Annotated in this window: 55 protein-coding genes, 1 tRNA gene and 1 other RNA gene (1 of these 57 running past the window's edge); 31 read left to right on the top strand and 26 right to left on the bottom strand. The window is 67.8% G+C overall.

The window, feature by feature from the left end:
- The 4 genes from glnA to ACRCUN_RS32440 all read right to left on the bottom strand — a co-directional run.
- Window positions 1-895, bottom strand: the 5' portion of a protein-coding gene (glnA, locus tag ACRCUN_RS32455) for a type I glutamate--ammonia ligase (RefSeq protein WP_067855312.1). 446 nt of this gene lie to the left of the window's left edge; 895 of the gene's 1,341 nt are visible here — the first part of the coding sequence; it begins with the start codon at window positions 893-895; the stop codon falls past the left edge of the window.
- An 88-nt stretch (window positions 896-983) separates the two neighbouring features.
- Window positions 984-2,474, bottom strand: a complete 1,491-nt coding sequence (locus ACRCUN_RS32450) for an alpha/beta hydrolase (protein WP_462145717.1) — start codon at window positions 2,472-2,474, stop codon at window positions 984-986.
- An 89-nt stretch (window positions 2,475-2,563) separates the two neighbouring features.
- Window positions 2,564-4,078 carry an alpha/beta hydrolase gene (locus tag ACRCUN_RS32445; RefSeq protein WP_462145706.1) on the bottom strand — a complete coding sequence of 505 codons (1,515 nt, stop codon included), beginning with the start codon at window positions 4,076-4,078 and terminating at the stop codon, window positions 2,564-2,566.
- Window positions 4,079-4,139: 61 nt separating this feature from the next.
- Entirely contained in the window at window positions 4,140-5,471 is a 1,332-nt protein-coding gene (locus ACRCUN_RS32440; RefSeq protein WP_462145716.1) for a WS/DGAT/MGAT family O-acyltransferase, read from the bottom strand.
- Between the two features lie 220 nt (window positions 5,472-5,691).
- On the opposite strand from ACRCUN_RS32440, the gene panB reads away from it, so the two are divergent.
- Window positions 5,692-6,552: a 3-methyl-2-oxobutanoate hydroxymethyltransferase gene (gene panB / locus ACRCUN_RS32435; protein WP_462145705.1), complete on the top strand. Its 861-nt coding sequence runs from the start codon at window positions 5,692-5,694 to the stop codon at window positions 6,550-6,552.
- A gap of 6 nt (window positions 6,553-6,558) precedes the next feature.
- On the opposite strand, the gene ACRCUN_RS32430 is transcribed toward panB, so the two are convergent.
- From ACRCUN_RS32430 to ACRCUN_RS32420, 3 genes are read right to left on the bottom strand one after another with little or no spacing between them, the layout of a single operon-like run.
- Complete coding sequence (locus tag ACRCUN_RS32430) at window positions 6,559-7,344, bottom strand: enoyl-CoA hydratase/isomerase family protein (RefSeq protein ID WP_462145704.1); 786 nt, start codon at window positions 7,342-7,344, stop codon at window positions 6,559-6,561.
- Between the two features lie 22 nt (window positions 7,345-7,366).
- Complete coding sequence (locus ACRCUN_RS32425) at window positions 7,367-8,029, bottom strand: TetR/AcrR family transcriptional regulator (protein WP_462145715.1); 663 nt, start codon at window positions 8,027-8,029, stop codon at window positions 7,367-7,369.
- Between the two features lie 45 nt (window positions 8,030-8,074).
- A complete protein-coding gene (locus ACRCUN_RS32420) occupies window positions 8,075-9,901 on the bottom strand; it encodes a fatty acyl-AMP ligase (RefSeq protein WP_462145703.1) in 1,827 nt (608 codons plus the stop codon).
- Between the two features lie 153 nt (window positions 9,902-10,054).
- On the opposite strand from ACRCUN_RS32420, the gene ACRCUN_RS32415 reads away from it, so the two are divergent.
- A complete protein-coding gene (locus ACRCUN_RS32415) occupies window positions 10,055-11,569 on the top strand; it encodes a CYTH and CHAD domain-containing protein (protein WP_462145702.1) in 1,515 nt (504 codons plus the stop codon).
- Between the two features lie 8 nt (window positions 11,570-11,577).
- Here ACRCUN_RS32415 and rnpB read toward each other — a convergent pair.
- Window positions 11,578-11,955: RNase P RNA component class A (gene rnpB, locus ACRCUN_RS32410), an RNA gene on the bottom strand.
- A gap of 29 nt (window positions 11,956-11,984) precedes the next feature.
- Between rnpB and ACRCUN_RS32405 the strand changes: the two genes are divergently transcribed.
- Window positions 11,985-12,416 carry a helix-turn-helix transcriptional regulator gene (locus ACRCUN_RS32405; protein ID WP_462145701.1) on the top strand — a complete coding sequence of 144 codons (432 nt, stop codon included), beginning with the start codon at window positions 11,985-11,987 and terminating at the stop codon, window positions 12,414-12,416.
- 10 nt (window positions 12,417-12,426) lie between these two features.
- Window positions 12,427-12,843 (top strand): VOC family protein, encoded by a 417-nt coding sequence (locus tag ACRCUN_RS32400; RefSeq protein WP_462145700.1) that lies wholly within the window; start codon window positions 12,427-12,429, stop codon window positions 12,841-12,843.
- Between the two features lie 70 nt (window positions 12,844-12,913).
- Here the strand turns inward: ACRCUN_RS32400 and ACRCUN_RS32395 are convergent, their stop codons facing one another.
- Window positions 12,914-14,482 carry an FAD-dependent oxidoreductase gene (locus ACRCUN_RS32395; RefSeq protein WP_462145699.1) on the bottom strand — a complete coding sequence of 523 codons (1,569 nt, stop codon included), beginning with the start codon at window positions 14,480-14,482 and terminating at the stop codon, window positions 12,914-12,916.
- Between the two features lie 46 nt (window positions 14,483-14,528).
- Here ACRCUN_RS32395 and ACRCUN_RS32390 point away from each other — a divergent pair, with 46 nt between their 5' ends.
- Window positions 14,529-15,110: a type II toxin-antitoxin system RelB family anti-toxin gene (locus ACRCUN_RS32390; protein WP_462145698.1), complete on the top strand. Its 582-nt coding sequence runs from the start codon at window positions 14,529-14,531 to the stop codon at window positions 15,108-15,110.
- Window position 15,111: 1 nt separating this feature from the next.
- Here the strand turns inward: ACRCUN_RS32390 and ACRCUN_RS32385 are convergent, their stop codons facing one another.
- From ACRCUN_RS32385 to cobC, 4 genes are read right to left on the bottom strand one after another with little or no spacing between them, the layout of a single operon-like run.
- Window positions 15,112-16,206 (bottom strand): bifunctional RNase H/acid phosphatase, encoded by a 1,095-nt coding sequence (locus ACRCUN_RS32385; RefSeq protein ID WP_462145697.1) that lies wholly within the window; start codon window positions 16,204-16,206, stop codon window positions 15,112-15,114.
- Window positions 16,203-16,931, bottom strand: coding sequence for a zinc ribbon domain-containing protein (locus tag ACRCUN_RS32380; protein ID WP_462145696.1), 729 nt, complete (start codon window positions 16,929-16,931; stop codon window positions 16,203-16,205). Before ACRCUN_RS32380 ends, ACRCUN_RS32385 begins: the two co-directional genes overlap by 4 nt.
- 21 nt (window positions 16,932-16,952) lie before the next feature.
- Entirely contained in the window at window positions 16,953-18,071 is a 1,119-nt protein-coding gene (locus tag ACRCUN_RS32375; protein WP_462145695.1) for a Nif3-like dinuclear metal center hexameric protein, read from the bottom strand.
- Window positions 18,068-19,102, bottom strand: coding sequence for an Rv2231c family histidinol phosphate aminotransferase CobC (cobC, locus tag ACRCUN_RS32370; protein ID WP_462145694.1), 1,035 nt, complete (start codon window positions 19,100-19,102; stop codon window positions 18,068-18,070). Before cobC ends, ACRCUN_RS32375 begins: the two co-directional genes overlap by 4 nt.
- Before the next feature lie 70 nt (window positions 19,103-19,172).
- Between cobC and ACRCUN_RS32365 the strand changes: the two genes are divergently transcribed.
- From ACRCUN_RS32365 to ACRCUN_RS32355, 3 genes are read left to right on the top strand one after another with little or no spacing between them, the layout of a single operon-like run.
- Window positions 19,173-19,877, top strand: coding sequence for an HAD-IA family hydrolase (locus ACRCUN_RS32365; protein WP_462145693.1), 705 nt, complete (start codon window positions 19,173-19,175; stop codon window positions 19,875-19,877).
- Entirely contained in the window at window positions 19,870-20,376 is a 507-nt protein-coding gene (locus ACRCUN_RS32360) for a low molecular weight protein-tyrosine-phosphatase (RefSeq protein ID WP_462145692.1), read from the top strand. The genes ACRCUN_RS32365 and ACRCUN_RS32360 overlap by 8 nt, the downstream gene beginning before the upstream one ends.
- The gene (locus ACRCUN_RS32355) at window positions 20,376-21,194 is read left to right on the top strand and encodes an SURF1 family cytochrome oxidase biogenesis protein (protein WP_462145691.1); all 819 of its coding nucleotides are present in this window, start codon (window positions 20,376-20,378) and stop codon (window positions 21,192-21,194) included. Before ACRCUN_RS32360 ends, ACRCUN_RS32355 begins: the two co-directional genes overlap by 1 nt.
- On the opposite strand, the gene ACRCUN_RS32350 is transcribed toward ACRCUN_RS32355, so the two are convergent.
- On the bottom strand, window positions 21,148-22,104 hold the full coding sequence (locus ACRCUN_RS32350; protein WP_462145690.1) for a cobalamin biosynthesis protein: 957 nt from the start codon (window positions 22,102-22,104) through the stop codon (window positions 21,148-21,150). The genes ACRCUN_RS32355 and ACRCUN_RS32350 overlap by 47 nt on opposite strands.
- A gap of 36 nt (window positions 22,105-22,140) precedes the next feature.
- Between ACRCUN_RS32350 and ACRCUN_RS32345 the strand changes: the two genes are divergently transcribed.
- From ACRCUN_RS32345 to ACRCUN_RS32315, 7 genes are all read left to right on the top strand, one after another.
- Window positions 22,141-22,968 carry an oxygenase MpaB family protein gene (locus ACRCUN_RS32345; RefSeq protein WP_462145689.1) on the top strand — a complete coding sequence of 276 codons (828 nt, stop codon included), beginning with the start codon at window positions 22,141-22,143 and terminating at the stop codon, window positions 22,966-22,968.
- Window positions 22,969-22,982: 14 nt separating this feature from the next.
- On the top strand, window positions 22,983-23,375 hold the full coding sequence (locus ACRCUN_RS32340; RefSeq protein WP_462145688.1) for a VOC family protein: 393 nt from the start codon (window positions 22,983-22,985) through the stop codon (window positions 23,373-23,375).
- A 63-nt stretch (window positions 23,376-23,438) separates the two neighbouring features.
- Complete coding sequence (locus ACRCUN_RS32335; RefSeq protein WP_462145687.1) at window positions 23,439-23,993, top strand: hypothetical protein; 555 nt, start codon at window positions 23,439-23,441, stop codon at window positions 23,991-23,993.
- Between the two features lie 83 nt (window positions 23,994-24,076).
- Window positions 24,077-24,568, top strand: a complete 492-nt coding sequence (locus tag ACRCUN_RS32330) for an RNA polymerase sigma factor (protein ID WP_462145686.1) — start codon at window positions 24,077-24,079, stop codon at window positions 24,566-24,568.
- A complete protein-coding gene (locus tag ACRCUN_RS32325) occupies window positions 24,565-25,128 on the top strand; it encodes a methylated-DNA--[protein]-cysteine S-methyltransferase (protein ID WP_462145685.1) in 564 nt (187 codons plus the stop codon). Before ACRCUN_RS32330 ends, ACRCUN_RS32325 begins: the two co-directional genes overlap by 4 nt.
- A complete protein-coding gene (locus ACRCUN_RS32320; protein WP_462145684.1) occupies window positions 25,125-25,838 on the top strand; it encodes a 2OG-Fe(II) oxygenase in 714 nt (237 codons plus the stop codon). The genes ACRCUN_RS32325 and ACRCUN_RS32320 overlap by 4 nt, the downstream gene beginning before the upstream one ends.
- A gap of 112 nt (window positions 25,839-25,950) precedes the next feature.
- Window positions 25,951-26,313 (top strand): DUF6319 family protein, encoded by a 363-nt coding sequence (locus ACRCUN_RS32315; protein ID WP_462145714.1) that lies wholly within the window; start codon window positions 25,951-25,953, stop codon window positions 26,311-26,313.
- A 27-nt stretch (window positions 26,314-26,340) separates the two neighbouring features.
- Here the strand turns inward: ACRCUN_RS32315 and ACRCUN_RS32310 are convergent.
- From ACRCUN_RS32310 to ACRCUN_RS32295, 4 genes are all read right to left on the bottom strand, one after another.
- Window positions 26,341-26,412 (bottom strand) — tRNA-Val (locus ACRCUN_RS32310).
- Window positions 26,413-26,458: 46 nt separating this feature from the next.
- Entirely contained in the window at window positions 26,459-26,920 is a 462-nt protein-coding gene (locus ACRCUN_RS32305; protein ID WP_462145713.1) for a peroxiredoxin, read from the bottom strand.
- Between the two features lie 31 nt (window positions 26,921-26,951).
- A complete protein-coding gene (locus ACRCUN_RS32300; RefSeq protein ID WP_462145683.1) occupies window positions 26,952-27,386 on the bottom strand; it encodes a DUF3052 domain-containing protein in 435 nt (144 codons plus the stop codon).
- 134 nt (window positions 27,387-27,520) lie between these two features.
- The gene (locus ACRCUN_RS32295) at window positions 27,521-28,102 is read right to left on the bottom strand and encodes an Rv2240c family protein (protein WP_462145682.1); all 582 of its coding nucleotides are present in this window, start codon (window positions 28,100-28,102) and stop codon (window positions 27,521-27,523) included.
- Window positions 28,103-28,253: 151 nt separating this feature from the next.
- On the opposite strand from ACRCUN_RS32295, the gene aceE reads away from it, so the two are divergent.
- The 7 genes from aceE to ACRCUN_RS32260 all read left to right on the top strand — a co-directional run bounded on the left by aceE (window position 28,254) and on the right by ACRCUN_RS32260 (window position 37,838).
- A complete protein-coding gene (aceE, locus tag ACRCUN_RS32290; RefSeq protein ID WP_462145681.1) occupies window positions 28,254-31,043 on the top strand; it encodes a pyruvate dehydrogenase (acetyl-transferring), homodimeric type in 2,790 nt (929 codons plus the stop codon).
- Between the two features lie 42 nt (window positions 31,044-31,085).
- A complete protein-coding gene (locus ACRCUN_RS32285; protein WP_462145680.1) occupies window positions 31,086-32,372 on the top strand; it encodes a PucR family transcriptional regulator in 1,287 nt (428 codons plus the stop codon).
- Window positions 32,373-32,534: 162 nt separating this feature from the next.
- Entirely contained in the window at window positions 32,535-33,443 is a 909-nt protein-coding gene (locus ACRCUN_RS32280) for an ACP S-malonyltransferase (protein ID WP_462145679.1), read from the top strand.
- Between the two features lie 91 nt (window positions 33,444-33,534).
- A complete protein-coding gene (gene acpM / locus ACRCUN_RS32275; protein WP_036443195.1) occupies window positions 33,535-33,834 on the top strand; it encodes a meromycolate extension acyl carrier protein AcpM in 300 nt (99 codons plus the stop codon).
- Window positions 33,831-35,081 carry a 3-oxoacyl-ACP synthase KasA gene (kasA, locus tag ACRCUN_RS32270; RefSeq protein ID WP_462145678.1) on the top strand — a complete coding sequence of 417 codons (1,251 nt, stop codon included), beginning with the start codon at window positions 33,831-33,833 and terminating at the stop codon, window positions 35,079-35,081. The genes acpM and kasA overlap by 4 nt, the downstream gene beginning before the upstream one ends.
- Before the next feature lie 37 nt (window positions 35,082-35,118).
- Window positions 35,119-36,381 (top strand): 3-oxoacyl-ACP synthase KasB, encoded by a 1,263-nt coding sequence (kasB, locus tag ACRCUN_RS32265; protein WP_067855241.1) that lies wholly within the window; start codon window positions 35,119-35,121, stop codon window positions 36,379-36,381.
- A gap of 32 nt (window positions 36,382-36,413) precedes the next feature.
- On the top strand, window positions 36,414-37,838 hold the full coding sequence (locus ACRCUN_RS32260) for an acyl-CoA carboxylase subunit beta (RefSeq protein ID WP_462145677.1): 1,425 nt from the start codon (window positions 36,414-36,416) through the stop codon (window positions 37,836-37,838).
- 57 nt (window positions 37,839-37,895) lie between these two features.
- Here the strand turns inward: ACRCUN_RS32260 and ACRCUN_RS32255 are convergent, their stop codons facing one another.
- Entirely contained in the window at window positions 37,896-38,645 is a 750-nt protein-coding gene (locus ACRCUN_RS32255; protein ID WP_462145676.1) for an SDR family oxidoreductase, read from the bottom strand.
- 86 nt (window positions 38,646-38,731) lie between these two features.
- Here ACRCUN_RS32255 and ACRCUN_RS32250 point away from each other — a divergent pair, with 86 nt between their 5' ends.
- Window positions 38,732-39,610 carry a LysR family transcriptional regulator gene (locus ACRCUN_RS32250; RefSeq protein ID WP_462145675.1) on the top strand — a complete coding sequence of 293 codons (879 nt, stop codon included), beginning with the start codon at window positions 38,732-38,734 and terminating at the stop codon, window positions 39,608-39,610.
- On the opposite strand, the gene ACRCUN_RS32245 is transcribed toward ACRCUN_RS32250, so the two are convergent.
- Together ACRCUN_RS32245 and ACRCUN_RS32240 are read right to left on the bottom strand one after the other, a co-directional pair.
- The gene (locus ACRCUN_RS32245) at window positions 39,607-41,145 is read right to left on the bottom strand and encodes a glycerol-3-phosphate dehydrogenase/oxidase (RefSeq protein ID WP_462145674.1); all 1,539 of its coding nucleotides are present in this window, start codon (window positions 41,143-41,145) and stop codon (window positions 39,607-39,609) included. The two genes, ACRCUN_RS32250 and ACRCUN_RS32245, sit on opposite strands and share 4 nt — an antisense overlap.
- Window positions 41,142-41,717, bottom strand: coding sequence for a TetR/AcrR family transcriptional regulator (locus ACRCUN_RS32240; RefSeq protein ID WP_462145673.1), 576 nt, complete (start codon window positions 41,715-41,717; stop codon window positions 41,142-41,144). The genes ACRCUN_RS32245 and ACRCUN_RS32240 overlap by 4 nt, the downstream gene beginning before the upstream one ends.
- A gap of 50 nt (window positions 41,718-41,767) precedes the next feature.
- Here ACRCUN_RS32240 and ACRCUN_RS32235 point away from each other — a divergent pair, with 50 nt between their 5' ends.
- The 5 genes from ACRCUN_RS32235 to ACRCUN_RS32215 all read left to right on the top strand — a co-directional run bounded on the left by ACRCUN_RS32235 (window position 41,768) and on the right by ACRCUN_RS32215 (window position 47,409).
- Window positions 41,768-43,348, top strand: coding sequence for an FAD-binding oxidoreductase (locus ACRCUN_RS32235; protein ID WP_462145712.1), 1,581 nt, complete (start codon window positions 41,768-41,770; stop codon window positions 43,346-43,348).
- Entirely contained in the window at window positions 43,345-44,241 is an 897-nt protein-coding gene (locus ACRCUN_RS32230; protein WP_462145672.1) for a diacylglycerol kinase, read from the top strand. The genes ACRCUN_RS32235 and ACRCUN_RS32230 overlap by 4 nt, the downstream gene beginning before the upstream one ends.
- Before the next feature lie 11 nt (window positions 44,242-44,252).
- Window positions 44,253-44,540, top strand: a complete 288-nt coding sequence (locus ACRCUN_RS32225; protein WP_462145671.1) for a DUF1905 domain-containing protein — start codon at window positions 44,253-44,255, stop codon at window positions 44,538-44,540.
- A 123-nt stretch (window positions 44,541-44,663) separates the two neighbouring features.
- Window positions 44,664-46,901: a glycoside hydrolase family 183 protein gene (locus tag ACRCUN_RS32220; RefSeq protein WP_462145670.1), complete on the top strand. Its 2,238-nt coding sequence runs from the start codon at window positions 44,664-44,666 to the stop codon at window positions 46,899-46,901.
- A 4-nt stretch (window positions 46,902-46,905) separates the two neighbouring features.
- Complete coding sequence (locus ACRCUN_RS32215) at window positions 46,906-47,409, top strand: hypothetical protein (protein ID WP_462145669.1); 504 nt, start codon at window positions 46,906-46,908, stop codon at window positions 47,407-47,409.
- 1 nt (window position 47,410) lies between these two features.
- Here the strand turns inward: ACRCUN_RS32215 and ACRCUN_RS32210 are convergent, their stop codons facing one another.
- A complete protein-coding gene (locus tag ACRCUN_RS32210; RefSeq protein ID WP_462145668.1) occupies window positions 47,411-48,052 on the bottom strand; it encodes a TetR/AcrR family transcriptional regulator in 642 nt (213 codons plus the stop codon).
- Between the two features lie 107 nt (window positions 48,053-48,159).
- Between ACRCUN_RS32210 and ACRCUN_RS32205 the strand changes: the two genes are divergently transcribed.
- The 3 genes from ACRCUN_RS32205 to ACRCUN_RS32195 are packed head-to-tail and all read left to right on the top strand — an operon-like array spanning window position 48,160 to window position 51,421.
- Window positions 48,160-49,044 (top strand): SDR family oxidoreductase, encoded by an 885-nt coding sequence (locus ACRCUN_RS32205; protein ID WP_462145667.1) that lies wholly within the window; start codon window positions 48,160-48,162, stop codon window positions 49,042-49,044.
- On the top strand, window positions 49,041-49,970 hold the full coding sequence (locus ACRCUN_RS32200; RefSeq protein WP_462145666.1) for a patatin-like phospholipase family protein: 930 nt from the start codon (window positions 49,041-49,043) through the stop codon (window positions 49,968-49,970). Before ACRCUN_RS32205 ends, ACRCUN_RS32200 begins: the two co-directional genes overlap by 4 nt.
- Window positions 49,967-51,421 carry a flavin-containing monooxygenase gene (locus ACRCUN_RS32195; protein ID WP_462145665.1) on the top strand — a complete coding sequence of 485 codons (1,455 nt, stop codon included), beginning with the start codon at window positions 49,967-49,969 and terminating at the stop codon, window positions 51,419-51,421. Before ACRCUN_RS32200 ends, ACRCUN_RS32195 begins: the two co-directional genes overlap by 4 nt.
- 4 nt (window positions 51,422-51,425) lie before the next feature.
- Here ACRCUN_RS32195 and ACRCUN_RS32190 read toward each other — a convergent pair whose 3' ends face one another.
- The 4 genes from ACRCUN_RS32190 to ACRCUN_RS32175 all read right to left on the bottom strand — a co-directional run bounded on the left by ACRCUN_RS32190 (window position 51,426) and on the right by ACRCUN_RS32175 (window position 55,671).
- Window positions 51,426-51,938, bottom strand: a complete 513-nt coding sequence (locus ACRCUN_RS32190; RefSeq protein WP_067855537.1) for a DUF3145 domain-containing protein — start codon at window positions 51,936-51,938, stop codon at window positions 51,426-51,428.
- A gap of 110 nt (window positions 51,939-52,048) precedes the next feature.
- Complete coding sequence (locus ACRCUN_RS32185; protein WP_462145664.1) at window positions 52,049-52,873, bottom strand: serine hydrolase domain-containing protein; 825 nt, start codon at window positions 52,871-52,873, stop codon at window positions 52,049-52,051.
- Window positions 52,874-52,884: 11 nt separating this feature from the next.
- The gene (locus ACRCUN_RS32180; RefSeq protein WP_462145663.1) at window positions 52,885-53,949 is read right to left on the bottom strand and encodes a class I SAM-dependent methyltransferase; all 1,065 of its coding nucleotides are present in this window, start codon (window positions 53,947-53,949) and stop codon (window positions 52,885-52,887) included.
- A gap of 84 nt (window positions 53,950-54,033) precedes the next feature.
- Window positions 54,034-55,671: a LuxR C-terminal-related transcriptional regulator gene (locus ACRCUN_RS32175; RefSeq protein ID WP_462145662.1), complete on the bottom strand. Its 1,638-nt coding sequence runs from the start codon at window positions 55,669-55,671 to the stop codon at window positions 54,034-54,036.
- Window positions 55,672-55,760: the final 89 nt, after the last annotated feature.

Raw genomic sequence — 55,760 nt, 5'->3', positions numbered from 1 at the left:
GGCGCTTGTAGGAGTTCACCCACTGGTTCGTCACGGCGCTGATCTCGCTGGCGTGCTCGAGGATGCCCGCGATGAAGGACTTGGCCACGTCGGACAGTTGCAGCGGGTCGTCGGGGCTGTGGAAGGCATTGGTGTCGCCCTCGAACAGGCTCATGTGGGTGTGCATGGCCGAGCCAGGATGTTCGGCGAACGGCTTGGGCATGAACGAGGCCCGCACACCGTCGCCGAGCGCGACCTCCTTGACGACGTAGCGGAACGTCATGACGTTGTCGGCCATCGACAGCGCGTCGGCGTAGCGCAGGTCGATCTCCTGCTGGCCGGGCGCGCCTTCGTGGTGGCTGAACTCCACCGAGATGCCCATCTGCTCCAACGCGTCGATCGCGTGGCGGCGGAAGTTGGGCGCCGCGTCGTGCACGGCCTGATCGAAGTAACCGCCGTTGTCGGCGGGGACGGGCACGCTGCCGTCATCGGGCCCGGGCTTGAGCAGGAAGAACTCGATCTCCGGGTGCACGTAGCACGAGAACCCCAGATCGCTGGCCTTCGCGAGCTGCCTGCGCAGCACGTGGCGCGAGTCCGCCCACGACGGCGAACCGTCGGGCATGGTGATGTCACAGAACATCCGCGCGGAATGATGCTGACCCGAGCTGCTGGTCCACGGCAGCACCTGGAACGTCGACGGATCGGGGCGCGCGACCGTGTCGGATTCGGATACGCGCGCGAACCCTTCGATCGACGAGCCGTCGAAGCCGATGCCTTCTTCGAAGGCTCCCTCGAGTTCGGCGGGCGCGATCGCTACGGACTTGAGGTATCCGAGCACGTCGGTAAACCACAACCGGACGAACCGAATATCGCGTTCCTCCAGCGTGCGCAGCACGAATTCCTTCTGGCGGTCCATGCCCGCAGCGTAGGCACCGGCTGTTAAATCTGTGTTACGGCCCTGGCTGCGTTTGATTTCCGGGTCGCTCCGCGCCAGCCTCGGGCACCTAACAATTGAGGTTGCCCGGCGATTGCTGGTTGACGAAGAAGTTGAGCACCGCGGTGTCGACGCAGGCGTCGCCGTTGAACACCACGGTGTGCTGCGAGCCGTTGAACGAGATCAGCGCCGCACCCATTTGCCGCGCCAGATCCACCCCGGCCTGATACGGCGTCGCGGGGTCGCCCGTGGTCGACACCACAACGACCTTGCCGGGTCCCGGCCCGCGCACCTCGTGCGGGACCGAGGTGGGCTGCACCGGCCAGAGCGCGCAGACGTCCCGCGGTGCGTATCCGGTGAATCCGCCGTAGGCCAAAAACGGCGCGACTTCCCGGATCTGCCGGTCGGCGTCGGCCCATACGGCCGGATCGGTCGGATACGGCGCGTCGACGCACCGGATGGCGGTGAAGGCGTCCTGCAGGTTCTGGTATCTGCCCGCATCGTCGCGATGCTGGTAGTCGTCGGCCAACAGCAACAGATCACCCGCGTCGGTGCCGCGCTGCAACCCGAGCAGCCCGCTCGTGAGATACGGCCAGTACCGCGCCGAGTACAGCGCGTTGACCGTCCCGGTGTTGGCGTCCTGGTAGCTCAACCCCCGCGGATCGGATGTGCCGCCGGGACGTGCCACCAGCGGGTCGACCAATTGCTGGTAGCGGCCGACGAATTGGGCCGGGTCGGTGCCGAGTGGACAGCCGTGGGATTTCGCGCAGTCAGCGGCGTATGACTCGAAAGCCTTTTGAAATCCCGCCATCTGGCGGATGTTCTTGGTGATCGGGTCGACGCTCGGGTCGACCGCGCCGTCGAGCACCATCGCGCGCACGCGGTCGCCGAACTGCTCGGCATAGGCCGCGCCCAATTCGGTGCCGTATGAGAAACCCAGATAGTTGATCTGGTTCTCGCCGAGGGCGGCCCGCACCGCGTCCATGTCCCGGACCGTCGACGCGGTGCCGATGTTGGCCAGGAACGGCGCCCCCATCCGGTCCAGGCACTGTTGGGCGAACTGGCGGTACAAACCTTCGATGTGGGCTACGCCGGCCGGGCTGTAGTCGGCCATCGGCTCGCGGCGGTACGCGTCGAATTCGGCATCGGTGCGGCAACGCAATTGCGGGGTGGAGTGACCGACGCCGCGCGGGTCGAACCCGACGAGATCGAACCTGCGACCGATCTCGGTGTCGGCCAGCGCGGCACCCATGCCCGCGACGGTGTCGACGGCCGACGCCCCCGGTCCGCCCGGGTTGACCATCAGCACGCCGATGCGGTCACCGGTTGCCGGCACCCGGATGACGGCCAACTGCGCCTGCGCGCCTTGGGGATCCGCGTAATCGACAGGCACCGCGACCGTGCCGCATTGAGCGGTCGGGATCGCCGACACGTCGGGAATCCAGTTCGCGCAGCCACCCCACGCCGGTGGTGCGGCGGATGCCACGGGCGTCCCGAGCGCGGGCATGGCAAGCAGCATCGAAGTCAGGATTCCGCCCACCCACCACCGCACGGCTGACATGGTCGCACGGCCCGCACGGCCGAGTCTGCGGCTGAAGCCGACCAGAGATCGGCCGGCAACCATACGGTGACCTTGAGGTTCGGCGGCGGTCAGCAGCGGGTGCCCGGCGGCGGGACGGTCACGTCGACCAGGTAGGTCGCGGCGATGTCGTCGATGCACTTGTCGCCCTGGAACACCACGGTGTGCTGCGTGCCGTCGAACGTGACCAGCGTGCCCCCGAGTTGCCGGGCGAGGTCCACACCGGCCTGGTAGGGGGTGGCCGGGTCGTTGGTCGTCGAGACCACGAGCACCGGCGGCAGCCCGCTCACCGAGATCTCGTGCGGCGTGCTGGTCGGCGGCACCGGCCAGAACGCACATGCGCCGAGGGGCGCATTGCCGGTGAACTCGCCGTAGCTCATGAACGGGGCGGCTTCGCGCAGCTTGCGGTCCTGCTCGACGACGACCGCGCGATCGGTGATCGCGGGCTTGTCCATGCAGTTGACCGCCACGCGCGCGTCGGTCGAATTGTTGTAGTGGCCCTTGGCATCTCGGCCCATGTACAGGTCGGCCAGCGCCAGCATGAGGTTGCCGTCACCCTCCTTGAGCGACGTGAGCGCATCGGTCAGATGCCGCCACAGGTTCGGCGAGTACAGCGGCAGGATCGTGCCGACGGTCGCGTCGCTGTAGCTCAGCCCGCGCCCGTCGCGCGTCTTCGCCGGGTTCTGGACCAAGGGATCGATGATGGTCTTGTAGACGTCGACAGCCTTGGCCGGATCGGTGCCGAGCGGGCAGTCGGGGCTCTTGGCGCAGTCGGCGGCGTAGTCGTCGAACGCCTTCTGGAAGGCCGCGGCCTGGCGCACGCTCTCCTCGACCGGATCGGCATTGGGGTCGACGGCACCGTCGAGGATCATCGCGCGGACCTTGTCGGGGAACTCCTCGGCATAGGTCGCACCGATGCGCGTGCCGTAGGAGTAGCCGAGGTAGGTCAGCTTCTCGTCGCCGAGCGCGGCCCGGATGGCGTCGAGGTCCTTGGCAACGTTCTCGGTGCCGACGTTGGCGAGGAACTCCTCACCCATCTTGTCGACACAACGCTGCACGAACGCCTTGGTCTCGGCCTCCAGGTGGGCGACGCCTTCCGGCGTGTACTCCACCGTCGGGTCGGCACGCTGGCGGTCGTTGTCGGCGTCGGAGTTGCACCAGACCGCCGGGTTCGACGATGCGACGCCGCGCGGGTCGAACCCGACGATGTCGAATCGTTCCTTGACCGACTGCGGCAGGCTCGGCAGCAGCGACAGCGCGGACTCGACGCCCGATTCGCCGGGGCCGCCCGGGTTGATCACCAGCGAACCGATCTTCTGACCGGTGGCCGGGAAACGGATCATCGCGATTCTGGCAACGTCACCGTCGGGCTTGGAGTAGTCCACCGGCACCGAAAGCAGGCCGCATTCGGCGGCGTCGGGAATGGGCGCCTGATCGCCCGCTCCGGCATTGCACGGCAACCACTGCACCGGGGTGCCCGGCCTGGGCACCGCGATGATCGCGCGCCCCTCGATCACCTGGCTGCAGCCCGCCACCGCCAGCACCATCACCGCCAGCAGCGCACCGAACCTGATCCTGACCTTCATGGCACCACATGCTGCCATGACTTGCGGCGAGCACCGGTCAGGGCCAGTCGACCAGGGGGTATTACCGGGTTGCCTTGACCAACTCATCGAGCGCGATGGCGAAGTCGTCGGCCAGGTCCCACAGGTCGGGCAGCAGTTCCGGGCACGACACGATGCCGACGTCGAGCTTGCCGGTCAGCGACATCACCGTGATGTTGAGGCCCGAGCCGTGGAATATCGGCCCCAACGGATACATCGCCTTGACCTCGGCACCGAGGAAATACAACGGCACCTGCGGCCCCGGCACGTTCGAGACGACGAGGTTGTGCACGGGTTTGGCACCGGACAGCCGGCTGGCCGCGTAGACCCGCATGGCGACGCCGAACACCGCCGGAGCGGCGAACTGCGTCCAATCCTGCAGCAGCGTGGCGCCTATCGCCGAACTATGTTGTTTCGCAACCGAATTCGCTTCAGCGATGGTCTTGAGGCGTTCGGCCGGATCGTCGATGTGGGTTCCGAGCGTGGAGAACATCCCCGAAACCTGGTTGCGGCCGGGCCGGTCCGACCGGTCGTGCACCGAGACCGGCACCATCGCGACGAGCGAATTCTCTGGCAACTCACCGCGATCGGCCAGAAACGTGCGGAGCACGCCGGACACGAGTGCCATCACGACGTCGTTGACCTTGACGCCGAAGTGGTTCTTCACGGTCTTGATGTCTTCGAGGTCGAGCTGCGCGAACGCGATGTTGCGGTGACCGGTGATGTTGGCGTTGAACGCGGTCTTCGGGGCGGCGAACGGGGCCGCCATCGTCATGCCGTTGCGCGCCCGGCGCACCGTGTCGACCACCGACGACACTGTCGTCGGCAGAATGTTGACCAGCTTCAACGGCCTCGTCGCGAACTTCACCGCGCCGTTGATCGCGATCTCCAGCCCGGTCGCCCCGCCCACTCCATCGACCGGATCCGGTGGCGGCGCGTCGGGTTCGGTGGTGCACAGCCGCGACATCAGGTTGGCGCCCGTGACGCCGTCGACGCCGGAGTGATGCACCTTCGTCATGACCGCTAGCCGCCCGCCGGCGTGGGCATCGGTGCCCGCGACGTTTTCGATGACCCACATCTCCCACAGCGGCCGGCTGCGGTCCAGCGGCAGCGACGCGATGTGCCCGCAGATCTCGGCGAGCTCGGTACGACCACCCGGCGCAGGCAGCCCGATCCGGTGCAGATGCCGATCGACGTCAAAGTCCTTGTCGTCCACCCAAACCGGATGGTCGAGGTTGAACCGGCTGTCGGCGAGTTTCTCACGGAATTCCGGCATGGCCTTGATCCGCAGCGACAGTGCGTCGCGCATCCGGTCGAACGTGTAACCGCCGGGCATGGTCGAGGTGTCGAGTTCGAGCACCGAGCACACATGCATCGGCTGGGCCGCGGTTTCGAGATAGAGGAAGCTGGCGTCGAGTCCGCTGAGCCTTTGCATGCGCCTGATCGTAGGGAGACGAGTCGGCAACTGTGAGGAAATCCACTTAACGAGTCGTTTACCCATTTTCCCGCGGGTGGCAGACTGACATTGTCAGCCGAACCCGGGGACCATATATCGGCCTCGAGGATTCGAAAAGACCATCAATCGAGGGACAACGATGTCTGAACAGTCTGTGTACGGTGCTGCCAGCGCGTCTCCGGACGCTGTGCAGGACGCGAAACCCCGCACCAAAGTTCGTACCGTCACGCTCCAGAAATGGAAGGCCGAAGGCCACAAGTGGGCCATGCTCACCTGTTACGACTACTCCAGCGCGCGGGTGTTCGACGATGCCGGCATTCCGGTGCTTCTGGTCGGCGATTCCGCGGCAAACGTCGTCTACGGCTACGACACCACCGTCCCGATCACCATCGACGAGCTGATCCCGTTGGCGCGGGCAGTCGTCAAGGGCGCCCCGCACGCACTCGTCGTCGCCGACCTGCCGTTCGGCAGCTACGAGTCGAGCTCACAGCAGGCGCTCGCCACCGCGACCCGGTTCATGAAGGAAACCGGCGCGCAGGCCGTCAAGCTCGAAGGCGGTGAACGCGTCGCCGACCAGATCGCGACGTTGACCGCGGCAGGCATCCCCGTGGTGGCCCATATCGGCTTCACACCGCAGAGCGTCAACGGGCTCGGCGGCTTCCGCGTGCAGGGCCGCGGCGATGCCGCCGATCAGACCATCGCCGACGCGATCGCCGTCCAGGAAGCCGGCGCGGTCGCGGTCGTGCTGGAGATGGTGCCCGCCGAGTTGGCCACCCAGATCACCGGCAAGCTCACCATTCCGACGGTCGGTATCGGCGCAGGCCCCAACTGCGACGCCCAGGTGCTGGTCTGGCAGGACATGGCTGGCCTCACGAGCGGCAAGACCGCGAAGTTCGTCCGCCGGTTCGGCGACGTGGGCGGCGAATTGCACCGCGCCGCAACGCAATACGCGCAGGATGTGGCGGCCGGGGTGTTCCCGGCCGAGGAGCACAGCTACTAGCAGCCGCTAGGCGAACTCGGGCCGGCGCTTCGCGAGGAACGCATCCACCCCTTCGCGGCCGTCGGCCGAGTCCGCGCGCGCGGCGATCAACCGGCCTTCGGCCTCCATCTGCTCTTCGAGGCTGTTCTTGAGCGAGGACAGCAGCAGCGTCTTGACCGCGCCGTTCGACCCGGCCGCCCCACCGGCCAGCTGTTCGGCGAGTTTGCCGGCCCGCTCCGCCAGGTCGGCGTCGGCGACCACCTCGGTGACCAGGCCCCAGTCCTGCGCCTCGGCGGCCGACAGCGTGCGGTTGGTCAGCATCAGTTCCTGTGCGCGGCGCACGCCGACGAGCCGCGGCAGGTAGTACGACGAACTGCCGTCCGGGCTCAGCCCCACCTTGGTGTAAGCCATGGTGAACGACGCCGATTCGGCGGCCAGGACAAGATCTCCGGTGACGGCGAGCGAGAAGCCGGCCCCCGCGGCGGTGCCGTTGACGGCGGTGATCAGCACGGCGTCCATCCGGGCGAACGACGAGATGGCCCGGTGCAGGTCGTCGGCGACGCCCTTGATGTACTGCCCGCGGGCCGGCGCGGTGGAGAACGACTTCAGGTCGCCGCCCGCGCAGAAGAACCGGCCCGATCCGGTCAGCACGACGACCTTGGTGCCCACCGTGTCGCAGCGCCTGGCGGCATCGGCCAGTTCACGAGTCATGGTGTCGTTCATGCCGTTTGCGGCGTTCGGGCGGTTCAGCGTGATGCGCGCTATGGCGCCGGACTGTTCGAAGGCGATGGCTTCGTACGTGGGCTCGGTCACGATCCGGACTCTAGCGGGCCGCTCACTGCGGTGGTCGCACACCCAGCCTGTCCGCGGTCGCGCGTACCAGGCCTGCGAAATCGTCGTGGTAGCCGACGGCCCGTAACGCGCCCTCACCGATCACCCAGGGTTGTTCGAGCGGTATGTCGGCGTCGTCCGAGCGGCTGTTGATCACCGATTCGACGAGGCGGAACGGCAGGTCGTCGGCATCGGGCGGGCCGCCGCACTCGCCGATGACGGCGGCAGACAGGCGCCGATACCGGCTGCGCAGTTCGGCGCGGCTGCGGCGGAAGGGCTCGAAGCGATCGGTCCGCAGTTCCGGCAGCAGGTACAGCGCGCCGAGATTCCACCGCCCCGCGCACAGCTGGGTGGCGTCGCCGACCACGAGCGCGTGCAACCGCGGCGCGGCCGGGCCGGACTCCCCCGCCAGATTTGTTGCCAGGCGTAGCGGAGCGTCGACCGTCCCGGTCAGCAGCGCGTCGAGGATGTCGTCCTTGGTCGCGAAATGGTGGTACAGCGACGCTTGGCGCACCCCGACCTCGTCGGCGATCCGACGCGTGGACGTGCTGGCGTAGCCGTGTGTGGTGAACAGCTCGGCCGCGGCGTCGAGTATCTCCTCGCGGGCGGTCTTGCCGGGCCTGCGGGACTGTTCCAGGCGCGGACGGCCCCGTCCCGCGCCAGCCATCGCCCCGGTGGTCATCTCAACATTCTGTCACCGGGCCGGGTCCCGTCACGCCTGCTGCAGCTCGGCCAGGTACTGCTGCTGGCAGGCACGGCGCGCGAGCTTGCCGCTCGTCGTTCGCGGAATCGACCCTGCCGCAACCAGTTTGACGTCAGCCACGGCGACAGCGTGGCGCCGCGAGATCTCGGCGCGGATCGCGTCGACGATCGGCGCCGGGTCGGCGCGCCCGGCACCCGGGGCCCGCTCGGCCACGATCGCCAGCCGTTCACCGGATGGGGACGGCACGGAGAACGCCGCGACGAATCCCGCCCGCACGGCGGGCGAGGCCTCGGCCACGGTGGCCTCCAGATCCTGCGGGTAATGGTTGCGGCCGTCGACGATCACCATGTCCTTGATCCGGCCGGTGATGTACAGCTCGCCGTCGACGTACATGCCCAGATCGCCCGTGCGGAACCACGACGCGCCCTCGGGCGCGCCCTCGGCATGGCTGTTGCGCTCGAGCCGCGTTTGCAGCTTGTTGCGGAACGCGAGCTCGGTTTCGTGCGGCCGGCGCCAATAGCCCTGCCCGACGTTGTCGCCGTGTAGCCAGATCTCACCGACCTGGCCGTCCGGCAGCTCGGCTTCGACGTCGTCGTCGGGAGAGACGATCACCGCCCATTGGCTGCGCGCGATCTGCCCGCAGGACACCTGAGGCACGGCAGCGGGCGCGTCGGGCGACACCACGACGGCGCGGCCGGCCCCGAGCTCCTCGCGGTCGACGTAGATCGCGCTCGGCGAGGCGTCGGGCGCGATCGTCGATACGAACAGCGTCGCCTCGGCCATGCCGTACGACGGTTTGACCGCGGTCGGTGCGAGTCCGTACGGCGCGAAGGCGGTGTTGAACACCTCAATCGAGGACATGCTGACGGGCTCGGAACCGTTGATCAGCCCGGCGACGTTGCTCAGGTCCAGCTCTTCGCCGGCAGGCGGCAGGCCGCGCTGGGCCGCGAGTTCATACGCGAAATTGGGTGCCGCGGCGAACGTCGGCAGGTCGGACGATCCGAGTTCCTTGATCCAGCGGTACGGGCGACGGACGAACGCCACCGGCGACATCAACGTGATGTGGCCGCCGCACAGTGCCGGGAACATGATCATCAGCAGACCCATGTCATGGAACAGCGGCAGCCAGCTGACACTGCGGATGTTCCAGTCCAGGCCCACCGAGATGATCATCTGCAGCACGTTGGTGCACGCGGCCCGGTGCGTGATCTCCACACCGGCCGGTGTACGGGTGGAGCCGGACGTGTACTGCAAGTAGGCGATGTCGTCGGTCCGCAGGTCCGGTGCGCGGAACTCGGCGCCGACGGAGTCGGGCACGGCGTCGACGGCGATCATGCGGGGACGCCGCGACCGCGGCAGCTTGCGCAAGAACGTCCCGACCGACTCGGCGGCCGCAGTCGTGGTCAGTACGGCCGACGGGCTCGCGTCGCCGAGCACCGCATCGAGCCGCTCGGTGTGCCCGGGCAACTCCGGGGAGAACAGCGGAACCGCGATGGCACCGGCGCGGATGGCGGCGAAGAATGCGACGACGTACTCGACGCCCTGCGGGGCCAGGATCGCCACGCGATCGCCGCGGGCCGTCACCTGTTGCAGCCGGGCTCCGACCGCGCGTACCCGGGTGTCCAGCTGCGCCCAGGTCAGTTCGACGGCCTGGCCGTCGTGATCGAAATCCAGATATCGATAAGCCGGTGTATCACCGAGATCGGCGACGTTGCCGTCGAAATGCGACAGCAGCGTGGAGCCGTCGGGGATGGCGATCTCGCCATCCGAATCCAGGTAATCGGCGACCTTCAGGCGTGCCGCGGCGCCGCTCGTTGTCATCGCTTCCAGACCCATGCCCGCAATATTAAGAGACTTCCTCAGAAACCGGTGGAAGGTGTTGTGCGCGGCGGGAAGTCTTAACCTTCACGTGACCTTCGGTCGGTTCAGGGCAACCATTCGGGTGTGGCACGCTGGTGCCATCTGATCCGGTGCACAGCGAAGGTGACCATGGCCCAAGACAAGCCCAAAACCTCCACGTACACCGAGGTCGAGCGCAAGTTCGCAGTGACCGACGCGACCGTATCCCCCTCATTCGAAGGTTTGACCGCAGTTGCGCGCGTCGAGCGGTCCCCGTCACAGCAGTTGGACGCTGTCTACTTCGACACACCCGAGCGCGACCTCGCTGCGCACCGCATCACGCTGCGGCGACGCACCGGCGGCACCGACGCCGGCTGGCACCTCAAACTGCCCGCGGGTCCGGATGCCCGCACCGAGGTGCGCGCACCGCTGACCCAAGACGCCGACAATGAGGCCGTTCCCGAGGACCTGCGTGACATCGTGCTCGCGATCATCCGCGACCGGCCGCTCTCGCCGGTCGCCCGCATATCCACCAAGCGCAGCGTCGACCTGCTGTACGGACACAGCGGCGCCCCGCTCGCCGAGTTCTGCGACGACCATGTCACTGCGTCGGCCGCGGGGCACGAGGACGAGGCGCAGCAGTGGCGGGAGTGGGAACTCGAACTGCTGGACACCGACGTTCCCGACGATCTGATGGACCGGTTGTCGAACCGGTTGACCGACGCGGGAGCGCAGCCTGCCGGGCACGGTTCGAAACTCGCCAGGGTGCTCGACACCGCGGGCACCGCCGCCGCGGAGCGGCCCATGCCCGACGATCCGATGCACCGCGCCATCGCCGAACAGATCGAGGAACTGTTCGTGTGGGACCGCGCGGTGCGTGCGGACGCGTACGACTCGGTGCACCAGATGCGCGTGACGACGCGCAAGATACGCAGCCTGTTACAGGCTTCCAAAGACGCGTTCCCGTTGGCCGACCACGGCTGGATTCTCGACGAGCTACGGGCACTCGCGGCCTTGCTCGGCGTGGCCCGCGACGCCGAAGTGCTCGCCGAGCGCTATCAGCGCGCGCTCGACGAACTGCCCACCGAACTCGTGCGCGGCGCGGTCCGGGAACGGCTCGTCGACGGCGCCAACCACCGGTACGCCGCCGGCCTGCGCCGCGCGCTGCTGGCGATGCGCTCGCAGCGCTACTTCCGGCTCCTCGACGCACTCGACGATCTCGTCGCCGCCGAACCCCCGGACGACACCGGCGAGGACGGCTCATCGGCGACGATCGCCTCGGCGTACAAGCGGGTACGAAAGGCGGCAAAGGCCGCGAAGGCGGCCGCGGAGTCCAGCGCGGCCGACGCCGAGGAGAAGGACGAGGCGCTGCACCGAATCCGCAAGGGCGCCAAGCGTCTTCGCTACACCGCGGCCGCCACGGGTGCGACCAAGGTGTCGGACCGGGCCAAGGCCATCCAATCGCTGTTGGGCGATCATCAGGACGCCGTGGTGAGCAAGACGCACCTGAGCACGCAAGCCGAAGCCGCGCACGCCGCGGGCGAGGACACCTTCACCTACGGTCTGCTCTACCAATTGGAAGACGAGGTCGCCCAGCATTCGCGCGCGCTCCTGGAGGATGCGCTGCGAAAGCTCGACAAGGCGGTCCACCAGACCCGGCACTGACGCAGGGGCGAACGAGTTGGCCTGTAAGCCGGATTCTGTTCCTCGCCCGGGGGCGAGGCGGCGACCATCCATCTGGGCACACCGTCGCCGGGTGCCTCAAGCGGCCTACCCGCAGGCTCGGGCGAGCAGCCCTCCGGCGCCTGCGCGACCGCAACCAGGTTGCGGCCTTCTTGGCCTTGCTTCGGGTGGGGTTTGCCTAGCCACCCCGGTCACCCGGGGTGCTGGTGCGCTCTTACCGCACCGTTTCACCCTTACCATTTCTGGCGGTCTGTTTTCTGTGGCACTTTCCCGCGAGTCACCTCGGATTGCCGTTAGCAATCACCCCGCTCTGTGAAGTCCGGACTTTCCTCGACACCCGAGGGTGCCGCGGCCGCCCGGCCAACTCGTTCGCGCAGATCACCGTACCCTTAAATCCATGCCGCAGGTGCCACCTGCCCGATATTTGCTCAGGGCGAAGGACCTGGCGGACGCGCGGTATGCCGACCCGATCACCGTCGAAGACCTCGCGGCGGCCGCCGGCCTGTCCCGCGCACACTTCAGCCGGATGTTCACTCGCACCTTCGGGGAGTCTCCGCGCGCCTATCTGCAGAGCAGGCGATTGGAGCGGGCCGCGGCGCTGCTGCGCAACACCGACCGCTCGGTCGCCGACATCTGCGTGATGGTCGGACTGCAGAGCGTGGGCTCGTTCACGTCGAGCTTCGCCAAGGTCTACGGCAAGCCGCCGGCGGCCTACCGCGCGAGCCTGCCGCCCGCGGCGCTGCGCGCCCCGGTGCCGAGTTGTGTTCTGGCGCGCGACACCCGGAAAACAGCACACGGGAAGAAGACGGGCACCGACGCCCGACCGTAGCGTCGGTCGCATGATGAGAATCGCAAGCACGCACCTCTGGGTTCACGACCAGGAAGCCGCGCTGAAATTCTGGACCGAGAAGGTCGGAATGGAAGTGCGCGAAGACGTTACGTTGCCCGATGTCGACACGCCGTTCCGGTGGCTCACGGTCGGCCCGCCCGGTCAGGACGATGTCAGCATCGTGCTGATGGCCGTGCCCGGCCAGCCCGTGATGGACGACGACACCCGCAAACAGGTGCTCGACCTGACCGCAAAAGGCTTCGCCGGCACGGTGTTTCTGACCACTGAGGACTGCCAGAAGAGCTACGAGGAGCTCACCGCCCGCGGCGTCGAGTTCACCGAGCCGCCCAACCAGATGCCCTACGGCATCGACTCCGGTTTCCGCGATCCGTCGGGCAACAGCGTCCGGCTGACCCAGCGCACCTGAGCCGTGTCGAGACCGACGCAATGGTCGATGCCACGCCGTGCCGGCGACCACTGCGTCGGTCTCGATGCGGTCAGTCCCTGCGACGCAACACCATCACGTTGTCGATCAGCGTGCCGCGCTGCCCGTCCGGACCGGTCGCGTCACGCTCTTCGGCTCCGACGCGGATCCGCTCCCACTCCTCGTCGGGCAGATCGATTGCGGACACGACGTCGTCAGCGCTGGGGAACTCGAATTTCCTTACGTGCTCGGGCGCCCACGGCGGGGCGGCACCGTGGTCGACGATGATCAGCAGCCCGCCCGGGGCTACCACCCCGGCGGCGCGGCGCAGCAAGGCCGGCCGGTCCATCGCGATGGGCGACTGCAGGAACTGAGCCGACACCAGGTCGAAGCGGCCCTCCGGAAGACTCTCGGCGAAATCGTGCCGTTCGAACGTGATGCGGTCCGCCACGCCACGGGCCTTCGCTTCGGCGGCGGCCCGCCCGAGCGCGGTGTCGGAGACGTCGGTGGCCGTCACCTGCCAGCCCTGCTCGGCGAGCCAGACGGCGTCGCCGCCCTCGCCGCAGCCGAGATCCAGCGCACGGCCCGGGCTCAGGCCCGCGGCCAGCTTCGCGAGCTGCGGGTTGACGCGTCCGCTCCAGATCCGGCCGCGCTGCCCGTAATGACGTTCCCAGTACTGGGCCGTCACCTCCGAATGCGTCGGCCACGGCGGGACCGGCAGCCCGACGTCCTCGGCCAGCAGGCACTGGACCACCGCTGCGCCCACCTGGCTTCCGGTCGCGACGGCGGCCGCAACCTGAGGCATCTGGGCGCTCAGGTCTCCCGCGGCGAACACGCCCGGTACGGAGGTGCGGCCGAATGCGTCGACCACGAGGGCGTCAGCGGCGACCGGTCCTGGTGCGGCGACCGCACCGAGTTGTGCGGCGAGCGGCGAGCGCTGGTGCAGCGTGGTGGCGACAAGTGCGCCGCGGCGCGCCAACCGCGTTCCGTCCGTGAACTCCACGGCGGCCAATTCGCCGTCTTCTGCGAGGAATTGGGCGATCGAGCGGTCGTCGACGCTGACCCCCGCCGCGTCGAGCAGTTTGATCTGACTGTCGTCCAGGCCGCCGTCGCCGTCGGTCAGGACAATCAGGTCCTCGGTCCAGCCACGAAGCAACAATGCCGAGTGCACGGCACGGTCACCGCGGGCGACGACCGCGAGCGGCGCGTCCCGCATCTCCCAGCCATGGCAGAACGGGCAGTGGAAAACCGAACGGCCCCACAGCGGTTCGAGGCCTGGGATACCCGGCGGCCGGTATTCCATCCCCGTCGCGAGAAGCACCGCCCTGGCCTGCTCGCGGGTGCCGTCACCCAGTTCGAGCACGAATCCCTGTTCACCACGCACGACTTCGCCGGTACGCACTTCCACCGTCGGATAGACGGCGAGTTCGGCACGGCCCGCCGCATACAGTTCGGCAGGCGGCCTGCCGTCGCTGCCGAGCAGCCCGCCGATGCCGTGGGCGGCCAGGTTGCTCTGCTGCCCGGCGTCGACGAGCAGAACCCGCCGCCGCGCCCGGCCCAGTACGAGTGCAGCACTCAAACCCGCCGCACCGCCGCCGACGATGATGCAGTCCCATGGCTTGTCCATAACTTCAACGTCCATATCCCGAGCTTGCCGACGCAGCGATAAACTGCCAAGCTAATTTGCCATGCAGGCAAATACGAGTGCAGAGGAGAACGTCGACGCCATGGTCCGGCGCCGGCTGCGCGAGCTACGCGTGCAGCGCGGCCTGACCCTGGAGGATGTCGCGACCCGCGCACAGATCGACGTGTCGACGCTGAGCAGGCTGGAATCGGGTAAACGCAGGCTCGCACTGGACCATCTGCCCCGGCTCGCCTCCGCCCTGTCGGTGACCACCGACGAACTGCTGCGCGCACCGGAGGCCGAAGATCCGCGCGTCAAGGGCAGCTCGCACACCCACCACGACATCACGTACTGGCCGCTCACCCGGCATGGTCCGGCCGGCGGGCTGCACGCGTTCAAGATCCGCATCAGCGCCCGCCGCCGCAAGCCGCCTGCCGAACTGCCGGTGCACGAGGGCCGCGACTGGATGTACGTGTTGTCCGGGCAGCTGCGGCTCATTCTCGGCGAGCAGGACTTCATCGTCAAACCCGGTGAGGCCGTCGAGTTCTCGACGTGGAGCCCGCACTGGTTCGGCGTGGTGGACGGCCCGGTGGAGGCCATCACGATCTTCGGCCCGCACGGCGAGCAGCTACACCTGCACGCCTGACCTACAGGTAGGCGGTCTGGTTGACGAGTCGCACCGATGAGGCGCCGTCGGCATAGAACTCGGCGATCGACAGCGACGCCAGGTCGAGGTGCAGCCGGTAGAGGATGCCCTCGCCGGCATCGAGGGCGAGCCGCAGCACGGTTTTGATCGGCGTCACGTGTGACACCACGAGAACCGTCGCGGCGCCGTGGTCGGCGATGATGCGGTTGCGGGCGCGACGCACGCGGTGCGCAACGGCGTCGAAGCTCTCCCCGCCGGGCGGCTCGACGCTGGTGTCGCGCAGCCAACGCCGGTGCAGCTCCGGATCGCGTTGCGCGGCTTCGGCGAACGTCAAGCCTTCCCACGCGCCGAAGTCGGTTTCGATCAGATCGTCGTCGACCGTGACGTCGAGCCCGAGCGCCTTGGCGGCGGCCGCGGCGGTGTCATAGGCCCGTTGCAACGGCGAGGTGAGCACCGCCGCGACCCCACCCCGCTCACCCAGATAGCGCGCCGCGGCGTCGGCCTGGCGCCGGCCCTCTTCGGTGAGCGCCGGATTGCCGCGGCCCGAATAGCGGCGATGAACCGACAATTCGGTCTGGCCGTGCCGCAACAGCAGCAGCCGCGTCGGTGCGCCGACCGCGCCGGTCCAGCCGGGAGCCGACGGCTTGTCGGCCTCGACCGGCTTCTTCGCCGGCTCCGCCTCGTCGACCACCCCGGCCGCCGCGTCCATCGCCTCGTTGGCCAGCCGGTCGGCATAGCTGTTGCGGTCGCGCGGAATCCAGCGGTAGCTCACGTGATCGAACGCGTCGGCGAGGCCCGCGGCCCGGCGCTGCAGGTCGACCAGGTCAGGGTGTTTGACGCGCCAGCGGCCCGTCATCTGTTCGACCACCAGTTTCGAGTCCATCGACACCGCGACCTCGGTGGCGCCCTGGGCGGTTGCCGCCTCCAAACCCGCGATCAGCCCGCGGTATTCGGCGACGTTGTTGGTGGCCCGGCCGATGGCCTCTTTGCGCTCGGCCAGCACCGTGCCGTGGTCGGCGGTGTAGACGACGGCGCCGTACCCGGCCGGTCCCGGGTTACCGCGCGACCCGCCGTCAGCCTCGACGAGCACCTTCATGGCTTGACCCGCAACAGGATTGCTCCACACTCCGGGCAGCGCAGCACATCGTCGTCTGCGGCGGCCGAGATGCGAGCGATCTCACCGCGGTCGATCTCGATCCGGCATGCTCCGCAGCGGCGGCCCTGCAGTAGGCCGGCGCCGGCACCACCACGTGCGCGCTGCCGCTCGTAGAGGCCGACCAACTCGTCGTCGATGGAATCGACGAGCGCGTCGCGGCGGGTCACGCACTGATGGCGGGACTGCTCGATCTCGGTGTGTGCGGCATCGCGCGCCTGCTGGGCGTCCGACAGCGCCGTCTGCAGTTCATCGATGCGGCGCAGCGCGTCGGCCTGCTGGGCAAGCAGTTCCTCGCGGCGCTCCATGACTTCCAGCAGAGAATCTTCCAGGCTAGATTGCCTGCGCTGCAGGGTCTCCAGTTCGTGTTGGATTTCGGTCACCTGTTTGGCGCCCACCGCGCCGCCCTCGAGGAGTGCGCGGTCACGGTCCTCGCGTTGGCGCACCGCGTCGATCTCGGTCTCGAACTTGGCCACCTGCGTGCCAAGGTCCTCCAGCGCGATTCCCAGGGTGGCCAACCGGTCGTTGGCGGCGCCGTACTCGGCCTGAGCCTCGTCGAGGCGCTGCTGCTCGGCCAGATGCTTGGCCCGGTGCTCGATGCGTGCCAGCTCGGCGTCGACCTCGGTCAGCGCGAGTAGCGAACGTTGCTGGGTAACTTCGGCTTTCATGATTTTTCGCTCCCCTACCGGCTAACTCTCGACGTTCCATGGATCGGTGCGCACCGTACTGACCCGCACCGGCAGGGTGTCACCGAAATGCCTGCGCAGCACGTCGGCCGCCTGGGCACACCACGGAAATTCGCTGGCCCAGTGTGCGACATCGACGAGCGCGATCTCGGACGCCCGGCGGTGTTCGTCGGCGGGATGGTGGCGCAGATCCGCGGTCACGTACGCCTGCACGTCGGCCGAGGCGACCGCACCGAGAAGCGAGTCGCCCGCTCCCCCGCACACCGCGACGCGCGACACCATGGCCTCGGAATCACCGGACGCGCGCACACCCCACGACGTGGCAGGCAGCGCCGCGCACACGCGGGATACGAACGCCGACAACGGTTCCGGCCGAGCCAGCGAACCGACCCGACCGATTCCGACATGACCGGGTATCGGGGCCAGCGCGATGATGTCGAAGGCCGGTTCCTCGTACGGGTGCGCCGCGCGCATGGCGGCCAGGATCGTCGAGCGCAACCGCGCAGGCGCGATCACCTCGACCCGGTCCTCGGCCACCCGTTCGACGCTGCCGACCTCACCGATCGCCGGCGACGCGCCGTCATGGGGCAGGAACTGCCCCGTCCCGGTCACGCTCCAGCTGCAGTGCGAGTAGTCGCCGATCCGGCCCGCACCCGCCGCGAACAGTGCCGCACGCAACGCCTCGGCGTCCCCGGCCGGAACGAACACCACCCACTTGTCCAGATCCGGGCCTGCCGCGACGGGCGATAGCACGCTCTCGACGTTCAGCGCGAGCGCATCGGCCAGCGCGTCCGATACGCCAGGCGATGCGGAATCGGCATTGGTGTGCGCGGTGAACAAGGCCCGCCCGGTGCGGATCAACCGGTGGATCAGCGATCCCTTGGCGGTGCTGGCCGCGACGCTGTCCACCCCGCGCAGCAACAGCGGGTGATGCGCCAGCAGCAGCCCGCGATCGGGCACTTCGGAGATGACGGACTCGGTGGCGTCGACCGAGATGGTGACCGATTCGACGGGTTCGTCGGGGTCACCGCACACGAGCCCGACCGAATCCCAGTCCTGGGCAAGCCGCGGTGGATAGGCGGCATCCAACACCGCGATGACATCAGCCAGTCGGGCACTCATTTCAGCACCTCCCTCACGGCGTCCACCAAAGCCGGCCACTCCGTGCGCACCGCGGCGCGCAGGTAGTTCGGGCGCAGGCCCACGAAAGTATCGCAACGGCGCACGGCAATACCCTTGGTTTCCAGATGTTTTCGCATCAACTCCGCGTCCGGTACGGCGAACAGGACAAACGGCGCGGCGCCGGCGACCACCTCGAGGCCGAGTGCGTCCAGCGCAGCGGCCATCTCGACGCGAAGAGCCGCCAGCCGCCGCGCACCCGCCTCGGCCTCGGCCACCGCCTCGGAGGTGTTCGCCGCGGCGATGGCCTCCAACTGCAGCGTCCCCAGCGGCCAGTGCGCGCGGCGTGCGGTCAGCCGGGCCAACAGTTCGGGCGCGCCGAGCGCATAGCCGACTCGCAACCCCGCCAGCGCCCAGGTCTTGGTGAGGCTACGCAGCACCAGCACGTCGGGCAGCGAATCCGCGGCCAACGACTCGGGCTCGCCGGGGACCGCGTCGGCGAAGGCCTCGTCGACCACGACGATCCGGCCCGGCCGACGCAGGGCCAGAAGCTGCTCGCGCAGGTGCAGCACGCCCGTGGGATTGGTCGGATTGCCGACGACGACGAGGTCCGCCTCGTCCGGCACCGCTACGCCGGCCAGCGTGAACGGCGGCGCGAGCTCGACGTGGTGCACGGGCACACCGGCCGCCGTCAGCACGGCCTCGGGCTCGGTGAACGACGGCGCGATCAACGCCGCCAGCCGCGGCCGCAATCCGGGCAGCAGGGCAAAGCCCTCGGCGCCACCGGCCAGCAACGCCACCTCCGATTCTTCGCGGCCGTGGCGCGCCGCGACGGCTGCGGCGGCACGGTGTGCGTCGGCTGCGGTCGGATAGCGGCCGAGATCGGGCAACCGGGCGGCAAGCCGGTCGGTCAGCCACGCCGGTGGAGAGCCGGCGCGCACGTTGACCGCGAAATCCAGCATGCCCGGCAAGGCAGCCTGGTCACCGTGGTAGCGGGCGGCCGCGCGGGTTGGACTCGGCGATGGGCACGGCACAGCACGACAGTAGTGGGCGGCGCCACCGGCCGGGCATCCGGACCGCGTGGGGATCAGGGACAATTGTGCTGTGACCGACGTTGAGACCAGCCCCGAGACCGGCGTAGTCAGCGAGCTGCCGCAGGGCACTCGGCCGCAGTTGGTGCTGTTCGACCTCGACGGCACCCTCACCGATTCGGCCGAGGGCATCGTGTCGAGTTTCCGGCATGCGCTGCGCGCCGTCGGCGCCGATGTGCCCGACGGTGACCTGGTCGGCCGCGTCGTCGGCCCGCCCATGCACTACACGCTGCGCGACATGGGCCTCGGCGAGCATGCCGATGCGGCCATTGCCGCATACCGCGCCGACTACACGAGCCGCGGCTGGGCGCTGAACAGCCTGTTCGACGGCATTCCGGCGCTACTGGCCGACCTGAGGGCGGCCGGGGTGCGGCTGGCCGTGGCCACCTCGAAGGCCGAGCCGACCGCCCGCCTCATCCTCGAGCACTTCGGGCTCGACGGGTACTTCGAGGTGATCGCGGGCGCGAGCCCGGATGGCACGCGCGCGGCGAAGGCCGACGTCGTGGCGCACGCGCTGGCCCAACTGCAGCCGCTGCCGGAACGGGTGCTGATGGTCGGTGACCGCGTGCACGACGTCGAGGGCGCCGCCGAGCACGGCATCGAAACCGTCGTGGTCGGCTGGGGCTACGGCACCGCTGACTTCGCCGGCCCGGCCGCCGTCGCCGCGCGCGCCCAGGTGCAGACCGTCGAGGCGTTGCGTGGGGTGCTCGGTGTCTGACCCACTACACGTGACGTTCGTCTGTTCCGGCAACATCTGCCGGTCGCCGATGGCCGAGAAGATGTTCGCGCACCAGATCAGCGAACGCGGGCTCGCCGACGCCGTCCGGGTGACGAGCGCCGGTACCGGAAGCTGGCATGCCGGTGACGGCGCCGACGCGCGCGCGTGCCTGGTCCTCACCGAACACGGCTATCCCAGCGAGCATCGCGCAGCTCAGGTCGACGACGATCATCTCGGCGCGGATCTGGTCGTCGCGCTTGGCCGCAACCACGCCAGGATCCTCGCCGACCTCGGGGTCGAACCGGACCGCCTGAGGATGCTGCGCTCGTTCGACCCGCGCTCGGGTGCACACACCCCCGACGTCGAAGACCCGTATTACGGCACGCGCGACGATTTCGAAGCGGTGTTCACCGTGATCGAGGCCGCCCTGCCCGGGCTGCACGACTGGGTCGACGCGGCGCTTGCGGCACGGGAGGACCCTCGAGGAATCATGGTGTGATGCGGCGTTTGAGTTTCCTGTTCCGGCCGCAGTGGCTGGCGTTGTTCGTCGTCGTGATCGCGTTCGCCTACCTGTGCTTCACGGTGCTCGCGCCGTGGCAGCTGGGCAAGAACACCAAGACATCGCGGGAGAACAACCAGATCGCGAACTCGCTGCAGGCCGATCCGGTGCCCGTGACCACGCTTCTCCCGCAACAGGATTCCGCGGCGCCCGATGACCAGTGGCGGCGCGTGACCGCCACCGGGCATTACCTGCCCGAGGCCGAGGTGGTGGCCCGGCTGCGGGTCATCGACGGCGATCCCGCGTACGAGGTCTTGACGCCGTTCGCCGTCGACGGGGGCCCGGTCGTGCTCGTGGACCGCGGCTACGTGAAACCTGAGGAGGGTTCGGGCGTCCCGCCCATCGCGGCCCCGCCCACCGGATCGGTGACGATCACCGCCCGCCTGCGGGATTCCGAGGCGATCGCCACCGGCAAGGAACCGTTCCGCACCGACGGTGTGCAGCAGGTGTATTCGATCAGCACGACCCAGATCGCCTCGGTGACGGGGGTGCCGCTGGCCGGTTCGTACCTTCAACTCGTTGGCGGCCAGCCGGGTGGGCTCGGCGAGATTCCGCTGCCCCACCTCGACGCGGGCCCGTTCCTGTCGTACGGCATCCAGTGGATCGCGTTCGGGATCGTCGCGCCGATCGGGTTGGGCTACTTCATCTATGCCGAGATCCAGCAGCGCAGACGCGAGCGCGCGGCCAAGCCCGGCCAACCGGACCGGCAACTCACGCCCGAGGAGAAGCTCGCCGACCGCTACGGCCGGCGGCACTGAGGGCTGCGGCCGCCACCGCCACCGCGGCCGCCGCGGCCTGGACCGCACGCGACAATCGCACCGCGCGGCCGACATCGACGACTTCGGGCACGCGCCCGTCGCCCAGAGTCGGGCGGATCTCCAGTTGATGCGCGTACTGCGTCGGGCCGCCGAGCCGCAGGCCCAGCGCCCCGGCGAACGCGGCCTCGGCCACACCGGCATTCGGACTGGGATGGCGCACCGCGTCACGTCGCCACGCGCGCAGCGCCGCCCCGGGTGAACCACCCACCACGGGTGCGCACGCCGCGACAAGCAGACCGGTCAACCGGGCCGGCACATAGTTCAAGACGTCATCGAAACGCGCCGCGGCCCAACCGAATCGGAGATAGCGCGGAGACCGGTGCCCGATCATCGCGTCCAGCGTGTTGGCTCCGCGGTACACCAGCACGCCAGGAACCCCCGCAACTGCGGCCCACACCAGCGGCGCCACCTGGGCGTCGGAGGTGTTCTCCGCGAGCGATTCCACCGTCGCGCGGGTGAGCCCGGCGGCATCCAGCGCGGCGGGATCCCGGCCGCACAGCGATGGCAACAGCCGACGGGCCCCGTCGAGATCGTCAGCCTCGAGCAGCGCCGCCATCTGACCGCCCACGCGATTCAGCGATGTGCCGCCGAGTGCGACGAACGTGGCCAACCCGGTCACCGATGCGGAGCGTCCCGCGGCCACGCCGAGCAAGGCCAGCCCGCTCAGCAGCAGTCCCGTGTGCAGAGCGCCCGCGCGGCGATTGTCGGCGTACGTCACACGCTCCAACCGGGTGGCGCCGGTCCCGAAGACCGCCACGGGGTGGCCGCGGCGCGGATCCCCCAGCAGCAGGTCGGCGACGTATCCGATGGCGATGCCGGCAGCCCGGACGCGACATGTCGGCTCAAACACCTCGGCAGCGTCTCACAAAGTGATCTACTCGAATTCATGAGGTTGGGTCCACCACGGCGGCCACGACGCGTAACCGATCTCCTCAACCCGGCGGCGGCGCTGTTGCCCGCGGCCAACGTCATCATGCAGTTGTCGGCGCCCGGCGTCGGCTACGGGGTGCTGGAAAGCCCGGTGGACAGCGGCAACGTCTACAAGCATCCGTTCAAGCGCGCGAGGACTACCGGTACGTACCTCGCCGCGGCCACACTCGGCACCGAAGCCGACCGTGCACTGATCCGCGACCAGGTCGACCGGGTCCATGCCCAGGTTCGGTCCACAGCCTCAAGCCCGGTGTCCTACAACGCTTTCGACCCTCGGCTGCAACTCTGGGTCGCGGCCTGCCTGTACCGCTACTACGTGGACATGCACGAGTATCTCTACGGCCCGCTCGACGACGTGTCGGCCGACGCGATCTACGCCGATGCCCGCACCCTCGGCACCACGCTGCAGGTGCGAAACGACATGTGGCCTGCGGACCGCGCCGCGTTCGACGTCTTCTGGAAAGAGTCACTCGAACATCTGCACATCGATCCGCCGGTACGCGAACATCTGCACGGAGTTGCCGCGATGGCGTTTCTGCCTGCACCGCTGCGGCTGCTCGCGGGCCGCTTCAACCTGTTCGCGACCACCGGATTTCTCCCCGACGAGTTCCGTGCCCATATGCGGATGACGTGGACGGCCGGCCAACAGCGGCGATTCGAGTGGCTGCTGGCGGCCCTGCGGATCGCCGATCGGGTGATCCCCCGCGACGTGTGGGTGCTCGGGTATCAGCTCTACCTCTGGGATATGCGAGCAAGGGCCCGCCGAGGAAAACGAGTCGTCTGAAACGGAAGGTAGATATGGCATTTCCCACCCTCAACCACGTCGCGGTCACTGTCCGCGACCTGTCGGTCAGCGGACCGTGGTATCGCGCACTTATCGGCACCGAACCGGTGCTCGACGAACGCACCGATGCCGGATTCCACCATCTGGTGTGGCTGCTCGACGGCGGCACCCTGTTCGGCATCCACCAGCACGACACCCCGGCGACCGACGAACAGTTCAGCGAGTTCCGGGTCGGCCTCGACCACGTCGGGTTCGGCTGTTCCTCGCGGGCCGATCTGGAGAAGTGGGTGAACCGGCTCGACGAACTCGGCATCGCCCACGGCGGAATCGTCGACGCCCCGTACGGTTCAGGGTTGAGCTTCCGGGATCCGGACGGCATCGCACTGGAGTTCTTCGCGGCGAGTTGATTTCCGGCTGTGCCCGCACTCGGCGCCGGTTCCGCCGCTAGGATCCGACGCGGAGGAACAACCGTGAAAAACGTCATCGTCGCGGTGACCGGCTCAATGGCGATCGGATTTGCGCTCGGCGGCATCAAGGCATCCGGTCCCGCGGCAGAGGTGCCGGCACCGCCGGTCCCGGTGCCTGGCCTCTACAGCGTCACAGAGAGCGCGGCCGACCACGCGTGGGATCCGTATGACTGGACGCTCACCGAGTGCGGACCGGAGTGCCTGCACGTACTGTCGCATTCCTCGGACGCGGGCTGGCAACTCGATCTGTCCTGGAGTCCCACCGCGGACGCAAATCGGGGTGCGTGGGTCGGTGAGCGCACCAACCCTGGCATGGCCTGCCGCGTTGGCACACCCGAAGAATTCCACACCGGGCCGTTCACCACGAAGTACTTCATCCGGCCTGACCTGACCGGGTTCGTCAATATGGGCTTTTCGCAAGACAATCCGTCGTGCTCGGGAGACACCGAGACGCGTAGCCGCAGCCTCATGCTCCAACGAGCACCGAGCATCTGGTCGCTGCCGACGATCGCACCGGTCCGCGAGCACACCCGCGGGGCAACCGAACTTCTCGTCTGAGCTCACATTCCCGGGCCCGTCCGCGTCTACCGGGTGAGAGTATTCGCGACAAGCAAGGAGCCGCCGATGGATTGCCGATACCCGTGAAGGCGCCATTCGAGAGCATCGTCAGCCGCCACGGCGCGACCGTATTGCGGGTGTGCACCTTTGTCCTCGGCCGGGTCGACGCCGAGGATGCCTGGTCGGACACCTTTTTGGCGGCGTTACGGGCCTATCCGGACCTGGCCGACGACGCCAACGTCGAAGCGTGGCTCGTGACGATCGCGCACCGCAAGTCCGTCGACATCATCCGGCGACGGCAGCGGGCGCCGGTCACGGTCAGTGAGCTTCCGGACCGGCCATCGCCGATCGGAGTGCCCGGCGAGGCCGACGACGAGCTCACCGAGGCCGTGAAAGCGCTTCCGCCGAAACAACGTCAGGCCGTCGCCTACCACTATCTGGTGGGTCTGCCCTACGCCGAGATCGCCGAGATCCTCGGCGGCTCGACAGCAGCGGCGCGCAAGGCCGCTTCCGACGGAATCGCGACACTACGAACGAAATACCCGGATGCGCTCACGGAAGGAGAGCACCCATGAACGACACCCTGGCACGTCTGCACGGCCGGCTCGAAGACGACGCGGCCGCGCACGGATTGCTCGATGTCGCCTACACCACGATCGACACGCCCGTCGGTCCGCTGTTGCTTGCCGCCACCGAGATCGGCCTCGTGCGAGTCGCCTACGACTCCGAGAACCACGACTCGGTGCTCGACGTGCTGGCGGCCAAGCTCAGCCCGCGAATCCTGCGCGCCCCGAAACGCCTTGACGCCGCGGCACGTGAGATCGACGAGTACTTCGCGGGCCGGCGCAGGAACTTCGACCTGCCGTTGGACTACTCGCTGTCGAGCGGGTTCCGTCAGCTCGTGCAACGCCAGCTGGCTCATATCCCCTACGGCCGCACCGAGTCCTACAAGACCGTCGCGCAGACCGTGGGGAATCCCAACGCCGTTCGTGCGGTCGGGACGGCGTGCGCGACCAATCCACTGCCCGTCGTGGTGCCGTGCCACCGCGTGCTGCGCTCCGACGGCAGCCTCGGCGGCTACATCGGCGGGCTGGGCGCCAAGACCACCCTGCTGGATTTGGAGCGGGCGGCATGACCGATCGATGGCAGAAACGGGTCGATTCCGGCGATTGGGATGCGATCACCGCCGAGGTCGACGAATTGGGCGGGGCACTGTTGCCGCGGTTGTTGACCGACGCCGAAACGCAACGCCTGCAGGCGATGTACGGCGACGACCATCGTTTCCGCAGCACGGTCGACATGGGCCGCCACCGCTTCGGCGAAGGCGAGTACCGCTACTTCGACCTGCCTTACCCGGAGCCCATCGAGCAGCTCAAGCAGGCGCTCTACCCCCGGCTGCTGCCGATCGCACGGGAGTGGTGGACCAGGCTCGGCCGGCGGCCACCGTGGCCCGACACGCTCGATGAGTGGCTGCAGATGTGCCACCGCGCAGGGCAAACCAAGCCGACGGCGATCCTGCTGCGCTATGCCGCACACGACTGGAATGCGTTGCACCGCGACCTGTACGGCGATCTCGTGTTCCCGCTGCAGGTCGTCATCAACCTCAACAAACCGGGCGAGCACTACACCGGCGGCGAGTTCCTGTTGCTCGAGCAACGGCCGCGAGCCCAGTCCCGGGGCACCGCAACGCAATTGCCCCACGGGCACGGCTACGTTTTCACCACCAGGGACCGTCCGGTGCGTTCTGCGCGGGGCTGGTCGGCGGCGCCGGTGCGTCACGGCGTTTCGGTGATCCGGTCGGGCGAGCGCACGACACTCGCACTGGTGTTCCACGACGCCGCATGAGAGAAGTGTCGAACGTGTGTTCTAATGAAGTTCACCGCCCGCCCACTGCGGCCGAACTTCAAAGGAGCTCACCGTGACGACGACTCTAGACACCCCGGCAGAAGTTTTGCACATCGACTCAGGCCTCGGCTCAGGCACTTCCGATACGCCTGCGCCCGCCGAGGAGACGGCGAAGAAGGCACCGGCCAAGAAGGCCGCGGGCAAGCGGACCAAGACCCTCGAGTTGACACTCACGGTCACCGGAACCGCCGACGGCGAATGGACCGCCGAGCTCAAACAGGGCACGACCTACCTCGCCCGCAATCTCGCGGTCGCGGCCGCGGCGGTTTCCCGCGCGGCCAAGGAGCTGCACGAGGATCTCTCCACCCCGATCGACGCGGTCATCGAGGAGGCACGCGCCCAGCAGGCCGCCAAGGTCGCCGCGCTCGAAGCCGAACTCGAAGCCGCGAAGAAGGCGCTCGCCGGCCTGGCCTGAACTGACGCGCCTACTGAAGGAACTGAGTGGGCGCGGACGGTATCGAACCGCCGACCGCTGGTGTGTAAAACCAGAGCTCTACCACTGAGCTACGCGCCCCGTCGCAGGCACGGTACACGGCCGTGCAGCCTGACCGGAAATCCGATCAGCTCCGCAGTGCCGCGAGTGCCTGCGTCCACACCTTCTGATCGCGAACCTGGCCGGGTTCCATCATCTCGGCAAACCGGATGGTCCCGGCCCGGTCGACCACGAACGTGCCGCGGTTGGGATACCCGGCATCGTCGTTGAACACGCCGTATGCCTGCGTGACCGCGCCGTGTGGCCAGAAGTCCGACAGGACCGGGAACGTGAATCCGCTTTCGATGGACCAGATCCGGTGGGTCGGCGGCGGGCCGACCGAGATCGCGACGACCGCCGAGTCGTCGTTCTCGTAGTTCGGCAGGTTGTCGCGGATCTCGCCGAGTTCACCCTCGCACACCCCGGTGAACGCCAGCGGGAAGAACACCAGCAGCACATCCTTGGTGCCCCGGTACCCGCTGAGGGTTACGGGCCTGCCGTTCTGGTCCCGCAGCGTGAAGTCGGGCGCAGAACTGCCGATGGCCAGCACTACGGCCGTCGGTTCTTCGCGCAAGCGCTCATCACTGCCGTTTCCCGGCGGCCTTCGACTTCGGCTGCACCAGCCGGCTGGCCGTCCAGTCGCCCAGTTTGGCCTGCGACGTCTGCATCAGCCCGGCCGTCGGGGCCGACTCGGCGATCTCGGCAGGCTGGACGTGCCCGGGCTTGCCGGTCTTCGGAGTCACCACCCAGATCACGCCGTCCTCGGCGAGTGGGGTGATGGCGTCCATCAACCGGTCGACCAGATCGCCGTCGCCGTCGCGCCACCAGAGCAACACGACGTCGACAACTTCGTCCGCATCTTCGTCGAGCAGCTCCGAGCCGCACGCGTCTTCGATGTCGGCCCGGATGTCGTCGTCGGTATCCTCGTCCCAGCCCAACTCCTGGACAACCTGATCGTTCTCGATGCCCAATATTTGGGCGTAGTTCGGGTCAGAGTCCTTCCCCGCCGCGACCACCGTCGGTCCTCCTTCGCCTTTCAAGCCTTTTCCAAAGCCTTGTCGTTGCTCAGCTCATATGTGCATGTGGGCCTTATCGTCGCACGCCGGTGTGCAAGTGCGTGTCTTCGGCGGTCAGGTTTGTCCCTGCGCCGTCAATACGCGGCATCGCATCGGTCCAGTGCGGTCGTCCGTGCGGTGTTGGACCGCTCCGACGCGGCGTTGAACACGTCCGGTCCGGCATTGCCGGAAATGGCGGCAGCAACCGCCCGCACGGCGTCCACCCATTCCGTCAATGCACCGCTCAGGTCGGGTGACAGCGCCTCGGAGATGCCCGAACTCACCAGATCAGCGCTGCGATTGAGCGCGTCGACCGCGGGCCCGGCTTTCGCCTGCACATCGGGAGCGTTGTTGTTGACGGCTTCGATATAGACATTCACTGCGTCGACCGCGTCGACCGATGACGTGCTCAGGTCCTCGCATACGGTGTGCACGGCCTTCGTCGTCAGCGACGCCTGGCGCTCCGACTCACGAACCGCCGAACTTGACTCCGACGCCTCGACCGAGGCAGAAACCGAAGCCCGGTAATCGGGTGCGGCCTCGGAGTCGACCTGCGCGGTTCCGTCCGTGACGGACGTGCATCCGACGACCACCATCGCGGTGACCGCGACGCCACCGAGCGCGGACGCGGCAAGCTTCAGCCCCGCTCTGGACCCCGCCCCAAACTGCCAACCCATCGGCACGATCTGCAGACGTTACCGGTTCTTCACCGTTCCGACCGCTTCATTCCACTCTCCACCCCCAGCGAAGCAGATGCGGCACGATAGGTGGACGATAGAGGGTGCCACAAGCACACATCAGTTGTAACCGCCTAACAAGGAGCGGAAGTTGACCACCGAGTTCGTGCGCCAGGATCTGGCCCAAAACTCCAGCACCGCAGCAGAACCCGACCGGGTCCGGGTGATCCGCGAGGGTGTCGCCTCATACCTGCCCGACATCGACACCGACGAAACCACCGAGTGGCTCGAATCGTTCGACGAATTGCTCGAGCGCTCAGGCCCGGCGCGGGCGCGGTATCTGATGTTGCGACTGCTGGAGCGTGCCGGTGAGCAGCGGGTGTCCATCCCGGCGCTGACGTCTACCGACTACGTCAACACGATTCCGACTGAACTCGAGCCCTGGTTCCCCGGCGACGAGGACGTCGAGCGACGCTACCGCGCGTGGATCCGGTGGAACGCCGCGATCATGGTTCACCGCGCACAGCGCCCGGGAGTCGGTGTGGGCGGCCACATTTCGACCTACGCATCGTCAGCCGCGCTCTACGAGGTCGGCTTCAACCACTTCTTCCGCGGCAAATCCCACCCGGGCGGCGGGGACCAGGTGTTCATCCAGGGCCACGCCTCCCCCGGCATCTATGCCCGCGCGTTCCTCGAAGGCCGGTTGACGGCCGACCAACTGGATGGTTTCCGCCAGGAACACAGCCATCCCGGCGGCGGCCTGCCCTCCTACCCGCACCCGCGGTTGATGCCGGACTTCTGGGAATTCCCGACGGTGTCGATGGGGCTTGGCCCGATGAACGCCATCTACCAGGCCCGGTTCAACCACTACCTGCATGACCGCGGTCTCAAGGACACCTCGGATCAGCACGTCTGGGCATTCCTCGGCGACGGCGAGATGGACGAGCCGGAAAGCCGCGGCCTTGCCCACATGGCCGCGCTCGAGGGCCTCGACAACCTGACCTTCGTGGTGAACTGCAACCTGCAGCGTCTCGACGGTCCGGTGCGCGGCAACGGCAAGATCATCCAGGAGCTGGAGTCGTTCTTCCGCGGCGCGGGCTGGAACGTCATCAAGGTGGTCTGGGGCCGCGAGTGGGACGCGCTGCTGCACGCCGACCGCGACGGCGCCCTGGTGAACCTGATGAACTCGACGCCGGACGGCGACTACCAGACCTACAAGGCCAACGACGGCGCCTACGTCCGCGATCACTTCTTCGGCCGTGATCCGCGCACCAAGGCGCTCGTGGAGCCGATGACCGACCAGGAGATCTGGAACCTCAAGCGCGGCGGCCACGACTACCGCAAGGTGTATGCCGCCTACCGGGCCGCCATGGAGCACAAGGGCCAGCCCACGGTGATCCTGGCCAAGACCATCAAGGGCTACACGCTGGGCCATCACTTCGAGGGCCGCAACGCCACCCACCAGATGAAAAAGCTTGCCCTGCAAGATCTCAAGGACTTCCGCGACGTCACCCGCGTTCCGGTCTCCGATGCGCAGCTCGAGGAAGATCCCTACCTGCCGCCGTACTACCACCCGGGGCCGGAGGCACCCGAGATCCGCTACCTGCTGGAGCGCCGCCGGGCCCTCGGCGGGTTCCTGCCGTCGCGGCGCACGAAGTCCACGCCGTTGCCGCTACCCGGCACCGACACCTACAAGGCGTTGAAGAAGGGTTCTGGCACGCAGGCGGTCGCGACCACCATGGCCACGGTGCGTACGTTCAAAGAACTGTTGCGGGACAAGAACATCGGGCCGCGGCTGGTGCCGATCATCCCCGACGAGGCGCGCACGTTCGGTATGGACTCGTGGTTCCCGAGCCTCAAGATCTACAACCGCAACGGCCAGCTCTACACCGCGGTGGACTCCGAGCTCATGCTCGCCTACAAGGAGAGCGAAGTCGGCCAGATCCTGCACGAGGGCATCAACGAGGCGGGGTCGACCGCGTCGTTCACCGCGGTCGGCACGTCGTACTCGACCCACAACGAGCCGATGATCCCGATCTACATCTTCTACTCGATGTTCGGGTTCCAGCGCACCGGCGACGGGCTGTGGGCCGCGGCCGACCAGATGGCCAAGGGCTTCGTCCTCGGTGCCACCGCCGGTCGCACCACGCTGACCGGCGAGGGTCTGCAGCACGCCGACGGGCATTCGCTGCTGCTGGCGTCGACCAACCCGGCTGCGGTGACCTATGACCCGGCCTTCGCCTACGAGATCGCCTACATCATCGAAAGCGGCTTGAACCGCATGTACGGCGAGCACCCGGAGAACATCTTCTTCTACCTCACCATCTACAACGAGCCCTACGTCCAGCCCGCCCAACCCGAAGGTCTCGACGTCGAGGCCCTGCTGCGCGGCATGTACCGCTACCGCAAGGCCGGCGAGAAGCGCACGAACGTCGCGCAGATCCTGGCGTCGGGTGTGTCGATGCCCGAAGCGCTGCGGGCCGCCGACCTGCTGGCCGAGCACTGGGACGTCGCGGCCGACGTGTGGTCGGTGACGAGCTGGGGTGAGCTCAACCGCCAGGGCGTCGAGATCGAGAAGCACCGGCTGCGTCATCCCGACGAGCCCGCCCCGACGCCGCACGTGACCAGCGCCCTGGCCGACGCAGCCGGCCCGGTGGTCGCGGTGTCGGACTGGATGCGGGCGGTCCCGGAGCAGATCCGGCCGTGGGTGCCCGGCACCTACATCACGCTCGGCACCGACGGCTTCGGCTTCTCCGACACCCGGCCCGCCGCGCGTCGGTATTTCAACACCGACGCCGAGTCGGTGGTGGTGGCGGTGCTCGAAGGCCTGGCTCGCGACGGCGAGATCGACCCGTCCGTGGCGGTCGCGGCGGCCAAGCAGTACCGGATCGACGATGTGGCAGCCGCCGAGGTGTCATTCGTCGACACCGGCAGCGCCTAGCTATTGGAGGAATCCACCAGAAACAAGGCGTAGCTTTTAGGGATGACCGACAATCGGTTCGTTCCGCCGAAGTCCACCGTCGAGGTTCTGGAAAATGTGCCCGACTCGGTGTTGCGCCGGCTCAAGCAGTACTCCGGCCGGCTCGCCACCGAGGCGGTGCACGCCATGCAGGACCGGTTGCCGTTCTTCGCCGATCTCGATGCGTCTCAGCGCGCGAGCGTGCAGCTGGTCGTGCAGACGGCGGTGGTGAACTTCGTCGAGTGGATGCGCGATCCGCAGAGCGACGTCAGCTACACCGCGCAGGCCTTCGAGGTGGTACCCCAAGACCTGCGGCGGCGGGTCGCGCTGCGGCAGTCGGTCGAGATGGTGCGCACGACCATGGAGTTCTTCGAGGAGGTCGTGCCACTGCTGGCCCGCTCCGAGGAGCAGCTCACGGCGCTGACGGCCGGAATTCTGCGCTACAGCCGCGATCTGGCGTTCGCGGCCGCGAGCGCCTACGCCGATCAGGCCGAGGCCCGCGGCGCGTGGGACATCCGCATGGAGGCCAACATCGTCGACGCGGTGGTCCGCGGCGACACGGGTACCGAGCTGCAGTCACAGGCGGCCGCCCTGAACTGGGATGCCACCGCGCCCGCGACGGTGATCGTGGGGCTGCCCCGCCCGGACCGCATCGACCTTGTGCGTGACGACGTGCACGACGTGGTGCAGCGCAACGACCGGGCCGCACTGTCGGACGTGCACGGCACGTGGCTCGTGGCGATCGTGTCCGGCCCGCTCTCGGCAACCGACCGGTTCCTGGCCGAATTGTTGACGGTTTTCGCCGACGGCCCCGTGGTCATCGGTCCGACGACGCCGACGCTGACGTCTGCGCACCGCAGCGCCACCGAGGCCATCTCCGGCATGAACGCGGTGGCCGGATGGACGGGGGCACCCCGGCCGGTGTCGGCCCGCGAGCTCTTACCGGAACGGGCGCTCATGGGCGACGCGACCGCGATCGCCGCGCTGGAGGCCGAGGTCATGCGGCCGCTGGCCGATGCGGGACCGGCGTTGACCGAGACTCTCGACGCCTATCTGGACTCCGGCGGCGCCATCGAAGCTTGCGCACGCAAATTGTTCGTTCATCCAAACACCGTGCGGTACCGGCTGAAACGAATCGCCGACTTCACCGGACGTGATCCCGCAATGCCGCGCGACGCCTATGTGCTGCGCGTGGCCGCCACCGTTGGCCGCCTGAGCAAACACGCATACCAGTCGAGCACGTCAAACAGCGCATTGAACGCAGTACCGGCGATTCGTCCCGCCGCCGGCGGAAGCCTGCGCCCGCGCTAGCGCCACTGCCAGGCAGGTCACAGGTCGCGCTGCGGTATCGGCCATGTCGCATCACATGCACTTTTGTGGACAACCTACAAAAACATAAGACAAGGTTCATAATCTCTTACACCGCGCAAAACCATCTTCACAGTGTTCTCTTAATGAGTGCCTCAAGGACCGATGCTCGCATTGCTTGCGCCCGGACAGGGCTCACAGACACCCGGCATGCTCGCCCCGTGGCTGGAGCTTGCCGGTGCCGCTGACCGTCTCGCGACGTGGTCGCAGATCAGCGGCCTTGACCTGACGCGCCTCGGCACCACCGCCACGGCCGAGGAGATCACCGACACCGCGGTCACGCAACCTCTCGTGGTCGCGGCGACGCTGCTGGCCCACGAAGAACTGACCCGCCGCGGCCTGGTGAACCAGGCAGACGTCGTCGCCGCCGGCCACTCCGTCGGTGAGATCGCCGCATACGCGATCGCCGGCGTCATCTCCGCCGACGACGCGGTCAAGCTGGCCGCCACCCGCGGTGCCGAGATGGCCAAGGCCTGCGCGATCGAGCCGACCGGCATGTCGGCGGTCCTCGGCGGTGACGAGGCCTCCGTACTTGAAGCGCTGGCCCGCCTCGACCTGGTGCCCGCGAACCGCAACGCCGCCGGCCAGATCGTCGCCGCGGGCGCGATCGCGGCCCTCGAGAAGCTGGCCGAGGATCCGCCGGCCAAGGCGAGGGTTCGACAGTTGGCCACCGCGGGCGCGTTCCACACCCACTACATGGCCTCCGCTCTTGACGGTTACGCCGCGGCAGCCCAGTCTGTAACGACGGCCGAGCCGACGGCGACACTCCTGTCGAATGCCGACGGGCAGCCGGTCTCATCGGCGGCTGATGCCATGGAGAAGCTCGTGGCCCAGCTGACCAAACCCGTGCGTTGGGATCTGTGCACTGCGACGCTGCGCGACCGTGCCGTCACGGGAATCGTCGAGTTCCCGCCGGCGGGCACGCTGGTCGGAATCGCCAAGCGCGAGCTGAAGGGCACCCCGACGCGTGCGGTCAAGTCCCCCGCAGACCTGGATGGCCTGGACGAGCTCTAGGCCGCCGACAACCACATACGCACAACCGAAGAACGTCAGGAATAGCGCTCTCCGCATCCGGAGTGCGTCTCAACAACAAGAAGGAGCCATCGTGCCCGCCAGTCAGGAAGAAATCATCGCCGGTCTCGCCGAGATCATCGAAGAGGTCACCGGCATCGAGCCGTCCGAGGTGACCCCCGAGAAGAGCTTCGTCGACGACCTGGACATCGACTCGCTGTCGATGGTTGAGATCGCGGTTCAGACCGAGGACAAGTACGGCGTGAAGATCCCCGACGAGGATCTGGCCGGGCTGCGCACCGTGGGCGACGTGGTTGCCTACATCCAGAAGCTCGAGGAAGAGAACCCCGAGGCCGCTGCTGCCCTGCGTGAGAAGTTCGCGGCAGACCAGTGACCAGGCCTTCCACTGCCAACGGCGGTTACCCCAATGTTGTGGTAACCGCCGTCACGGCGACGACCGCGCTCGCGCCGGACATCGAGAGCACGTGGAAGGGTCTGCTGGCAGGCGAGAGCGGTATCCGCGTCCTCGAGGACGAGTTCGTCACCAAGTGGGACCTGCCGGTTCGCATCGGCGGGCACCTCGTGGATTCGATCGACGATCACATGACCCGGTTGGACATGCGCCGCATGTCCTACGTCCAGCGCATGTCGAAGTTCCTCAGCAAGCAGCTCTGGGAGAACGCCGGCACTCCTGAGGTCGACCCCGATCGCTTCGCTGTCGTGATCGGCACCGGTCTCGGTGGTGGCGAGAAGATCGTCGAGACCTACGACGCGATGAACGAAGGCGGCCCCCGCAAGGTGTCGCCGCTGGCTGTTCAGATGATCATGCCCAACGGTGCCGCCGCGGTTGCCGGTCTTGAGCTCGGCGCCCGCGCCGGGGTCATCACGCCGGTGTCGGCCTGCTCGTCGGGTTCGGAGGCCATCGCCCACGCATGGCGCCAGATCGTCATGGGTGACGCCGACTTTGCCGTCTGCGGCGGCGTCGAAGGCGGTATCGAGGCGCTGCCCATCGCGGCGTTCTCGATGATGCGCGCGATGAGCACCCGCAACGACGATCCGGCAGGCGCATCGCGGCCGTTCGACAAGGACCGCGACGGGTTCGTGTTCGGCGAGGCCGGCGCGTTGATGATCATCGAAACCGAGGAGCACGCCAAGGCTCGTGGCGCCAAGCCGCTGGCCCGGCTCATGGGTGCGGGCATCACCTCGGACGCGTTCCACATGGTGGCTCCGGCTGCCGATGGTTTGCGGGCCGGCCAGGCGATGAAGCGGGCAATGGAGACCGCGGGACTCGATCCCAAGGACATCGCCCACGTCAACGCCCACGCCACGGCAACTCCGATCGGTGACACCGCCGAGGCGAACGCCATCCGCGTCGCCGGTGTGGAACATGCCGCGGTGTACGCCCCGAAGTCCGCGCTCGGCCACTCCATCGGTGCGGTCGGTGCACTCGAGTCGGTGCTCACGGTGCTGTCGCTGCGCGACGGTGTCATCCCACCGACGCTGAACTACGAAACCCCCGATCCCGAGATCGATCTCGATGTTGTTGCGGGCGAGCCTCGTTATGGCGAATACCAGTACGCCATCAACAACTCGTTCGGGTTCGGTGGGCACAATGTCGCACTAGCGTTTGGTCGGTACTGAGGGAAACGCTATCCAGAGAGGAAGCATCGGAGCAGTAATGGCAGGTCTGACGGGATTATCCACCGGGAACGGCTTTCCCGACGTGGTCGTCACCGGCATCGCCATGACGACCGCCCTGGCTACCGACGCGGACAGCACGTGGAAGAAGTTGCTGGACGGGCAGAGTGGCATTCGCAAGCTCGAGGATCCATTCGTCGAGCAGTACGATCTGCCGGTTCGGATCGGGGGGCACCTTCTTGAGGAGTTCGACCACGAGCTGACGCGTGTCGAGCTCCGACGGCTGTCTTATCTGCAGCGCATGTCGACCGTGCTGAGCCGCCGGGTCTGGAAGGACGCCGGCGACCCCGAGGTGGATCCCAAGCGCTTGATGGTGTCGATCGGCACCGGCATGGGTTCCACCGAGGAGCTGGTCTTCAGCTACGACGGCATGCGGGCGAAGGGCCTCAAGGCCGTGTCGCCGCTCGCTGTTCAGATGTACATGCCCAATGCGGCCGCCGCGGCGGTCGGTCTGGAACGCAAGGCCCGGGCCGGGGTCATCACCCCGGTTTCGGCCTGTGCATCCGGTTCTGAGGGCATCGCCCAGGCGTGGCGCAACATCGTGCTCGGCGAGGCCGACATCGCGATCTGCGGTGGTGTCGAGACGAAGATCGAGGCAGTGCCGATCGCCGGGTTCGCCCAGATGCGCATCGTGCTGTCGACCACCAACGACGATCCGGCGGGCGCGTGCCGTCCGTTCGACCGGGACCGCAACGGCTTCGTGTTCGGCGAAGGCGGCGCGCTGCTGGTCATCGAGACCGAGGAGCACGCCAAGGCCCGCGGTGCGCACATCTACGCCCGGCTGATGGGTGCAGGCATCACCTCGGACGGCTACCACATCGTGGCGCCGGATCCCAACGGTGAGCAGGCCGGTCACGCCATGACCCGCGCCATTCAGCTGGCGGGTCTGCAGCCCAAGGACATCGACCATGTCAACGCGCATGCCACCGGCACCAGCGTCGGCGACGTGGCCGAGGGTAAGGCGATCAACAACGCGATGGGTGGCCACAAGCCGGCGGTCTATGCACCCAAGTCTGCGCTCGGCCATTCGGTCGGCGCGGTCGGTGCCGTCGAGTCCATCCTGACGGTCCTGGCGTTGCGGGACGGCATCATCCCGCCGACGCGCAACCTGCGCAACCTCGATCCGGAGATCGATCTGGACGTGGTCGCCGGGGAGCCGCGCCAGGGCGATTTCAAATACGCGATCAACAATTCGTTCGGATTCGGTGGGCACAACGTCGCGCTCGCCTTCGGAAAGTACTGATACCCCAGCGCTTTCCGCCAAAGGAGGTTTGTATGACGATCATGGCCCCCGAGGCTGTCGGCGAATCGCTCGACCCTCGCGATCCGCTGCTGCGGCTGTCCACGTTCTTCGATGACGGAAGCGTCGAGCTGCTGCACGAGCGGGACCGCTCGGGTGTGCTGGCTGCCGCCGGAACCGTCAACGGTGTTCGCACGGTCGCCTTCTGCACCGACGGGACCGTGATGGGCGGTGCGATGGGAGTCGAAGGCTGCGCCCACATCGTCAACGCCTATGACACCGCCATCGAGGAGCAGAGCCCGATCGTGGGTATCTGGCACTCGGGCGGCGCGCGGCTGGCCGAGGGCGTCAAGGCGCTCCACGCGGTGGGCCTGGTCTTCGAGGCCATGATCCGGGCGTCCGGCTACATCCCGCAGATCTCGGTGGTCGTCGGCTTCGCGGCGGGCGGCGCGGCCTACGGGCCCGCGCTGACCGACGTGATCGTGATGGCTCCGGACAGCAAGGTGTTCGTCACCGGGCCCGACGTCGTCCGCAGCGTGACCGGTGAGGACGTCGACATGGTGTCCCTCGGCGGTCCGGAGGCCCACCACAAGAAGTCCGGTGTGTGCCACATCGTCGCCGACGACGAGCTCGACGCCTACGAGCGCGGCCGCCGCCTGGTCGGGTTGTTCTGCCAGCAGGGCCATTTCGATCGCACCAAGGCCGAGGCGGGCGATTCCGATCTGCATGCGCTGCTGCCGGAGTCGGCACGGCGGGCCTATGACGTGCACCCGCTCGTGACGGCTCTGCTCGACGAGGGCGTGCCGTTCGAGGAGTTCCAGGCCAAGTGGGCGCCGTCGATCGTCGTCGGGCTGGGCCGGCTGGCCGGCCGCACCGTCGGCGTGATCGCCAACAACCCGCTGCGCCTCGGCGGCTGCCTCAACTCCGAGAGTGCCGAGAAGTCAGCACGTTTCGTGCGGTTGTGCGACGCGTTCGGCATTCCGCTCGTGGTCATCGTCGACGTGCCCGGCTACCTGCCCGGTGTCGACCAGGAGTGGGGCGGTGTGGTGCGCCGCGGCGCCAAGCTGCTGCACGCGTTTGGCGAGTCGACGGTCCCGCGCGTCACGCTGGTGACCCGCAAGATCTACGGCGGTGCCTACATCGCGATGAATTCGCGCTCACTCAACGCCACCAAGGTGTTCGCGTGGCCGGATGCCGAGGTCGCGGTGATGGGCGCCAAGGCCGCCGTCGGCATTCTGCACAAGAAGAAGCTGGCCGCCGTTTCCGATCCCGCAGAGCGTGAGGCACTGCACGAGGAGCTCGCGATCGAGCACGAGAAGATCGCGGGCGGTGTGGATTCCGCGATCGAGATCGGTGTTGTCGACGAGAAGATCGACCCGGCACACACCCGCAGCAAGCTGACTCAGGCGCTGGCCGAGGCACCGGCCCGCCGCGGTCGTCACAAGAACATCCCGCTGTAATCGTTCGGCATTCGCGAAACGCCCCGTCGTGAGACGGGGCGTTTCGTGTGTCCGGGGTCAGCGGGTGGTGTAGCCGCCGTTGGCGAAGATGGTCTGGCCGTTGATCCAGTGGCCTTCATCGGTCAGGAACACCACAAGCGGCGCGATGTCGGTGATGTCGGTCAACCGGTTGCCCATCCCCTGCGACTTGTGGAACTCGACGCGTTCCGGGGTCTCCTGCGGGTAGAAGAACGGCGTATCCATCGGCCCTGGCGCGACGTTGTTGACGTTGATGCCGCGAACCCCGAACTCCTTCGAGGCCGCGCGGGTGAAGTGCTCGACCGGGCTCTTGGAGCCGGCGTAGGTGGAATACCCGTCGGTGTAGGCCGCGAGCAGCGCGGTCACGATGGTGACGATGGATCCGTTGTCGTTGAGCCGCGTGCCCGCCTGTTGCAGGAAGAAGTATGCCGCCTTGGCGTTGATGTCGAACATCGAATCGTATTCGGCCTCACTGGTTTCGGCGATCGGCTTGCGCAGCACCTTGCCGACGGTGTTGACCGCGATGTCGACGCTGCCGAACGCGTCGATCGCGGTGTCGAACAGCTTCTCGACGTTGGCCGCCACGGTCAGGTCCCCCTGCACCTTGACGGCCTTGACGCCCGCGGCCTGCACTGCGGCGACGGTCTTGTCGGCGTCCGGCTCGGAGGATGCGCTGTTGTAGTGAACCGCGACATTGACACCCCGCGAAGCCAATGTCGTGCTGATCAACCCGCCGAGGTTCTTCGCCCCCGCAGCAACTACCGCAGATTTCCCTTCAAGTTTGCTCATGCCTCGACGCTAACGATCCGACCGACAAATGAAAAACGTATTTTGCCGCGGTTTTCACAAAAGATGCTTGTAGATAGACTCGCGACGTGTCCACCAGATTTCCTGATCTGCGTCGATTGGGGCAGTTCATTGCGATCGCCGAAGCCGGCAACGTCACCGCAGCCGCCAAACGCCTGCACATTAGCCAACAGGCACTCAGTAGCTCGTTGCAGCAACTGGAGAAGGAGCTGGGTGCCACACTGTTCCGCCGGGACGGACGCCGCCTGACACTCACCGGCGCCGGGCGGGTGCTGCTGGCCGAAGGGCGACCGTTGCTGGCGGCCGCACACACTGTGGCCGAACGCGTCGAGCAGACCGCCAACGGCGTCGACGAGGTGTTCGTCATCGGCCACACGCCTGCCCTGAGCGGAGCGGAGGCGTATGCGCGGCTGGAACCTGCCATCGACGCATTCCCGCAGTTGTCCTTCACCTTCCGCCAGCTCTATCCCGATCAGCTGGTAGACGCGGTGCTCGACGGTTCTGTCCAGCTGGGGCTGCGTCGCGGGGTGGTGCCGACCGCTGAATTGTCCACGGCGGTGGTGGGTTACGACCGCGTGCGGCTGGCGCTGCCCGCCGGTCACCGGCTGGCCGGTCTACCGGCTGTCGACATCGGCGAGCTCACCGGGGAACGCATAGCGCTGTGGGCGCCGCCCGGCTCCTCGTACTACAGCGATTTCCTGATGGGTGCCTGCCGGCGAGCGGGGTTCGAACCCGACTACGTGGTCAGCCGGGTGCAGGGATCGGCGACCGTTGCCGCGCCTCTCACGACGGGCGCGATCGCGTTCGTCACGACACCCGCAGGGCCTGCCATGGGCGGTCGCGTGACCGTCGCCGAACTCGAACCGCCACTGCTGGTCGGCGCGCAGGCGCTCTGGCAGCGCCACACCAGTTCCGCGGTGCGCGATGTTCTGCTGGCCCAGGTCTAAGCGAGCGCCGCGAGCATCTCGGATGCCGCCGCGGCGGCGAGCTCCCGGTCGGCGGCCACGAGACCGATGCGCGTGCGCCGGTCCAGGATGTCGTCGGCGGTCAATGCCCCCTCGTGGGTCACGGCGTACTCGAACTCGGCTCGGGTGACGTCGATACCGTCGGCCACCGGCTCGGTCGGACGGTCGCAGGATGCCTGCGCGATCACGTTGGTCGCCTCGGCTCCGTACCGCGCCACCAGTGACCCGGGCAGTTCAGCCGGCGAGCGCAGGGTCGACACCGGGTTGGCCGGGGCACCCACCAGCGGCAGATTGCGGGTGCGGCACTCCCCCGCCGTGAGCCCGCGTAGCGCGACCGCGCGATCCAGCACATCCTGTGCCATGTAGCGGTATTCGGTGAGCTTGCCGCCGATCACGCTGATCACGCCGTTGGGCGATTCCACGACGGCGTGTTCGCGGGAGACGTCGGCAGTCCGGCCCGTCCCGGTGTCGATCAACGGCCGCAGACCCGCATACGAGCCTCGCACGTCGGCCGGCGTCAGTGCCGTGGCCAACGCGGTGTTGACGGTGTCGAGCAGGAACGTGATTTCGGCCGAAGTCGGTTGCGGCACATCGGGAATCGGCCCTGGTGCGTCCTCGTCGGTCAGGCCGAGATAGACGCGGCCCAATTGCTCGGGCATCGCGAACACGAACCGGTTGAGCTCGCCGGGGATCGGAATGGTCAGCGCGGCGGTGGGGTTTCCGAACGCCTTGGCATCGAACACCAGATGGGTGCCGCGGCTGGGCCGCAACGTGATCGAGGGGTCCACGTCACCCGCCCATACCCCTGCGGCGTTCACGACGGCACGTGCGTCGACGTCGAACGAGCTTCCGGTGACCTCATCGGTGAGGCGCACACGATCACCCTGCGCGACGCTCGCCGACACCCGCGTGAGGATGCGTGCGCCGTGCTGTGCGGCGGTTCGCGCCACCGCCGTGACCAGCCGGGCGTCGTCGATCAGCTGGCCGTCGTACGCCAGGAAGGCGCCGTCGAGGCCTTCGGTGCGCACCGTCGGAGCCAACTCGACCGCGCGGCGGGCATCGACCCGGCGCGATCTGGGGAGCGTCGAGGCGCTCGTGCCGGCCAATCTGCGCAGTCCGTCACCCGCGACGAAGCCGAATCGGATCAGCGCACGCGAGGCACCACTCATCGACGGCAGCAGCGGCACGAGCTGCGGCATCGCGCGTACGAGGTGTGGTGCGTTGCGGGTCATCAGGATTCCGCGTTCGATCGCGCTGCGCCTGGCGATTCCCACGTTGCCGGTCGCCAGGTAGCGCAGCCCGCCGTGCACGAGTTTGGAACTCCACCGACTCGTGCCGAACGCGAGGTCGTGTTTCTCCACGAGTGCGACGCTGAGTCCGCGCGTGGCGGCGTCGAGTGCGATGCCGACGCCCGTGATCCCGCCGCCGATCACGAGGACGTCGATGCGTGCGCCGTCGGCGAGTGCAGCCATCTCGGCGGCGCGCCGATGCGCGTTGAGCGCGGTCGGGCCGGTCATGGTTTGAGGTATCCGTTCAGCGAGTGGGCGAGTTCGGCCGCGAGTGCGTCGGCGTCGAGTATCGGTTCGACCATCTGGCCGGACTGGATGGCCGACTGCGTGATCAGCAGGCACATCGTGGCGAGCTGGCGGGTGTCGCCCGCCCGCACACTTCCATCCTCCTGCGCGAGTTTGAGTTCACCGGCGACGGCGTCGATCAGGATCTGCTGGCTGGTACCGAGCCGCTCGGCGATGTAGACCATCGCGAGGTCGGGCGCGGTGTGCAGCACCGCCATGATCACGTCGTCGTGGCGAAGCCGCTGGGCTACGGTGACGATCCGTTCCACCAGGGCCTCCCGTCCACGCCCTGCGCTCTCGACGTCATCGAGCACTCGCACGATCCGCGCGGTGAGCAGCGCGGCCAGGATCGAGCGGGTGTCGGGAAACCGGCGGTAGACCGTGGGCCGGCTGACGCCGGCCCGGCGCGCGATCTCGGCCAGCGTCACCCGGTCGATGCCGAAGGCCAGCACGCAACTGGCGGCGGCATCCAGGATGCGGTCGCCGAGCGACTCGCCGTTACTGATTGACACCATGTGTAATACTGTAACGCATGACGCGCCCGGCTGAGCAGTTGCTGCCCCCGATGAAGTGGAACGCCTGGGGTGACCCGCAGGCGGCCAAGCCCCTGTCGGACGGCATACGGGCCTTGCTGCAACAGGCCCTTGGCGTCGAACCCACCTCAGCCCCAGAGCTGACGCCCGAGCAGGTGCGACTCCGGCCTTCCAGCCTGGGCCCCGACGACCGCAAGGGGCTGGCCGCGATCGTCGGGTCTGCGCACTGCCGAGTCGATGACACGTCGCGGCTCCTGCACGCCGGCGGCAAGTCCACGCTGGACTTGTTGCGCCGCAAGGATTCCGGTGTCCAGGACGCCCCTGACGCGGTCGTTCTTCCCGGCGGCGAGGACGAGGTGGCCGAGCTGCTGAGGTATTGCACCGAGCACCGCATCGCGGTCGTCCCGTTCGGTGGAGGCACGAGCGTGGTCGGCGGGCTCGATCCGCTGCGTGGCGGGTTCACCGCGGTGGTCTCGCTGGATCTGCGCCGGCTCAACGCGCTGCACGGCATCGACGTGATCTCGGGTGAGGCCGAACTCGGGGCCGGGGTCACTGGGCCGGATGCCGAGAAACTGCTTGGCGCACAGGGGTTCTCCCTCGGGCACTTCCCGCAGAGTTTCCAGTACGCGACCATCGGCGGGTTCGCCGCCACCCGCTCGTCGGGCCAGGATTCAGCCGGCTACGGCCGGTTCGACGACATGGTCCGCGGGCTGCGGGTGGTGACGCCGGCCGGCGTGCTCGATCTCGGCCGGGCGCCTGCCTCTGCGGCGGGGCCGGATCTCCGCCAGCTGATCGTCGGCTCGGAAGGCGTGTTCGGTGTGATCACCCGGGTTCGCGTACGCGTACACCCGCTGCCGGAGTCGACGCGTTACGAGGCGTGGTCGTTCCCCGACTTCACCACCGGCGCCGAAGCGTTGCGCGCCGTGACGCAGACCGGCACCGGCCCGACGGTCATCCGGCTGTCCGACGAGGCCGAGACCGGGGTCAACCTCGCCACCACGGAAAGCATCGGCGAGCAGAAAATCACCGGCGGCTGCCTGGCCATCACAGTGTTTGAGGGCACCGCCGCGCATACCGAGAGCCGTCACGCCGAAACCCGCGCCCTGCTGCAACAGCACGGCGGAACGTCACTGGGCGAGGCACCAGCCAAGGCCTGGGAGCACGGCCGGTTCGGTGCGCCATACCTGCGGGATTCGCTGCTGGCAGCCGGTGCGCTGTGTGAAACACTGGAGACGGCGACGAACTGGTCCAACATCGCAGCGCTGAAAGACGCTGTCACGCACGCGCTTACGACCTCGCTCGGCGAATCCGGCACGCCGGCGCTCGTGTTGTGCCACATTTCGCACGTGTACCCGACCGGCGCCTCGCTGTACTTCACGGTCGTCGCGGCCCAGCGCGGCAACCCGATCGAACAGTGGCGCGCGGCCAAGGCCGCGGCATCGGAGGCCATGGTGCGAACCGGCGGTACCATCACCCATCACCACGCCGTCGGCGCCGATCACCGGCCCTGGATGCGTGATGAGATCGGCGATCTCGGTGTCGAGGTGCTGCGCGCGGTCAAGGCCACATTGGATCCGGCCGGAATCCTCAACCCCGGCAAGCTGATTCCGTGACCATCTCGCGGGTCACCGTGCTGACCAATCCCCTGTCGGGGCACGGTAACGCCCCGCATGCCGCCGAACGCGCGGTCGCGCAGTTCCAGCGCCGCGGGATCGACGTCTGCGAGATCGTCGGTACCGACGCCGCCCATGCGCACCGGCTCGTGGACGAAGCGCTCGACCGCGGGACGGACGCACTGGTCGTCGTCGGCGGGGACGGCGTGATCTCGTTGGCACTGCAGGCGTTGGCCCAGGGCGACGTACCTCTCGGCATCGTGCCTGCCGGCACCGGAAACGACCATGCGCGCGAATACCGGCTTCCCACCGGAGATCCCGAGGCGGCCGCCGACGTCGTGGCCGACGGCCGCACCGAAACCGTCGACCTCGGCCGCATCGTCGACGAAGCCGGTGTGGTGAAGTGGTTCGGGACGGTGATGGCCGCCGGGTTCGATTCACTGGTCAGTGACCGGACCAACCGCATGCGCTGGCCGCATGGGCGGATGCGCTACAACGTCGCGATGGTCGCGGAGATGTCCCGGTTGCGGTTGCTGCCGTTCCGGCTGTCGTTCGACGACGGTCCGGAAGTCCACACCGACCTGACCCTCGCGGCCTTCGGCAACACTCGCAGCTACGGCGGCGGCATGCTCATCTGTCCCGGCGCCGACCACACCGATGGTCTGCTCGACATCACGATGGTGCATTCCGCGTCGCGCACGCGGCTGATCCGGTTGTTCCCCACGGTGTTCAAGGGGACACACGTCGACCTCGACGAGGTCACCACCGCGCGGGCGGCGACCGTCAGAGTGGATTGTCCCGGCATCAACGCCTACGCCGACGGGGATTTCGCGGCGACGCTCCCGGTGACGGTGTCCGCCGTGCCTGGCGCGTTGAAGATCCTGGTGCCGTAGTTTGAACCCCGATGAATTGGGAGTTTGAGGCCGAGGTCTTCCAATGGCGCGGCCCGGCGCCGTATTTCTTCGTCGCAACCCCCGACGACGTCGATGCGTTCCTGCACGACCACCTCGGCGAGCTAACGTACGGCTGGGGTGTGATCCCGGCGCAGGTCCGCATCGGCGACACCGAGATCGCGACATCGTTGATGCCACGCGACGGGATTTACCTCGTACCGCTGAAAGTGGCGCTACGGCGTGCCGAACAGATCGACGACGGCGACCTGGTGCGCGTCCATCTGTCCGTGGGCCGGTAGCCAATTCTCGCTTCCGCCAAGTCTCAAGCCATTCGGCATGTTTGCCGCCCGCACCCGGCAGCACACGGTATTTTCCAATGGGGCCGGGGCGAATCGATTCAGACTGAGCGGGTGCGGAGCGTCATGGATTCAAGCAAGTACATCGGTCGCGTCGGCGCTCTTGCCGTGGCAATGGGTATCGGCACGGCGCTGACATCGGGAACCGGCGTCGCGTGGGCGGACGACGGTGGCAACACCTCCGGCAAGGCAAATTCCAGCGCGAGCAGCGAGACCGGCAAATCAGGCGAATCCGCAGCCAAGGAGGCTGGGAGCAAACCGTCGAGCACAACCGAACCCGACCGCAAAGGCCCGCTGTCGAAGGTCGGGGAACGGATCCGCAAGGACGTCGAGTCCGGCCTCGACGGCGTGCAGGATGCGTTGAAGCGCAGCCAGAATCGGATCGAGAAGGCACGAGACGAGCTCAGCGACCGGGCCGCCGAAGCCAAGGCCAAGGCCAAGGCCACCGACGACTCTGAGGACGCTGCGAAACCGACGCGCAGGCACCGCGACGTCAGCGCCGACAAGACCGAGCCCACCCCCGTCGTCTCGCCCGTCGCCGACGCGGTGCCCGCACTCGATCGCACCGAACGGCCCAGCACCGTGGTCGTGAAGGTCAAAGAGGCCACGCAGGACATCGCCGAGCGCATCGGCGAGACCGTCAGCACAACCCGGGCAGAGTCCATCGTCGAGAGGTTCGGCCGGCGCAGCGTCGATGTCGCGGCCACCGCACAGGCCGCGAATGCGCAGGCTCCGCAGGCTTCTGCGGTCCCGGTCGTCTCGGCCCTGCTCGCGGCTGCCGGGCTGTCGCCGCTCGGCGCGGGGACGAGTCCGGTGGCGCCCGCGCAGTCGCCGGCATTGTGGGCCGTGATGGCGTGGGCACGGCGAGAATTCGAGCGTGCGGTCAACCCGAGCGGCACGAGCCTGGTGTCGGCCAACGATGCGGCGTCGGTGGTCGCCGAGGGTGAGATCCAGCCGATGGCGGCAGCCGCCCCTAACCTCGCGGTGCAGACCGACAACTTGACGCCCAAGCCGGAGGTCCCGGCGCCGCTCACGGGCGCGACGACCAGACTGCCGTGGGTCACCGGTGCCGGCTTCACCGACCACTGGTATGTCGCGGGCACCGACCTCGGCATCATGTGGAACAGCGGATACACGGACCCGGAAACCGGGAAGCCGATCATCTACACGCTGTTCGGCGACACCTACAGCGGCCCGAACATGACCGGAGACTGGCGCAACAACGTGTTGTTCCGCACCAGTGACACCGATCTGACCGACGGTCTTCAGTTCAGCGACGCGTTGATCCACGCCGGCGCGTCACCGACCAATCCCGGGATTCCACGGTGGTATTCGCGCGACGAGCAACCCGCCGCGGGCGCCGCGCAGATCATCTACGACCCTGGTTATGACGGGTTGTTCGGGCGCACCTACACGATGATCCCCACCTCGGCCATCGCGATCCAGAACGACGACGGCACCTACACGCAGTACGCGACCGTGATGTCGATCCGCACGTGGGACAACCCCGGCAGCTGGACCACCAACTACGCGGCCATCGCCTACTCGACCGACGAGGGCAAGACCTGGACGGTCGATCGAGACACCGTGCGGTCGTCGGGTTGGTTGCGTGCGGGACCGGCTTATGTGCCCGGCGATGAGCACTTCCAACAGAACGCGCTCGTGATGTCCGACGACCCGACCGACCCGTACGTCTACGTGTACGGGACGCCGTCCGGTCGGCAGGGCTCGGCGTACCTGGCCCGGGTCGAGAAGGACCAGATCATGAACCTGGATGCCTACGAGTACTGGGCGGGCGCGGATTCCAGCGGCACCGGCCAGTGGACGACGGGCGATCCGTCGGCCGCCGTTCCGGTCTTCGGCGCGAGCGAAACCGATTTCCTGCCCCGGCTCTACAAGGTCATCGACACCTTCACGTTCGGCTTCTTCAGCCGGATCGCGAACGGCATCTGGGTCGGCGGTCTGCCGACGGGCGGCAACGTCAGCGAAATGTCGGTGCAGTACAACGAGTATCTCGGTCAGTACGTGGTGCTCTACACCGACGGCGGCAACAACGTCGTGATGCGGGTGTCCGAATCACCACAGGGTGAGTGGTCGGACACCACGACGCTGGTGAGGAACGACCTCGTCTCGAACACCGGCATGTATGCCCCGATGGTTCACCCGATGTCGGGCACGGATTACTTCGACACCGCCACCGCGGACAACTCGCAATACCTGTACTACAACCTCTCGTACTGGGGTGACTACAACGTGCGGCTCATGCGCACGGACCTGGAATCTATGAAGACGATCTCGGTGTAGCGACGTGCGGGGCTCACTCGCGTTGACCGCGGCGGCCGTCACGGTGGCTGCCGCGGTCAACGCGACTGCCTGTGCGCGCGCGAATCCCGAACCGCCGCCGCCGGGCCCGGCCGAGACCTCGGCGCCCCAGGCGGGCTCGTCCTGTCCGCAGAGTTTCGACGGTGCCATGACCCGTGTGCAGCAGATCCTGTATCGCTGCACCGACGGCACCTGGCAACAGTTTCACGATCCGTACCCGTCGTCTGACCGGTGGCTGACCACCGGGCCCGAACTGGTCGTGCACGGCCAGGGCCGACGGAATCCGGAGGTCAAGGGCGGCGCGTGGACGGGTTTACCGCAGACCGCCGAAGCACGTTGCACCGCAGAACTTGTCGATGTCGTCGCCGCGGGCGAGACGTCGGCGCCCGAGACGTTGACAGCCGAACCCGGCGAGCCGTTGACGTTCGACATCAGCGACCACATGTTCACCGTAACGCTCAGCGGCTACTGCCTGTGGCAGCGCGGCTGAGCTACCCCGCCGCTTTCGCCGACCCGAGGGCGGCCAGCAGCTTGACCAAATGGCCGAAGGCATCGGTGAACGGGCGGGCCGGCACCGAGGGATCGATCGCCCGCTGAATACCGAGGCCGATGCCCGCGCTCAGCAGAAGGTTGCCGAGATCGCCGATACTGGCCGCGCCGTTACGGGCCAGTTGCTCCTCGTCGATGCCGAGTTCGGCTGACATCGACTGCAGCACGTCGATGATCATCTGTGCGGCGTCGTTCCGCAGTGTCGTGATCATCTCGCTGAGTTCGGCGTTGTTGCGCGACAGGACCACGAACTCGAGTTCGAGCATCGTCCAGCCGACATCGCCCGCGGTCCGTTCCAGCCATGCGCTGACGGCTGCGACGCGGGAATCCAACGCGGCATCCGACGTCGCGAGCTCAGCCATTTCGGCGAACTTCTCGCGGTGGATCAGCTCGAGCACTTCGCGGCACAGGTTCGGTTTGCTGCCGAAGTTCGAGTAGACCGCGCCCTTCGAGAATCCGGCGTCGTCGGCGATGTCCTCAAGACTCGTGGCGGCGTAACCGTGGGTGAGAAAGCGCTGTTTGGCGGCCTGCAACAACTCGGTGCGGGTCTGCTCTTGGCGTTGCACCCTGGTCAGCCGCGGCATGACGCCGATGATAGTTCGAACTGAACCCAGGGTATTGAATTAACTCCCAGTATTCAGATACCGTGAGTATCCGAAAGGTCGCGAGACAACCCTTGGGGAGGCATGACGTGCGGTTTTTGCAGCGCAGGACATCGTTGGACGGGACGGTGGTCATCGTCAGCGGCGGGGCGCGCGGGATCGGAGCCAAGACCGCCGAGTGGTTCTCCGCCGCCGGCGCCACGGTGTGGATCGGCGATGTCGACGCCGACGTCGCCGCGACGACGGCCGCGACACTCCGGCGCTGCCACAGCGCGCACCTCGACGTCACTCAGCGCTCGTCGTGGGATCGGCTCGTGGCGGACATCGTCGCGGAATCGGGCCACATCGACATCCTGGTCAACAACGCAGGTGTGATGCCCCTCGGCGCATTCGACGCCGAACCCGAAGCCACGACCGACCTGGTGCTCGACGTCAACGTGTGCGGCGTGCTGAACGGAATGCGCGCGGTGATACCCGTCATGGTCGGGCAGGGCGGCGGCCACGTCGTCAACGTCGCGTCGATGGCCGGGATGATCCCCATTCCCGGAATGGTGACCTACAACGCCAGCAAGTTCGCGGCCCTCGGCGCCTCACTCGCGGCGCGTCGCGAGTACGCCCCGGCGGGTGTCAGCGTGTCGGCAGTGCTGCCGTCCGCGGTGCGCACCGAGCTCGCGTCGGGCGTACGCCTCGGCGGCGGCCTGCCGACCGTGGATCCCGACGACGTCGCACGCGCGGTCCTGGGGACCGTGCGCACGCGGGCTGCACGCACATCGGTGCCCGGATGGGTTGCTCCGGCTTGGGCTTTCGTAGAGGCCCTGGTGCCCGAGTTCCTCGAACGCGCCGTGCGCAACCGGGTCGACGACCGGCGCGCACTCACGGCGATCGATGCGCAAGGCCGCTCGGCATACCGCGAGCGACTCGACCGGCAATCGAAAGCCCATGCCGCCCAGGTTGATTCCGAGGTGGTCTCATGAGCCTCGCACTCGTCATCGGGTGCGGCGGCACGATCGGCGGGGCCTGGGCGGTCGCCGCGCTGCACGCACTCGCGCAGCACACCGGCGCCGACCCACGCGATGCCGCGGTCCTGCAGGGCACATCGGCCGGCGCCGAGATCGTCACCATGCTCGGCGGAGGGGTATCGGTGGCCGATCTGGTCGACATGCACCGCGGCGCATCTGCCGACGACCGCCTGCGCAGGCACATCGCGGCCACGCCGCCCTCCGTTCCGCCGTTTCCGTTCCCAGGGATGCTCAATCCGCGGTTGCTCACAACGCAACGCGGGCTCGCCGCGTTGACCGGCGTCGCGCCGATCGGGCGGGGAAATGCCGACTGGTTGCAGCGTTTGGCCAACGGATTCTCGGAACCCACCGGCTGGGTGGCTCACTCCGGCACCCGCATGGTGGCGTTCGACTACCGGCGTGGGGAACGGGTCGTATTCGGCGCCGCGGGCGCACCGGCGGCCACCGCGGGTGAGGCGCTTCGCGCCTCGTGGGCCGTGCCGGGCTGGCTGCCGCCGGTCACGATCGGCCGGCGGCGATTCGTCGACGGCGGTGCCGCATCGACAGCATCCGTCGATCTCATTGCGCCGCACGAGGCCGAGACCATCTATGTGATCGCGCCGATGGCGTCCGAGCAGAACACGCGCGCACCGGGATTCGGCGGTGTCCTCGAAGAACGGCTGCTGCGCCGCGCGATGTCGCGCGGGCTGGACAGGGAGGTCGCCGCGGTACGTGCGCGCGGTACCCACGTCGTCGTCATCCGGCCCGACAGCGCCGACCTCGCCGGCCTCGGCGCACTTTTCATGCGGCGCAGCCGTCGCCGGGCCGCGTTCGAGTCCGCGATGCGGACCGCACCCGACACGGTGCGTCGCGCACTGACCGTGAGCGAGGATGCCCGGTGAGCCGGGACGTGCGGATCGTCATCATCGGCGCGGGCATGGCCGGCATCGCGACCGCCTACACGCTCAAACAGGCGGGGTTCACGAACTTCACGATTCTGGAGAAGGGCGGCGACGTCGGTGGGGTGTGGCACTGGAACCGCTATCCGGGCCTCACGTGCGACGTCCCATCCCAGATCTATCAGTTCTCGTTCGCGCCCAAGCCGGATTGGAGCCACATCTGGGCGAGCGGCGAGGAGATCCAGCGGTATCACCGTGATGTCGTCGAGCGCTTCGGGCTCGACGCGCATGTCCGGCTGAACACCGAAGTCACCGAGGCGCGCTATGACAGCACGAGCATGTCGTGGACGGTGGCCACGGGCGACGGGGACACGCTGACAGCGGATTTCGTCATCTGTGCCACCGGGGTGCTGCACCACCCGTACGTGCCCGACATCCCTGGCATGGACACGTTCGAGGGCCGGATCGTCCACACCGCCCGGTGGGACCCCGACCTTGTGACGGACGGACAGCGCATCGCCGTCATCGGCACCGGATCGACCGGTGTACAGGTCGTCTCCGCCCTGCAGCCGGATGCCGAGTCGGTGACGCATTTCGCGCGGTCACCCCAGTGGATCCTGTGGGCGCCCATGGCGATCCGGCAACCGTCGGCACTGGCCGCAGTGCTGCGGCGCCGGCCCGCATGGCATGACTTCGTCTATCGGCGGCTGCTGTGGGCATCAGGCATTCTGGCCGATGTCGTCACGACACCGTCCTGGCGGCGCCGGCTCGTGCAGGCGTACGCGCGGTTGAGCCTTCGGGCCCAGATCCGCGACCCACGGCTGCGTGCGGCGTTGACCCCCGATTACCAGCCGCTGTGCAAACGGCAGGTGGTGTCGGGCAGCTACTACCGTGCGATCACCCGGGCAAACGCCCGCCTGGTCTCCGAACCCATCCGGGAGTTCACCTCGACGGGAATCCGCACCGCCGACGGAGCACACCACGGCGTCGACGTCGTGGTGCTGGCGACCGGATTTCAGGCGCACAACTACATGCGTCCGATGTCGGTCGTGGGCCGGGATGGGATCACTCTCGACGAGGCATGGGTCAAGGGGCCGCGGGCCTATCGGATGACGGCGGTTCCCGGGTTTCCCAACCTGTTCACCGTGCTCGGACCCAACTCGCCGACGGGCTCGATCTCGCTGCAGTACTCGGCGGAGCTCACGGCGCGCTACATCGTGCACTGGTTGCGGATGTTCGCCGACCGGACGGTCACCGAGGTGGAGGTGACCGAGGAGGCCACCGACGCGTTCAACGCCGCGGTGGCCGATGCGCTCGGCCCGACGGTGTGGAACACGGGATGCAGTTCGTGGTACCTGACCGACAACGGCACGATCGACCTGTGGCCGTTCGACCGGGCGACGCTCACCCGGATGCTGTCCGCGCCGGACCCGGCGCACTTCAGCGTGCGCTGACGGGTTAGCCGACTCCCCTGTTCAGCCAGCTGACCTCGCCGGTCTCGCCGCCATCGCGGTAGGGCTCCAAGGATTCGTCCCACGCCGTGCCCAGGACGGTGTCGAGTTCGGCGGCAAGCATGTCGGCGCCGCCGGCCATCAGCGTGCGCAGCCGCATCTCGCCGACCATCACGTCACCGTTGGCGCTCATGACACCGCTCCACAAGCCGAGCTGCGGGGTGTGACACCACCGGTGCCCGTCGACGCCGGCGCTCGGGTCCTCGGTCACCTCGAAACGCAGCACCGACCAGGACCGCAGGGCGTTCGCCAACTGCGCTCCGGTGCCCACCGGTCCAACCCAGTTGGTGACCGCGCGCAGCTGGCCGGGCATGGCCGGTTGCGGGGTCCACTTCAGGTTGGCCCTCGCCGACAGGGTCGACGACAACGCCCACTCGACATGCGGGCATACCGCCGCGGGTGAGGCGTGGATGTACACCACGCCCGTCGCCGCGTCGGCGAACTGGTTCGATGCACGCATCTGCTTCTCCTTCGGCTCCACGAGGGACGTCTTCCCCAACGGCCTGGTGTTACCAAAGAGATGCAGTTGTTCCGTGCGTGTCTATTGTGCCCTGTGTGGCGCCTGTTGCGCTAGTCTGTGCCGATTTCTCTCAGCACACCATCAGATATCGCCGGCCACCGGTCGTACGTCCAGTCGCCGAAGTCGCGGTCGGTGAGTGCTACGAGCGCGACGTCAGCCGTCGGATCGACCCACAGAAACGTCCCTGACTGGCCGAAATGCCCGAATGTGGCCGGAGAATTCGCCGATCCGGTCCAGTGCGGGGATTTGCTGTCGCGCAGCTCGAAGCCCAGGCCCCAGTCGTTGGGCCGCTGCGCGCCGAATCCGGGCAGCACCCCCGCGAGCCCGGGGAACTGCACCGAGACCGCGTCGGCGTGCATGGTCGGCGACACCAGTGCGGGGCGCAGCAGCTCACCGGCGAACGCCGCCAGATCAGCCACCGTCGACACGCCGCCGAAGCCGGCGGCCTCGGCGCCGCCGAGCAGCTTGGAGGCCGACATCCCGAGCGGCTCGAACACCGCCTCGGTGAGGTAGCGGCCGAACTCGATGTCGGCGGCGTCCTCGACGGCCCGGGCCAGCAACTCGAATCCGTAGTTGGAATAGACCCGCCGCTGCCCCACCCGGGCAATCACGTCAGCCGAATTCATCGACACCCCGGACGCATGCGCCAAGAGATGGCGCACGGTCGAGCCGGGCGGGCCGGCGGGGGTGTCGAGTTCGACGACCCCCTCCTCGATCGCGATCTGCGCGGCACGGGCGACCAACGGCTTGGTCACCGACGCCAACGCGAACGGCTTGGAGATGTCGCCGTGGGTGGCCAACACACCGGACGGCCCGACCACCGCCGCTGCGGCAGTCGGGACCGGCCAATCGTCGAGAACATCCAGTGCGCCCATTGCGCAGGATGCTACTTGCGGGCGATGAAGTAATCGTTGAAGGGATCGGTCTCGACCTCATGGACGGTGACCGCGCCGAAGCCCGCGTCGGCGAGCATCGACAGCGCGAGCTGGCGGCCCCACATGGTGCCGAGACCGGCACCGCCCGCCGACAACGAGACCGTCATGCAATGCATGGTCGAGATCGTGTAGAACAGCGAGGCCCACGGAATCGCGATGTTGTCGGCCAGGTTGCTCGATGCCTTGATGTCGACCATCAACAACACCCCACCCGGCCGCAGCGCCCGATGGATGTTGGCCAGGACGCGATCCGGATGCACCTGATCGTGGATGGCGTCGAACACCGTGATGGCGTCGAATGCGTTCTCGACGTCGAGCGTCGCGAGGTCCTGCGACTCGAACGTGGCGTTGGTCAATCCCATCAACTGCGCCTCGTGGCGGGCCGCGACGATCGCGGGTGCCGAGAAGTCGAATCCGGTGAACCGGCTGGCACCGTACTCGGCGGCCATGACGCTGATGGCATGTCCACTGCCGCAACCGAAGTCGGCGACATCGATGCCATGCCGCAGCCGCTCCGGTAACCCGTCGGCCAGCGGCAGGATGCCGTCGACGAGCGCCGCGTCGAACACCCCACCGCTTTCCTCGGCCATGATGGCGTGAAAGCGCGGGAACTCGGTGTAGGGCAGGCCCCCGCCGTGCCGGAAGCAGTCGACGATCTTCTGTTCGACCTCACCGAAGATCGCGATGTACTGCGCGAGTTTGGCGATGTTGTCCGGTCCGCCGGCCCGCGTCAGGGCGGCCGCGCGATGTCGCGGCAGGTGGTAGGTCGCCGCATCGGCGTCGTAGTAGACGATGCCCGCGGTGACAATGCCGCCGAGCCACTCACGGACGTAGCGTTCGTCGAGGCCTGCGGCGTCGGCGATCTGAGTGCTGGTGGCGGCGGGCAGTTCGGCGAGCGTGTCGAACAGGCCGGTTTGGTGGCCGATCGAGAGCAGCAGGGCCACGGCGGCGTCGTTGACGATGCCGACCACGCGATTGCCGAAGTCTTCGGCGGTTTCTTCTGCGATGAGTGTCATGCCGCTGACGCTAGATTCCAGGACCGCTCACCGGAATCCGCCGAATCATGCGTCTGAGACCGCCGAGTGGGGTGAATGCTGTAGTCAGGAGTCGCGCACTACACCGTTCTGGTATGCCCAGGTGACCGCCGCTGTGCGGCTCGACACCCCGAGCTTGCTGTAGATGTTGGCCAGATGCCTGCCGACGGTCTTTTCGCTGATGACGATCTGAGCCGCGACTTGACGGTTGGTGGCACCGCCCGCGATCACGCGCAGCACCTCGATCTCGCGACGGGTCAGCCCACCCGGGCTGCCCCTGCCACATACCCCGCTCGGCTGCACCGCGAGTTGCTCGTAGATGTTCTCCGCGGTGGCGATATCGGCGGCAGCGGCCGCGTCGTCGCCAAGACCCTTGTGCGCCAAAGCCATCCACTCATATACCTCGGCGATCTCGTAGCGCGCCTGCTGCATCCGGTACTCGCGTAACGCCGCTTCCAGCACCGTGAGCGCCGCCTCATACTCACCGCCGCGCACCAGTACCGCACCTCGCGCCTGCGCGGCCCAGGCCCGGTAGCCCGGAGTTCCGAACGTTTCGGCTCCCGTGGTCAATTCATCGCTGTGCCGCCGCGCCTCGTCCAGGTCGTTGCGGGCCAGTGCCACGATCACCGCAGCCCGCAACATCCGCATGCGGTCCAGCCGACCCGCACCCGCCAGCGCGACCCGCAAGTCGGCCCACGCGGCCTGGCTCTGCCCGAGACTGCAGCGCAACAGGGCCTCACCGGGTTGCGGGTCGACGCCGAGCGCGCGCGCCTTCGCGAACGCGGCCAACGCGCCCTCGCTGTCGCCGCGCAATCGGCGTACCTCGCCCAACTGGTAGAAGCCCTCGCCGCCCACCCAGGCGTTGACGCCTTCCAACGCCGCACTGGCAGCGAACAACTCGTCTTCCAGGCGGCGATAGTCGTCGTCGCCCGCGGCGAGCTGCAGCCGGTGCACGTCGCACACGCGGTAGTACGAGGATGTGCTGTTGACGTCGCACCAGCGTTCCATCGCGTCGGTCCAGGAGCGCATCCTGGGATGGTCGGCCAACTTGTGGCAGAGGTTGAGCACCACGCAGTAGATGTCGCCTGCCCACTCCACCCGCACGTGGCCGGCCAGCAACGGCAGGATCGCCTCGTCGACATAGGCGTATCCGTCGGCAGCCCGGCCGTCATAGAAAGCCGCCATCGCCTGGGCGACCAACGACAGTGAGGCCAAAGACGGATCGTCGAATCCGTCGCACAAGTCGCGCATCTGCTCGGCGCGCCGGCTCAACTCGTCGGGGTTCTGCTGCACGACCGCGACGACCGCGTCGAGGTAGGCCAGATAACCGTGGCTCGGCCCGGGCGCCGAACCCGTCAACAGCCTGCGGGCCCGGTTCATCCAGCCCTGCGCGATATTCACGTCACCGCGGGTCAGCCATTCCAGCCCGATGTCGAGCGCCTTCATCGCCGCGGCCGCCGGGTCGGTGCGCACCATCTGTCCGTAGACCCGCTCGGCCAGCCGGACCGCTTCGCGGCCATGCCCCAGCCGCCAGGCGGTGGTGGCGTAGGCGTCCAGGTCGTCGAGCGCCATCGGCCCGATTCCGTCCGCGTCGACGTACGCCCGGTAGGCGGCGGCCCAGTCGCTGCGCGCGTAGGCGGCCCGCGCCTCGCGCAGCGTGGGGTTGTCCGATGCTCGCATCGCCGATGCCCGGGCCGTCGTCATTGCTGCCCACGGTATTACGCGAGAGGCTCACGCGACAGCATCAACGCCCCACCGCTAGGTTATTAGCCATGCCTCAGACAGTGCGCGGT

Source organism: Mycobacterium venezuelense (assembly GCF_054919535.1).
Note: the sequence above shows the minus strand (reverse complement) of the source record. Positions and strands in the feature narration are given on the sequence as shown.

What these genes read in the sequence shown, in the direction of transcription:
- ACRCUN_RS32390 (WP_462145698.1), top strand. Translation starts at nt 14,529, where the DNA reads ATGCAGGCAAATACGAGTGCAGAGGAGAACGTCGACGCCATGGTCCGG.
- ACRCUN_RS32285 (WP_462145680.1), top strand. Translation starts at nt 31,086, where the DNA reads ATGACCGACAATCGGTTCGTTCCGCCGAAGTCCACCGTCGAGGTTCTG.
- ACRCUN_RS32240 (WP_462145673.1), bottom strand. Translation starts at nt 41,717, where the DNA reads ATGGTGTCAATCAGTAACGGCGAGTCGCTCGGCGACCGCATCCTGGAT.
- ACRCUN_RS32445 (WP_462145706.1), bottom strand. Translation starts at nt 4,078, where the DNA reads ATGAAGGTCAGGATCAGGTTCGGTGCGCTGCTGGCGGTGATGGTGCTG.
- ACRCUN_RS32340 (WP_462145688.1), top strand. Translation starts at nt 22,983, where the DNA reads ATGGCATTTCCCACCCTCAACCACGTCGCGGTCACTGTCCGCGACCTG.
- ACRCUN_RS32235 (WP_462145712.1), top strand. Translation starts at nt 41,768, where the DNA reads ATGAAGTGGAACGCCTGGGGTGACCCGCAGGCGGCCAAGCCCCTGTCG.
- ACRCUN_RS32210 (WP_462145668.1), bottom strand. Translation starts at nt 48,052, where the DNA reads ATGCCGCGGCTGACCAGGGTGCAACGCCAAGAGCAGACCCGCACCGAG.
- ACRCUN_RS32405 (WP_462145701.1), top strand. Translation starts at nt 11,985, where the DNA reads ATGCCGCAGGTGCCACCTGCCCGATATTTGCTCAGGGCGAAGGACCTG.
- ACRCUN_RS32415 (WP_462145702.1), top strand. Translation starts at nt 10,055, where the DNA reads ATGGCCCAAGACAAGCCCAAAACCTCCACGTACACCGAGGTCGAGCGC.
- ACRCUN_RS32255 (WP_462145676.1), bottom strand. Translation starts at nt 38,645, where the DNA reads ATGAGCAAACTTGAAGGGAAATCTGCGGTAGTTGCTGCGGGGGCGAAG.
- ACRCUN_RS32320 (WP_462145684.1), top strand. Translation starts at nt 25,125, where the DNA reads ATGACCGATCGATGGCAGAAACGGGTCGATTCCGGCGATTGGGATGCG.
- kasB (WP_067855241.1), top strand. Translation starts at nt 35,119, where the DNA reads ATGGCAGGTCTGACGGGATTATCCACCGGGAACGGCTTTCCCGACGTG.
- ACRCUN_RS32190 (WP_067855537.1), bottom strand. Translation starts at nt 51,938, where the DNA reads ATGCGTGCATCGAACCAGTTCGCCGACGCGGCGACGGGCGTGGTGTAC.
- ACRCUN_RS32225 (WP_462145671.1), top strand. Translation starts at nt 44,253, where the DNA reads ATGAATTGGGAGTTTGAGGCCGAGGTCTTCCAATGGCGCGGCCCGGCG.
- ACRCUN_RS32450 (WP_462145717.1), bottom strand. Translation starts at nt 2,474, where the DNA reads ATGTCAGCCGTGCGGTGGTGGGTGGGCGGAATCCTGACTTCGATGCTG.
- ACRCUN_RS32400 (WP_462145700.1), top strand. Translation starts at nt 12,427, where the DNA reads ATGATGAGAATCGCAAGCACGCACCTCTGGGTTCACGACCAGGAAGCC.
- ACRCUN_RS32440 (WP_462145716.1), bottom strand. Translation starts at nt 5,471, where the DNA reads ATGCATGTGTGCTCGGTGCTCGAACTCGACACCTCGACCATGCCCGGC.
- ACRCUN_RS32185 (WP_462145664.1), bottom strand. Translation starts at nt 52,873, where the DNA reads ATGGGCGCACTGGATGTTCTCGACGATTGGCCGGTCCCGACTGCCGCA.
- ACRCUN_RS32175 (WP_462145662.1), bottom strand. Translation starts at nt 55,671, where the DNA reads ATGACGACGGCCCGGGCATCGGCGATGCGAGCATCGGACAACCCCACG.
- ACRCUN_RS32260 (WP_462145677.1), top strand. Translation starts at nt 36,414, where the DNA reads ATGACGATCATGGCCCCCGAGGCTGTCGGCGAATCGCTCGACCCTCGC.
- ACRCUN_RS32375 (WP_462145695.1), bottom strand. Translation starts at nt 18,071, where the DNA reads ATGAGTGCCCGACTGGCTGATGTCATCGCGGTGTTGGATGCCGCCTAT.
- ACRCUN_RS32380 (WP_462145696.1), bottom strand. Translation starts at nt 16,931, where the DNA reads ATGAAAGCCGAAGTTACCCAGCAACGTTCGCTACTCGCGCTGACCGAG.
- ACRCUN_RS32180 (WP_462145663.1), bottom strand. Translation starts at nt 53,949, where the DNA reads ATGACACTCATCGCAGAAGAAACCGCCGAAGACTTCGGCAATCGCGTG.
- ACRCUN_RS32325 (WP_462145685.1), top strand. Translation starts at nt 24,565, where the DNA reads ATGAACGACACCCTGGCACGTCTGCACGGCCGGCTCGAAGACGACGCG.
- panB (WP_462145705.1), top strand. Translation starts at nt 5,692, where the DNA reads ATGTCTGAACAGTCTGTGTACGGTGCTGCCAGCGCGTCTCCGGACGCT.
- ACRCUN_RS32345 (WP_462145689.1), top strand. Translation starts at nt 22,141, where the DNA reads ATGAGGTTGGGTCCACCACGGCGGCCACGACGCGTAACCGATCTCCTC.
- ACRCUN_RS32200 (WP_462145666.1), top strand. Translation starts at nt 49,041, where the DNA reads ATGAGCCTCGCACTCGTCATCGGGTGCGGCGGCACGATCGGCGGGGCC.
- ACRCUN_RS32420 (WP_462145703.1), bottom strand. Translation starts at nt 9,901, where the DNA reads ATGGGTCTGGAAGCGATGACAACGAGCGGCGCCGCGGCACGCCTGAAG.
- ACRCUN_RS32425 (WP_462145715.1), bottom strand. Translation starts at nt 8,029, where the DNA reads ATGGCTGGCGCGGGACGGGGCCGTCCGCGCCTGGAACAGTCCCGCAGG.
- ACRCUN_RS32295 (WP_462145682.1), bottom strand. Translation starts at nt 28,102, where the DNA reads ATGGGTTGGCAGTTTGGGGCGGGGTCCAGAGCGGGGCTGAAGCTTGCC.
- ACRCUN_RS32395 (WP_462145699.1), bottom strand. Translation starts at nt 14,482, where the DNA reads ATGGACGTTGAAGTTATGGACAAGCCATGGGACTGCATCATCGTCGGC.
- ACRCUN_RS32280 (WP_462145679.1), top strand. Translation starts at nt 32,535, where the DNA reads ATGCTCGCATTGCTTGCGCCCGGACAGGGCTCACAGACACCCGGCATG.
- ACRCUN_RS32245 (WP_462145674.1), bottom strand. Translation starts at nt 41,145, where the DNA reads ATGACCGGCCCGACCGCGCTCAACGCGCATCGGCGCGCCGCCGAGATG.
- ACRCUN_RS32385 (WP_462145697.1), bottom strand. Translation starts at nt 16,206, where the DNA reads ATGAAGGTGCTCGTCGAGGCTGACGGCGGGTCGCGCGGTAACCCGGGA.
- ACRCUN_RS32355 (WP_462145691.1), top strand. Translation starts at nt 20,376, where the DNA reads ATGCGGCGTTTGAGTTTCCTGTTCCGGCCGCAGTGGCTGGCGTTGTTC.
- ACRCUN_RS32220 (WP_462145670.1), top strand. Translation starts at nt 44,664, where the DNA reads ATGGATTCAAGCAAGTACATCGGTCGCGTCGGCGCTCTTGCCGTGGCA.